This is a genomic window from Streptomyces sp. SAS_270 (genome assembly GCF_052543295.1).
In genome coordinates this window covers 57,672-115,342 of record NZ_JBMNDS010000010.1, presented here as the reverse complement: position 1 = coordinate 115,342, position 57,671 = coordinate 57,672, and the positions used below count along the sequence as shown (strand labels likewise).

At 69.8% G+C, this 57,671-nt stretch carries 40 protein-coding genes (1 of these 40 only partly in view); 19 read left to right on the top strand and 21 right to left on the bottom strand.

Annotation, left to right across the window (positions count from 1 at the left end):
- Nucleotides 1-321: 321 nt before the first annotated feature.
- The 12 genes from ACN6LB_RS09810 to ACN6LB_RS09755 form a co-directional block, all read right to left on the bottom strand.
- Nucleotides 322-687: a hypothetical protein gene (locus tag ACN6LB_RS09810; RefSeq protein ID WP_445025463.1), complete on the bottom strand. Its 366-nt coding sequence runs from the start codon at nucleotides 685-687 to the stop codon at nucleotides 322-324.
- Nucleotides 688-1,553: 866 nt separating this feature from the next.
- Nucleotides 1,554-1,895 (bottom strand): hypothetical protein, encoded by a 342-nt coding sequence (locus tag ACN6LB_RS09805; RefSeq protein ID WP_445025462.1) that lies wholly within the window; start codon nucleotides 1,893-1,895, stop codon nucleotides 1,554-1,556.
- A 556-nt stretch (nucleotides 1,896-2,451) separates the two neighbouring features.
- Entirely contained in the window at nucleotides 2,452-3,897 is a 1,446-nt protein-coding gene (locus ACN6LB_RS09800) for a DUF6177 family protein (RefSeq protein ID WP_445025461.1), read from the bottom strand.
- Nucleotides 3,894-7,898, bottom strand: coding sequence for a type VII secretion protein EccCb (eccCb, locus tag ACN6LB_RS09795; RefSeq protein ID WP_445025460.1), 4,005 nt, complete (start codon nucleotides 7,896-7,898; stop codon nucleotides 3,894-3,896). The genes ACN6LB_RS09800 and eccCb overlap by 4 nt, the downstream gene beginning before the upstream one ends.
- Complete coding sequence (locus ACN6LB_RS09790; RefSeq protein ID WP_445025459.1) at nucleotides 7,895-8,824, bottom strand: nucleotide-binding protein; 930 nt, start codon at nucleotides 8,822-8,824, stop codon at nucleotides 7,895-7,897. Before ACN6LB_RS09790 ends, eccCb begins: the two co-directional genes overlap by 4 nt.
- 297 nt (nucleotides 8,825-9,121) lie before the next feature.
- Nucleotides 9,122-10,453 (bottom strand): type VII secretion integral membrane protein EccD, encoded by a 1,332-nt coding sequence (gene eccD / locus ACN6LB_RS09785; RefSeq protein WP_445025458.1) that lies wholly within the window; start codon nucleotides 10,451-10,453, stop codon nucleotides 9,122-9,124.
- 85 nt (nucleotides 10,454-10,538) lie between these two features.
- A complete protein-coding gene (locus ACN6LB_RS09780) occupies nucleotides 10,539-10,835 on the bottom strand; it encodes a hypothetical protein (RefSeq protein ID WP_445025457.1) in 297 nt (98 codons plus the stop codon).
- Between the two features lie 122 nt (nucleotides 10,836-10,957).
- Nucleotides 10,958-11,791, bottom strand: a complete 834-nt coding sequence (locus tag ACN6LB_RS09775; protein WP_445025456.1) for an immunity 49 family protein — start codon at nucleotides 11,789-11,791, stop codon at nucleotides 10,958-10,960.
- A gap of 46 nt (nucleotides 11,792-11,837) precedes the next feature.
- The gene (locus ACN6LB_RS09770; RefSeq protein WP_445025455.1) at nucleotides 11,838-14,414 is read right to left on the bottom strand and encodes a hypothetical protein; all 2,577 of its coding nucleotides are present in this window, start codon (nucleotides 14,412-14,414) and stop codon (nucleotides 11,838-11,840) included.
- Nucleotides 14,411-14,803: a DUF6507 family protein gene (locus ACN6LB_RS09765; RefSeq protein WP_445025454.1), complete on the bottom strand. Its 393-nt coding sequence runs from the start codon at nucleotides 14,801-14,803 to the stop codon at nucleotides 14,411-14,413. The genes ACN6LB_RS09770 and ACN6LB_RS09765 overlap by 4 nt, the downstream gene beginning before the upstream one ends.
- A gap of 56 nt (nucleotides 14,804-14,859) precedes the next feature.
- Complete coding sequence (locus ACN6LB_RS09760; RefSeq protein ID WP_445025453.1) at nucleotides 14,860-15,171, bottom strand: pore-forming ESAT-6 family protein; 312 nt, start codon at nucleotides 15,169-15,171, stop codon at nucleotides 14,860-14,862.
- A gap of 35 nt (nucleotides 15,172-15,206) precedes the next feature.
- Nucleotides 15,207-15,539, bottom strand: coding sequence for a hypothetical protein (locus ACN6LB_RS09755; RefSeq protein WP_445025452.1), 333 nt, complete (start codon nucleotides 15,537-15,539; stop codon nucleotides 15,207-15,209).
- 431 nt (nucleotides 15,540-15,970) lie between these two features.
- Between ACN6LB_RS09755 and recD2 the strand changes: the two genes are divergently transcribed.
- The 4 genes from recD2 to ACN6LB_RS09735 all read left to right on the top strand — a co-directional run bounded on the left by recD2 (nucleotide 15,971) and on the right by ACN6LB_RS09735 (nucleotide 23,166).
- Entirely contained in the window at nucleotides 15,971-18,271 is a 2,301-nt protein-coding gene (gene recD2, locus ACN6LB_RS09750; RefSeq protein WP_445025451.1) for an SF1B family DNA helicase RecD2, read from the top strand.
- A 60-nt stretch (nucleotides 18,272-18,331) separates the two neighbouring features.
- Nucleotides 18,332-18,475, top strand: a complete 144-nt coding sequence (locus ACN6LB_RS09745) for a hypothetical protein (RefSeq protein WP_445025450.1) — start codon at nucleotides 18,332-18,334, stop codon at nucleotides 18,473-18,475.
- 558 nt (nucleotides 18,476-19,033) lie between these two features.
- Complete coding sequence (locus ACN6LB_RS09740; RefSeq protein ID WP_445025449.1) at nucleotides 19,034-20,623, top strand: 3' terminal RNA ribose 2'-O-methyltransferase Hen1; 1,590 nt, start codon at nucleotides 19,034-19,036, stop codon at nucleotides 20,621-20,623.
- A complete protein-coding gene (locus tag ACN6LB_RS09735) occupies nucleotides 20,620-23,166 on the top strand; it encodes a polynucleotide kinase-phosphatase (protein ID WP_445025448.1) in 2,547 nt (848 codons plus the stop codon). Before ACN6LB_RS09740 ends, ACN6LB_RS09735 begins: the two co-directional genes overlap by 4 nt.
- 132 nt (nucleotides 23,167-23,298) lie before the next feature.
- Here the strand turns inward: ACN6LB_RS09735 and ACN6LB_RS09730 are convergent, their stop codons facing one another.
- The gene (locus ACN6LB_RS09730; RefSeq protein ID WP_445025447.1) at nucleotides 23,299-24,198 is read right to left on the bottom strand and encodes a hypothetical protein; all 900 of its coding nucleotides are present in this window, start codon (nucleotides 24,196-24,198) and stop codon (nucleotides 23,299-23,301) included.
- Nucleotides 24,195-25,412, bottom strand: a complete 1,218-nt coding sequence (locus tag ACN6LB_RS09725) for an SPFH domain-containing protein (protein ID WP_445025505.1) — start codon at nucleotides 25,410-25,412, stop codon at nucleotides 24,195-24,197. The genes ACN6LB_RS09730 and ACN6LB_RS09725 overlap by 4 nt, the downstream gene beginning before the upstream one ends.
- 164 nt (nucleotides 25,413-25,576) lie before the next feature.
- Between ACN6LB_RS09725 and ACN6LB_RS09720 the strand changes: the two genes are divergently transcribed.
- Together ACN6LB_RS09720 and argF are read left to right on the top strand one after the other, a co-directional pair.
- Nucleotides 25,577-26,800, top strand: a complete 1,224-nt coding sequence (locus tag ACN6LB_RS09720; protein WP_356139795.1) for an arginine deiminase — start codon at nucleotides 25,577-25,579, stop codon at nucleotides 26,798-26,800.
- A 152-nt stretch (nucleotides 26,801-26,952) separates the two neighbouring features.
- Nucleotides 26,953-27,966, top strand: a complete 1,014-nt coding sequence (gene argF, locus ACN6LB_RS09715) for an ornithine carbamoyltransferase (protein WP_356139794.1) — start codon at nucleotides 26,953-26,955, stop codon at nucleotides 27,964-27,966.
- 110 nt (nucleotides 27,967-28,076) lie between these two features.
- Here the strand turns inward: argF and ACN6LB_RS09710 are convergent, their stop codons facing one another.
- Nucleotides 28,077-28,529 (bottom strand): ATP-binding protein, encoded by a 453-nt coding sequence (locus ACN6LB_RS09710; RefSeq protein ID WP_356139793.1) that lies wholly within the window; start codon nucleotides 28,527-28,529, stop codon nucleotides 28,077-28,079.
- Between the two features lie 349 nt (nucleotides 28,530-28,878).
- Here ACN6LB_RS09710 and ACN6LB_RS09705 point away from each other — a divergent pair, with 349 nt between their 5' ends.
- Both ACN6LB_RS09705 and ACN6LB_RS09700 read left to right on the top strand, forming a co-directional pair.
- A complete protein-coding gene (locus ACN6LB_RS09705) occupies nucleotides 28,879-29,706 on the top strand; it encodes an enoyl-CoA hydratase family protein (RefSeq protein ID WP_445025446.1) in 828 nt (275 codons plus the stop codon).
- Nucleotides 29,691-32,006 carry a bifunctional salicylyl-CoA 5-hydroxylase/oxidoreductase gene (locus ACN6LB_RS09700; protein ID WP_445025445.1) on the top strand — a complete coding sequence of 772 codons (2,316 nt, stop codon included), beginning with the start codon at nucleotides 29,691-29,693 and terminating at the stop codon, nucleotides 32,004-32,006. The genes ACN6LB_RS09705 and ACN6LB_RS09700 overlap by 16 nt, the downstream gene beginning before the upstream one ends.
- A gap of 70 nt (nucleotides 32,007-32,076) precedes the next feature.
- Here the strand turns inward: ACN6LB_RS09700 and ACN6LB_RS09695 are convergent, their stop codons facing one another.
- Together ACN6LB_RS09695 and ACN6LB_RS09690 are read right to left on the bottom strand one after the other, a co-directional pair.
- Nucleotides 32,077-32,910 carry a PaaX family transcriptional regulator gene (locus ACN6LB_RS09695; protein WP_445025444.1) on the bottom strand — a complete coding sequence of 278 codons (834 nt, stop codon included), beginning with the start codon at nucleotides 32,908-32,910 and terminating at the stop codon, nucleotides 32,077-32,079.
- 15 nt (nucleotides 32,911-32,925) lie between these two features.
- Nucleotides 32,926-34,557, bottom strand: a complete 1,632-nt coding sequence (locus ACN6LB_RS09690; RefSeq protein WP_445025443.1) for an AMP-binding protein — start codon at nucleotides 34,555-34,557, stop codon at nucleotides 32,926-32,928.
- Between the two features lie 136 nt (nucleotides 34,558-34,693).
- Between ACN6LB_RS09690 and ACN6LB_RS09685 the strand changes: the two genes are divergently transcribed.
- Nucleotides 34,694-35,821: an acyl-CoA dehydrogenase family protein gene (locus ACN6LB_RS09685; protein WP_445025442.1), complete on the top strand. Its 1,128-nt coding sequence runs from the start codon at nucleotides 34,694-34,696 to the stop codon at nucleotides 35,819-35,821.
- 25 nt (nucleotides 35,822-35,846) lie between these two features.
- Nucleotides 35,847-36,245: a RidA family protein gene (locus ACN6LB_RS09680; protein WP_445025441.1), complete on the top strand. Its 399-nt coding sequence runs from the start codon at nucleotides 35,847-35,849 to the stop codon at nucleotides 36,243-36,245.
- Nucleotides 36,246-36,267: 22 nt separating this feature from the next.
- On the opposite strand, the gene ACN6LB_RS09675 is transcribed toward ACN6LB_RS09680, so the two are convergent.
- Complete coding sequence (locus tag ACN6LB_RS09675; protein ID WP_356139786.1) at nucleotides 36,268-36,459, bottom strand: DUF5999 family protein; 192 nt, start codon at nucleotides 36,457-36,459, stop codon at nucleotides 36,268-36,270.
- A 284-nt stretch (nucleotides 36,460-36,743) separates the two neighbouring features.
- On the opposite strand from ACN6LB_RS09675, the gene ACN6LB_RS09670 reads away from it, so the two are divergent.
- Nucleotides 36,744-37,175 (top strand): DUF6299 family protein, encoded by a 432-nt coding sequence (locus ACN6LB_RS09670; RefSeq protein ID WP_445025440.1) that lies wholly within the window; start codon nucleotides 36,744-36,746, stop codon nucleotides 37,173-37,175.
- Nucleotides 37,176-37,235: 60 nt separating this feature from the next.
- Here ACN6LB_RS09670 and ACN6LB_RS09665 read toward each other — a convergent pair whose 3' ends face one another.
- Nucleotides 37,236-38,765, bottom strand: a complete 1,530-nt coding sequence (locus ACN6LB_RS09665) for a helix-turn-helix domain-containing protein (RefSeq protein ID WP_445025439.1) — start codon at nucleotides 38,763-38,765, stop codon at nucleotides 37,236-37,238.
- 63 nt (nucleotides 38,766-38,828) lie between these two features.
- Nucleotides 38,829-39,026: a DUF4236 domain-containing protein gene (locus ACN6LB_RS09660; RefSeq protein WP_356139783.1), complete on the bottom strand. Its 198-nt coding sequence runs from the start codon at nucleotides 39,024-39,026 to the stop codon at nucleotides 38,829-38,831.
- Between the two features lie 438 nt (nucleotides 39,027-39,464).
- Here ACN6LB_RS09660 and acnA point away from each other — a divergent pair, with 438 nt between their 5' ends.
- The 7 genes from acnA (at nucleotide 39,465) to ACN6LB_RS09625 (ending at nucleotide 53,154) form a co-directional block, all read left to right on the top strand.
- Nucleotides 39,465-42,185 carry an aconitate hydratase AcnA gene (gene acnA / locus ACN6LB_RS09655; RefSeq protein ID WP_445025438.1) on the top strand — a complete coding sequence of 907 codons (2,721 nt, stop codon included), beginning with the start codon at nucleotides 39,465-39,467 and terminating at the stop codon, nucleotides 42,183-42,185.
- A 146-nt stretch (nucleotides 42,186-42,331) separates the two neighbouring features.
- Entirely contained in the window at nucleotides 42,332-43,063 is a 732-nt protein-coding gene (locus ACN6LB_RS09650; protein ID WP_445025437.1) for a response regulator transcription factor, read from the top strand.
- Nucleotides 43,064-43,254: 191 nt separating this feature from the next.
- Nucleotides 43,255-44,724 carry a sensor histidine kinase gene (locus ACN6LB_RS09645; RefSeq protein ID WP_445025436.1) on the top strand — a complete coding sequence of 490 codons (1,470 nt, stop codon included), beginning with the start codon at nucleotides 43,255-43,257 and terminating at the stop codon, nucleotides 44,722-44,724.
- A 630-nt stretch (nucleotides 44,725-45,354) separates the two neighbouring features.
- The gene (locus tag ACN6LB_RS09640; protein WP_445025435.1) at nucleotides 45,355-46,704 is read left to right on the top strand and encodes a DUF3500 domain-containing protein; all 1,350 of its coding nucleotides are present in this window, start codon (nucleotides 45,355-45,357) and stop codon (nucleotides 46,702-46,704) included.
- A 256-nt stretch (nucleotides 46,705-46,960) separates the two neighbouring features.
- Nucleotides 46,961-48,037 carry a lytic polysaccharide monooxygenase auxiliary activity family 9 protein gene (locus ACN6LB_RS09635; RefSeq protein WP_445025434.1) on the top strand — a complete coding sequence of 359 codons (1,077 nt, stop codon included), beginning with the start codon at nucleotides 46,961-46,963 and terminating at the stop codon, nucleotides 48,035-48,037.
- Between the two features lie 379 nt (nucleotides 48,038-48,416).
- Nucleotides 48,417-51,695: a GH92 family glycosyl hydrolase gene (locus ACN6LB_RS09630; protein WP_445025433.1), complete on the top strand. Its 3,279-nt coding sequence runs from the start codon at nucleotides 48,417-48,419 to the stop codon at nucleotides 51,693-51,695.
- Nucleotides 51,696-51,792: 97 nt separating this feature from the next.
- The gene (locus tag ACN6LB_RS09625; protein WP_445025432.1) at nucleotides 51,793-53,154 is read left to right on the top strand and encodes a hypothetical protein; all 1,362 of its coding nucleotides are present in this window, start codon (nucleotides 51,793-51,795) and stop codon (nucleotides 53,152-53,154) included.
- 44 nt (nucleotides 53,155-53,198) lie between these two features.
- Here ACN6LB_RS09625 and ACN6LB_RS09620 read toward each other — a convergent pair whose 3' ends face one another.
- Complete coding sequence (locus tag ACN6LB_RS09620; RefSeq protein ID WP_445025431.1) at nucleotides 53,199-56,999, bottom strand: GH92 family glycosyl hydrolase; 3,801 nt, start codon at nucleotides 56,997-56,999, stop codon at nucleotides 53,199-53,201.
- Between the two features lie 512 nt (nucleotides 57,000-57,511).
- Here ACN6LB_RS09620 and ngcE point away from each other — a divergent pair.
- Nucleotides 57,512-57,671, top strand: the 5' end (the start) of a protein-coding gene (gene ngcE, locus ACN6LB_RS09615) for an N-acetylglucosamine/diacetylchitobiose ABC transporter substrate-binding protein (protein ID WP_445025430.1). It continues 1,286 nt past the right edge of the window; 160 of the gene's 1,446 nt are visible here — the first part of the coding sequence; its start codon is at nucleotides 57,512-57,514; the stop codon falls past the right edge of the window.

Below are 57,671 nucleotides of genomic sequence, written 5' to 3'. Positions count from 1 at the left end.
GCTGTCGTGCGTGCCGATCGCAATGGCAGAGGCGCCAGTGGGTGATGCCTGATTCGGCAAGAGTACCGACTCGGTGCAGGACACGGGCGCGTAAGGAGTTCAAGCCCGGACTCGTCATCAGATAACCATGCACCGGGCGTAGGTTGGGGACTTCACGCAGATCCGCGGTACGCAACCCTACGGAACATCCATCTGTACCTGCACCTCAAGACCTACGCGTCGGCCGCTGAGGTTTCGCCGCAGACCAGCGGCTGGGACTGTCGGCATGCCGATGTACATCAGTAAGCAGTTTCGCGAACGGCTTCATGATCTGCTGCTGGATCACGAGGTAAACCGTGCATCGCCGACAGACACTGAAATGTTTCGGCCGTCGTACACTCCTTGAATCAGGGTCGCGGCGATTCTAAGTCTAATTACCCCACGGATGTCTAGATTGATCGGCGCGGGCTTTCCAAGTGAGACCTTGACAGTCTTGATTAGTCGGTCATCGCCGTAGAACGAAACGTTTGCTGGGAGTCCGCTCGCATCTTCGGAATCGCCAATTCCGACCTGTCCAAGGAGTCTTTTTCCAGTTGCCCCCAGGTTGTATTGGTAGTCGTTGGCTCGCCCGCCGACGCAGAAGATGATGACGCTGTGCGGATAGTCGACCCCGGACATGGCGACGTCCGTCCCGTTGCCGGTTCCCACGGAATTTCCAGCGACGGGCGTCAGGTCAGACAAGTAGTTTTTCAGGCTCGTTTGACCGGCTGACTCCCCTGAGCTTGGGGAGGTCGGCTCGCTGTCTGATGGGCTGGGTGGCTCCGAAGTCGAAGACTGGGAAGTGCTGCGCTGAGAGGGCGCGGGCTCGCCTGCAGACGATTTCGGGGATGAGTCTGAAGATGGGAAAATGAAGAATACCAAGGAGAAGATTAGGGCCAGTACGGCTGCGGCAGCACCGGCGATCGTCCAAGCTGCCACCGATCGATGCCCTAAAAAGCCACCGCCCCCGCCCCCGCCTGTGGACACGTGACGCTCCCTTCCGATTTACCTCGCCGAACCTCAGTGCCACCAAGCCCCTTGCGATGAGCGTAGCGCGTTCCTTTCATGATTCTTTATAGAACGGCGCGATTGGCAGGATCATCAACTTCGCGGCTCGTGTAGCCAACCGTGAATCCGGTGGCGTTCCGAACGCTGGAGGGCTCCGGCTGCAGGTCGTGATCTTGGCATAGGCGTCCGCGTTGTCTTTGATCACCTCGGGATGCTCGCTGAATCAAACCGAGCAGGCCCGCCAGCGAATCCCACGGGACCCCTGGTCGGCCAGGATGACCTCAGCAACTGGCGAGTCAGTACAGCCACCTGCGCCCGTGCGCATTACAGATCACATCATCGTGTGGGTGCACAGCTGATAACCAATGACTTTCAATGGGTAGTGCCGTAGGGGCTGGCAACTGGTGATCCTGGGGGTTTGCGGTCCTTATGAGGCCAGAGCCTGAAAGGTCTACCAACAAGCGAGGTGAAGACCTTGAGAACCTCGGTCGTCGCAGCGGCCGCGGACTACAACTGGGTGGCGCTGTCTACTCGTTGGTGACGTTCCACTGGCCCGTGTTTCCGGAGAATCCGCTGTCCATAGCGAACTGTACTTTGGCGACGGTGGAGTTGGTAGGGACCGCGAAGGTGATGAACCCCAACCCCGTGTCAACGGGTGCGAGGGTGACGCTTCCAGGGAAGCCGGGCCCGGCGGTTGTGTTCTCGTATGTGGCGCCGAACTGCTGGCCCTGGGTATCCACGAGCCGTGCGCCGTTGCTGGAGGAGTCGGAATGACGGCGGTGCCGGTGTTCTTCAGCCGTCTTGCCGCTGGAGCAGCCGACAGCTGCCACGATGAGCCCCGCGAGGATGAATGTGAGGGTGCGGCGCATGAAACCTCCCTCGGGAACTCGGCCCCGGGCAGGACACCCTCCAGGATCCTCTCGGCGGAGAGTTCACGCATCTGGATCAGGTGGCAAAGCCCGAAGTGGATGGATGCTGGCTGCCCCACGACGAATAGGGGACTGAAGAACCGCTCGCAGAGTGTGGCTCCAGGAGCTCGCAGCACGACACAGGGAAGGCCTTGAGCGTTCTCTCGCGCGGCCTGTACGCCGATCACCGGAACGGTCTGGTCACGCAGGGAGGCCGAAGAACTCTGCGAAGGTCACCAAGATGGACCCCGGGATCGCTCCCACGACGGCGGTGGTCGACGACTGCGGGGGCTCGGCGCACTGGCTGAGGTGCGAGAAGGCGATCGCCAAGCCCGCTGATCCGGGGGGAAGTGCCCCGTCCAACGACGCGTCCAACCCGCCCAGGCGCCAGGCTTGTTCTGCTGCTTCCACGGCGGACGGAGCTTCGTGATGTCCGTCGTCGTACTGCTCGTCGATCGTCTTCGCTGCTCTGCTTCCTGGCGATTGTGCCGTATTCATTCCGGTCGTCGGGATGGCGTCAATGGCTCGTCGGCCGTCCGGGTCCGCTTGTCAGGTGCTGATTGAGCCGCTGGAGCGTGGTCCAGGCGCCGGGGTCGGTGCCATCGCCGAGGGGGTAGTGCAGGGCCCTTGCGGTTGTGGGTCCTAGGCGGAGCGGGGTTGGTCCGAGGGGTGGGTTCTCGGCGTGAGTGAGGCCGAGGTTGCGTAGGGGAGCGGGGCCGAGGGTGAAGGACACGGGCAGGGGTGGGGATTCGAGGTGGGGCGTGACGGTCAGGTCGCGTCGTGCGGTGTGCAGGGTGGTGAGCAGGGAGGTGAGGCCGTGTCGGGTGGCGAGGGTTTCGGCCAGGTCCGGGAGTGTGCTCAGGGGAACGGGCTCGTCGGGGCCGTAGCCGAGGGCGAGGGTGGTGTGTTCCTCGATGCCTGCGGGGGTGTGGGTGATGCGGGTGGTGGCGATGGCGGGGCGGTCGGGTGTGCCGATCGCGATGAGCCAGGTGGGGGCCGACTGTTGGGCTCGGGTGCGGGCAAGGTCGGTCAACTGCCGTGTGGACCATGGGAGGTTGATGGGTTCGGCGGTGGACCATCCGGTGGGCGGGGCGCCGGTGAAGTGCTGGAAGGCGGTTTCCAGGGCGGTGCCGAGGAGGAGGTCGTCGGTGGCTCGGTGGAGGGTGCGGAGGGAGAGCCGGAGTTGTCGTTCGCCGGATGCGGTGGGGGTGTGGGCTGGCGAGCGGAATGCATCTGCGATGCGGGTTTTGCCGCCGGTGTCAGTGAGGGGGGCGAAGGCGCCGTCCGCCCAATGGAGTTCGGCGCCGGATAGGCCGTCGTAGTAGCCGGAGTCGGGGTGTTGGACGACCCAGCGGTGGGGGTGGCCGCTCAGGGCGAGACGGGTGGGCAGGGTGAGCCGGGCATGGGGCGGGGTGACGATCTGCAGGGCACGCTCAGTGGCGATGGCGGTGCTCAGGGCGTCGGACAGCCAGCTGGTCATGGGGATGAGCGGGCGGTCCTGGATGACCAGGGCGGCCTGATCGGTGAGGACGTCGACGGCGGGTGGTGTGGCTTCGGCGGCCGGGGCCGCGGTGGTGTCGGTGCAGAGGGAGACGGTGTCGGTGTGGGCGGTCTCGGGGGGCCAGACGCTGCCGCCCAGGACGGTGGCCAGGCGGCCGGCGAAGGAGCCGGCCAGGCGTTCGGCCTCCTCGAAGGCGGTGGTGGCGCGGGCTTCGGTCCACCACAGGGGGATGTCGGGGGCCTGGGTGCGCGGGCCGAGCAGGCGGGTGACCTCGCCGGGGACCTGGAGCAGGAGCGGGGCCTCGACGGACAGGAGCGGGTGTCCGGCGGGAGTGCACAGCTGGGTGACGGCTCCGTCGGCGAGGGTGTTGATGCGCAGGTCGGGGCCGCCCGCGTACAGGCCGGCTAGCACGGTGACCGGATCGGGCATCTTCTCGGTGAGGGCGATGACGTCCTTGGTCACGAGTGTCCGGTCTCTTCGGGGACGCCTGCGAGGGCGGTCTGGATGAGCTGGTGGCGGCGACCGCGGCGGACCAGGGTGCCGCGGCCGGGCGGCTGCGGGGAGGCGTACAGGCCGGGGAAGAGCTGGCCTTCGGTGCGGTCGCCGGTCATGACGAGGGCGGTGGTGCCAGTCTCGCGCAGGGTGGTCAGCAGCGGTTCGTACAGGGCGCGGGAGGATCCCGCGACGCGACGGGCGATGACGAAGTGCAGACCGATGTCCTGCGCGGAGGAGACGTACGGGAGGAAAGGGGCCAGGGGCTGTTGGCCCGCAGTGGTGAGGATGTCGTAGTCGTCGACGAGGATGACGATGCGCGGTCCGGTGAACGCGGGTTCGTCGGTGAGGGCATCCGGGTCGGCCGTCTCCGGCAGTCGCTTCTCGAGTTCGGTGGCGATGCCGGTGGCCAGGGCGGCGGCGAGCTTGGCGTTGTGGGCGTAGCCGCCGCGGTACGGCTCGGGGATGGTGCCGCGCAGGCCGCGGCGCGGGTCGAAGACGCCGAAGACGATTTCCTCGTCCGTGTAGCGGGCGGTGAGCTGGTCGGCGATGAGCTTCAACAGGTTCGTCTTGCCGCATTCGTTGTCGCCGAGGATCAGCAGGTGCTGGTCGGTGCCGAAGAGGTCCAGCACGGCTGGAGCGAGGGAGTCCTGGTCCAAGCCGAGGGGGACACGGGTGGGTTCGGCGGCTGGTGGGGGCAGCCGGGCGGTGTCCAGGTGGGTGGGCAGGACCCGTACGGGTGGGGCGAGTTCGCCGTGCCAGGTGGCGCGGAGCGTACGGGCCGCGTCCTGAAGGGCGTCGCCAAGGTGGGCGGGGGAGGCCTGGCCGTCGATGCGGGGCAGCGCGGTGTGCGCGAACAGCTTGCCGTCGGTCAGGACCCGGCCCGGGGTGTCCGGGCCGAGCGTCTCGGAGAGTTTGCGGTCGATGGAGGAGTCGGCGGGGTCGTTGAGGCGCAGTTCGATCCGACTGCCGAACATCGACTGGGTGGCGATGCGGACGTCGTTCCAGCGCAGCATGCCTGCGACGATGTGGATGCCGTAGCCGCCGCCGCGCTTGAGGAGGTCGGCGATGGACTCGTCCAGGTCGTCGAACTCGTCGCGCAGGGTGCCGAATCCGTCGATGAGCAGGACCACGTCGGTAGAGCCGAGCTCGGTGAGCTTGCCCGCGGAGCGCACGGCGCGCAGTTGGTCGACGGAGTCGATGCCGTGGATACGGAAGAGCTCTTCGCGTTGGTGGAGCATGGTGCGGACCTCGGCGACGGTGCGGGTGGCCCGTTCGTGGTCGTTGCGCGAGGCGATCCCGCCGACGTGCGGCAGCCCGGACAGTGCGGCCAGCCCGCCGCCGGTCAGGTCGAGGCCGTAGACGGCGACCTCGTGCGGAGTGTGGGTGAGGGCCAGGGACAGGGCCAGGGTGCGTAGCAGGATGGTCTTGCCAGACTGTGGCCCGCCGATGACCGCGGTGTGGCCGCCCGCGGTGTTCAGGTCGTGGACCCAGGGTCCCTGCCATTGCCGGGCCGGATCGTCCAGCACTCCCAGCGGCACCCGCAGGACGCCATGGTCGGGGGCGAGGTGCAGACCGCGTGGGGAGGCCTGCACCGGGCCGGCTGCCTGGTTCAGGGTGACTGCGTCGGGGAGCGGGGGCAGCCAGATGCGGCGCACCGGCGGTGCGGCGGTGGTGAGTTGCTCGACCATGGTGGACATGACGGTCGGGCCGGTCTCGCGTTCCCGCATCGTCGGCGGCTCGCCCGTCGTCTGCTGCGCCGCCCCGGGTGCGGTGAAGGCGGGATACGTCCAGACGAGCGGCTCGGCGTCGGTTCTCTCGCGTAGAGAAACGGGACCGCGGTAGGCGCCGGAGACGAAGCCCGCCTTGAACCGCTCGTACGTGGAGGTGTCGACCTTCAGATAGCCGAAGCCCGGCAGCGGCGGCAGGTGGAAGGCGTCCATGGTGTCCAGGACCGTACGCGATTCGTCGGCGGAGAAGGTGCGCAGCCCGAGGCGGTAGGAGAGGTAGGTGTCCAGGCCCTTGAGTTTGCCGGATTCGATGCGCTGGCTGGACAGCAGAAGGTGGACGCCGATGGAGCGGCCTATGCGGCCGATGGACAGGAACAGGTCGATGAAGTCGGGCTTGGCAGTGAGGAGTTCGCCGAACTCGTCGATGACGACGAACAGGTGGGGGAGGGGTTCCAGATCGGGCCGCGCGGTGGCGCGCAGGGCGGCGTAGTGGCCGATGTCGGCGACGTTACCGGCGTCCTTGAGGACCTGCTGGCGGCGCGTGACCTCGCCGGCCAGGCTGGTGTGGACGCGTTCAACTAGTCCGGCCTGGTTCTCCAGGTTGGTGATCACCCCGGCCACGTGCGGGAGTTGAGTGAACGGGGCGAACGTGGCACCGCCCTTGTAGTCGACCAGCACCATCGCCAGGTCCTCGGGAGCGTGCGTGGCGACGAGCGCGAGGACGAGGGTGCGCAGCAGCTCGCTCTTGCCGGAGCCGGTGGCGCCCACGCACAGTCCGTGCGGACCCATGCCGAGTTCGGCAGACTCCTTGAGGTCCAACAGGACCGGTTCGTGGCGGTCGCTCAGGCCGATGGGTACGCGCAGGAAGTCCCGCTCGCCGCGACGCGCCCACAGCCGTGCGAGATCGAGGGCAGCCGGGTCGTCGATGCCCAGCAGACCGGGGAAGTCCACCGGCCCGGCCACCGGGGTGCCCTCGGCGGCGGACTCCGCCGACAGTCGCAGCGGGGCCAGCAGCCGGGCCAGACCCTCCGCGCCCGGCACGCTGACCGTGTCCGCGGTCCCCCGGCCGGGCGGCGCTTCGGGGGTGCGCAGGTCCTCGACGGTGACCTTCTCGCCGTCAACGGTGATCCGCACACTGACTTGGTCCGGTTCGTGGATCTGCTGCTGAAGCAGGTGCAGCACGGTGATCCCCATGTCAGGCAGGCTCACGGCCTGGTCGGGGCGCGGGAGTTCGGCGGCGGCCTCGCCGTGGGCGTCATGGATGACGAGGAGCCGGTCGGTGAGTTGGAGTGCGTTCCGGTCGGCCAGACCGCGGCGTACCTCGGCGGCGTAGGAGGCGCGTCGACGCAGATCCGCCGCGCTCTGGGCGGCGAGCTGGGCGAGGTCCGGCGCGATCCGCCGAGCGGCCGCAGGTCCGTCTTGCCCCTGCTGCTGAGGGTCGAGGACATGGGGCAGCCACTTGGCCCACTCCCACTGCGCCAGCTCGTCACCGGGCACCGCCAGGGCGAATGCCGCGTCGTCCGGCGCGTGCGTGACGGCGGCCTGGATAAGTAGGGCCCTGGCGATGTTGAGTACGCCGTCCCGGTCGCCGACGATGCTGACGTTGCCTGCCCGGTCCAGGCCGGCGGTGAGAGGAATGTCCGGTGCGGTGGAGAAGCGGTGCTGCAGGGCGCGGGCCTCGTTCAGCATGAACGGGTCCGGCGGGGTGAGCACGCCCCCGACCGAGCTCTGCCCGACTACCAGTTCCTGCACCGGCACGTCCCCCACACCGAGGCGCACCCGCAGGAAGTCCGCGTCCGTGCGGCGGCGCTCCCACAACCGGGCCGGGTCGCGCACCACGTCGTACAGGGCCAGTGGCGGTGGGTTCAGCAGTCGCGCGCTGTCCCGCAACTCCCGTTCCAACTCACCGAGTTGCTCGCGCTGCTCCTCGACGTACTCCAGATAGCGTTCGCGCTGTGTGCGCCGGGTGCGGGCCGCCTTGCCCCGCTGGGACAGGAACAGGGCCACCCCGCCGAGCAGGGCCACGACCAGGACGATCGCGCCGAGCCCGGCGAACTGGCTGTTGCGGATGACGGTCATCATGACGACCGAGCTCATCACCCCGGCCATCGGCAGCAACGCGGTCGCCGCTCGGCCACTGCTGCCCTCGGGCAGATTCGGTGGTGGCTCGATGGCGCGCGGCTCGGCGGGGGACAGCGAGCGGGTGGCACGGGCCGGACGGTGGATCTGCTGCTGGGTCATCGCACCCGCACCGCCCGCGCCATGGCCTCGGCTGCGAGCTGGACGGCGGCCTGCTGAGTGGACTGGCCGAGCATGGCGGTGTGGATAGGGCCTCCCTGGGCCAGATGACGGTCGTAGGGCAGCAGCACTACGGCCACTCCGGACTCGCGTAGATGCGCGACGGCGGTCTTCACATCGAGTGTGGTGTCGGGGGAGTTGGCGCTGAGTGCGACCACGGTGGTGGCCAGCGCCGAGTGCGGCAGTTGGGCCAGCCAGTCCAGGACGGCACGGGTGCCGTTCACGCCCTCGGCGGTCAGCGGCGCGACCACCACCCGGGCGTGGGCGGTGTCCATCGCCGTACGCGCCACGTCGCCGGGCAGGCACTCGCAGTCCACCACCGTCACCGCGAAGTAGCGGCGTAGTGCCAGCGTCACGGTGCGATAGGTGCCGACGTCCAAAGGGGCGCCGACCCGGCCTTGGCCGGCCGGCAGCAGCCAGCCCCCATCCGCCACCGGCACGAGATAGCCGGTGACATCGGTGAGTTGCATGGTCGGGGTGAGGATCTGGGCGACATCCGTGCATGCCCAGCGGACCGACTGGGCTCCCAGGCGCACGGGCAGCGTGCCGAGGGCCGTGTCCGCCTCCAGTGCGAGGACCGGGTCATGCCGGTAGTGGTTGAAAGCGCGGGCCAGCAGGGCGGACACGGTGGACTTGCCCACGCCACCCCGGATTGAGGTCACCGCGATGACCCGGCCGGTTGTCACCGGCTGCTGTATCTCCCGTGCCAGCCGGGATTGCTCGGCCACCTCCTGCGATGCCGAGGCGGTCAGCTTGCGCAGGGCGCGTCCTGTGCGGCGGACCGTGGAATCCCCGTGCTGCGGAGCGCCGAGGGCGTGCGCGAGGCGTGGGTCGACGGTGGGGACGGATTCCGGCGCGGCAATCGGCACGCGCGGGTCCCGTACGCCGCGCTGCCGCGGATCTTGTATGCCCTGTGCCCGCGGATCTTGTAGGCCGCGTGGAACCGGCGGACTCGGCGGCTGCGGCAGTTGGTCGGGACCCTGTGCTGACTGGGCCTGTGCGGTGCCCCGGGGATCGGCTGCCACAGGGGCCTGGGGAGTTGCCGCCGGGGGTGGGACGGGGCGAGTGGCGCGCAGGCCGAGGGTCGGCTCAACTCCTGCGGGAGTCCCGCTGCCGAGTTGTCGTACGAGGTCGCGCTGCCAGTCTGGTTGAGCCATGGCACACCCCTACGCGAACGTGTCGAGCAGACGCCCGTACACACCGAACACCCCGAGCACCAACGGGAACAGGGCGATCACACCAACAGACTCCAGCACGTCTCCGAACCTGCGCAGCCGCACCCGTACGTGCTCGGCGGGCCGCGCGGCCAGTACGACCAGGGGCACGAGCGCCAGCACCACCAGCACGGCCAGTGGTCCCGCCGCACCGGAGTGCATCAGCCACACCGAGACCAGACGTACAGCCACCAGCGAGGCCGCGGCCAAGAGCACCACCACCTCGACGGTCAGCGGGAACGCGCGGGCCCGCAGCGCAAGCACCAAGGTGACCGCCACCGCCGATCCCGTTGTCCACACCGAGACCGAACCCAACATCAGCACGCCCGCGGCGGCAGCCGAAACCGCCAAGACCACGGTGGCAAGCGCCAGCCCACGATGGGTGGCCGCCAGTGCCGAGGACACCTGATACCGGCTCACCGACGCTCCGCCCGAACGCCGGTCGTCCAGGCCCGACAATCCGGACGCCATCAACGCAAGCCGCGGCAGCAGCCCCAACACGATGACGGACACCACCGCCGACAAGGCGGCCGCCCGCGCCGTCGGCGACACCGGCCCGCCGCCCGTCTGCACCGCGAGCGCGGCCTCCCAGCACACGAGCGACCCCGCCAGCGCGGCCGCACCCACCAGACCGCCGCGCCCCAACGGCGAGAACCAGCCCAACAACCCCAACGCCACCACCGCGATCGCACCGACCGCGGCCAGCCGCCCCGCCCCCGTCCACGCGTGCGCGTCACCCAGCGACCAGACCCCGAGTACGCCCAGCACGGCGCCCGCGACGATCAGCGTTGCGGCCAGCGGATACTCCTGGACGCGCCCCAACAGGGCACCGCCCAGCGCCGACACGACGGCGAGGGTGATGAGTCCCGCCCCTGCCGAGGCAGAGGCGAACTCGCCCCGGGCAAGCATGCCGGCCACCAGTGCCCAGAACACGGTGGCCGCCCCCGCCACCACCTGCCGTACCTCGGGCCGCCACCGCCACGCCCGCGTATCCAGATCGGCGGCAGCCTCATCGGCGACGTCATGCACCGCTGGGGCCGACGGCGCGTCCTCCGCCCGGACCAGCCGCAACACCGCACCATCGACCACACCGGCCGACTCCAGCGTGCCGTCCAGCGCCAGTGCCGAGCCGTCCGCGCCCACCAGATACCGCAACTCCGGGCGACTGCCCACCTGGTCGTCCAGCAGCCGCATCACCTCGGGCAACAGCAGACCCACCGGCTCCTGCGACGGCAGCACCAGATCGACCCGCCGGCGTTCCCCCACCAAGGTGACCCGGCTCAACGCCGTCCGGCCACGGCCCACAGCACCCGCAGATATCACGCACTCCAACCAATCATCGAGTCATCGTGCCGTCGGGTCATCGGAGTCATCGAGAAGACGTCGCCGCCGACGGCGAAGCGGAGGCCGACGGGGCGGGTGGCGGAGAGGACGGCACCGAAGACCCGTACGCGCTCTTCCCGATCAGCCGATGCGACACGAACGACCACCCCACGCACCCCGCACACAACACCGCTGCGATCACGACCCCGGCCACCAACTTCCCCAGCCGCTCATCGACCGTCCGCCGCTGCCGCTGGGCCCCGAACAACAGAGCGTCCCGCAGCCGTCGGCGCCGCACCGACACCGACTCGAGTAGCTGGCTGTCGTAGTCCTGGGCTGACATGACTCAATTCCGAATTGTTGGTGGCGCGATGACCTTGATGATGGCTGTCGACTTCATCTGCCGATCACTCGATGCGCCATGTCCACGTCCTGGCGACCGGATTGAGGGGGACCTCAAGCCCATCAGGTGGGGAATTCGCCGATCCACGTACGCTCCAAGAGGTGCTGGGGCAGGTACTCGGACTCGACTTCGATCGGGATGTCCGCGTCAAAGGCCATACAGGCGATGGCTAGCGGGCCCAGAGCCACCAGGCCCTCGCTGCTCTTGGCCCGGGCCTCATCGCCGGTCCAGTACTCGCGGTGCCAGGTGAGTGCTTCTGCCAGAGCGGCGTTGAACGGTTCGGGCTCTTGCCGCTGGTAGCGATGGAAGACTTCCAGCGGTGGGTAGAGGATCTTCAGCATGAGTTCGGCACTGGCGATGTGGGGCGCCGCTGGGTCCGTGCCGTTGATGGCGGTGACCAGTGTGTCCCAGGTCTCCTGGCGGCCGAACCAGGCGTTCTGCAGGGTCTCCACCCACGCATAGATGTACTCGTCGAACTCCACCCCGGAAGCTCGGAGGAACGACACGGGAACACGGGCCAGTTGATCGAGGCGCTCGTTTTCGCGGCAGATCACGGCCAGGTAGTACGAGGTGAGCCAATTGCCCGCGTGCAGGTACTCCTGAGGCCCGGTCGCAGGGAGGTTCTTGATCTCACCCTTGCTTCCCATGCGGCACGGGACGGGGCTTTCCGCTGCGGCGCCCGAGATGAACAGGCCTGAGCCGACCTGCATCGCGGTGACCCACGCCTCCCATGTCGGGAATTCCCCTACGACGGGATCCGCCAGGCAGGTCCACTTGGCGACGGTCAGCGAGTAATCCAGAGCGTCGAAACGGTCGAACTCGGAGGTCTCGAGTTCCGAGAGCGCTTCTTCGGCGCTTTGGACGATCGGCGCCATGGCTTCGTCCACGTTGTCCACGGGGAAGTCGTGGCGGGGTATGCGGATGACCACGTGCCCATCTCTCTCAGTAGATCTGCATTTCTTCCACTACGGCGCCAGCATAGAGGGAACCATCGGGTTCCTTGGCCTTGACCAGGACATATCTCAACTTCCCTGCCTTCAGCGCGCTCCGGAACTGACGCGCAAGCACGGCATCACGGCCACCGCGTTTCGTCATCTCGGCCATGATGGTCCGCAGATACAGAAGCGTGCCCTGCTTCACCCTCATGCCCGCTGCGCCACCGTCGTCGCCGATGTGCGGATTTGCGGGGTCCTCAGGATCGGCACGCCCATGTCGCCAGTCGAGATCGTTCCCCGGAGCCTTGTCCTCGGCGATCAGGATTCTGTCGTCCTTGATCCTGTATGCCGCGTCGAACATGTGGGCGCCGTTCGACGTCTTGGGGAGCTTGATGACCTCGGCATCCGGGAACTCGTGCGGAATCGCATGGAGCCTGGAAGCGTCCTCACCCAGCTTCTCGGAGATCTTGCTGTTGGGCGGCACATGACCAAGCTGCTTGGCGTACGACTCTTGAGCAGTGGCGAGAGCCTCGTGGTTCGGAGCTGAGGGCGTCCCATCGAATGCCTTCTGCGCGTTCATGAGGTCCCGATATGCCTGACGGTCCGCAGCTCTCTTGTCGAGCGTCGACAGAACGTCGTCCGGTGCGGTGCCTCGCGGGAGCGGCTTCGGGCCGAGCCGGACTTCGGACGGGCCGGTCGGCAAGTTGTGCTTGGCGACCAACCGCCCCTGAGGATCCTTCGCGAGTTGAGGGAGCTCGACTCCGTCCACCAGCCCGACGTTGGGCTTCCTGCGTCCGAGGATGTCGTAGTGCGCCCTGCGCCACTCGGGATCTTCGTTGGCCTTCCGGACATGTTCGTCCTGGATGGCTTTGCGCTCAGCAGGAGTCAACTCCTGCTGTCGCTCACTCTGGGCGTCGTCACCATTCGTATGGTCCGCGCTGTGCTCATCGGGTCCTGTCGACCGTGTGGCGCCGCCTTGTGGCCGGCTATGTTCCAGTCCGGTACCCGAAGCGCCACGGCCCGCCACCGGCCCGTCTCCCGCACCGTGCGACGCTCCGCTGGCGCCTGTAGCGCGGTCGCCTTGGACCTCGCTGCCACGTGTCGCCTCACGCCTGGTGTCCGAAGCGGGGCTGTCGTGACGGGCCTGCGCCGACAGGTCCTCGCCGGCGTGCCCACCGCCTTCGGCGACGCGTGCTCCGGCGCCGACGAGTGCGGGCTCCTGCTCCCGTGCGGTGACGTGGGCGGCGTGTTCGGTGGCCGAAGTGGTGCGTTCGGTGGCGGACAATTCCTGCGGGACGTCGCCGGTGTGGGGGATATTGTTTTTGCTTGCCGTGAATTCGCCGTCCGCGATGCGAAGTTGGGAGCCGTCGGAGAGTTCCAGCAAGCTCTCCGGTCCCTTGGCCGCGCGGAACTCCCCCAGTCCGCTGCGGACGTTGGCGGTGAGTTCGGAGATCTTGGGCAGGGTGTACCGGGTGGTGCGGACGGCGGTGCTGATGGGGTCGACGGCGTCGGCGATGCGGGCCGCGGTGAGGACGGCCCTGGTGCCGGCTCCGGCCTTGCCGCCGGCCGCGGCGACTCGGACAGCCGCGGCGGTCCCGGCGAAGGGCAGGAGGTTGAAGGTGACGACGCTGCCCGAGGCGCGGGCCGGGTTGGTGCTCCACATGTCCCACTTGAGGAAGCCCTTGCCGGTCTCCTTGGCGTAGGGCTTGCTTTCCTGGGCGAAGTCGCCGGCCCAGAAGCCGGTGGCCGGCTTCCCGCTCGACTCCTGCAGGTAGGTCTCCCCGCCGACGATCGCACGGGTGAGGCCTTCCCAGGCCAGCTTCGCCTGGTCGGTGCCGTGGCCTCCGACCATGGTGAAGGCACCGTCGAGGGTGCCCACCACGCCGTCCATGACGAACCCGTCCCAGACGTGTTCCTTGATCTGGTAGCCGAGGTCCCAACCACTGTGGGCCAGGCCCTGTGGGGTGCCCCACGGCAGCTCGTGGACCTGCTCGTAGGTCTCGGCGGTGGCTCCGTAGATCTGGGTCCCGATCGGCACCAGCATGTGGTCGGACTGCTGCATGTACTGAGTGCCGCCCACCAGGGCCGTGATCTTGTTGTGGGCGGCGATTTCGGCGGCCTCGAAGGCGGCTTTGGCCTCCGCCACCCCGTTCATCAGGGCCGTGTGCTCGTCGACCTTGTCCTGGTTCTTGGTCCAGTCGTTGTCGACCGGGCCGTGGGTCCATTCGCCGGAGCCGCGGTAGACATCCTTGTCGACGGACGCCACGAACGCGGCGGCCTTGACTTTGAGAGCCTCCAGCCGCTCCTTGATCGGCTTGACCGTCACGGCGTACTCGGTGAGCGCGGCGGCCACAGTCTCGACCTTGCCGGCGAACGCATCGGCACGATCGCGAACGGGTGCGGTGGAAGCGAACAGGTCGGTCGCCTCGGGCGCTTGGTAAACCGCCGCCAGCGCCTGGAACCGGGTGTGCGCGACCTCACCCGCCCGCCGAATGCCGTCCGCGTCGTTCTGCAGCCCGGTGACGTGGTGCTCCAGCAGCCCCAGGTCGCCGGTGAAGTGGGGGATGCCCTCGGGGTTGATCACCGTCTGCCCCGCTTCAGGTCGGCGATCTCCAGCCTGTCTTCCACCACACCGGCCGCCTGGTGCTGCACCTGCGCGGCCATCTCCAGGTCGCCCGACTCGTAGGCCAGAGTCGCTTCGATCGCGCCGTTGACCGACTTGCCCGTCCGCGCGCCGATGAACTGCAGCTCACTCGTGGTGCCCTCGATGAATTCCACCAGCGCCGATCCCACCAGCCCGGCGACCGGGCCCTTGCCTCCGGTGTCTGCGGAGGAGAGCGTCCCGGCCGAGGTCGCGGCCCCCTCCAAGTCCGCCCCGTACGCCTCGGTGATCCCGTCCAGCGCGGTCATCACATCACCTACCCGCGAGGTGACCACACCCACACCGGCCGGATCGATATCCCACTTCGACATGCCTGCTCCCGTAACGCCGCACTGTCCCACTACCTCCCGCGTCAAGTACGCGGAGGTCAGCCGATGTTGTCGACCGCCGCGCGTGCCTTGGCCATGGTCGACTGGGCGGTCCCGTCGTTCTGGTCAAGAGTGGAGCGCACCAGGCGGATGATGTCGCGGACCTCGCCCGCGGCGTGGTTCCAGCGCGTTTCCTTGCCGTGGTACTCGTCGGAGACGTTGTCGGCAGTGAAGTCGCCCATCGCGGCCTTCACGGCGCGGTCGCGGTCGCCGAGGACGCGCTCCAGTTGACCGATGATGCCCTGCAGGCTGCCCTGCACCTCGGTGGAGGCGCCGGTGTCGTAGGAGCGGCGGTCCTGGCTGTGACCCATCGTCAAGTTCCCCCTTGCGTACGGACTGCTACGGGCTAGCGGGCGCCGAAGCGAGCCGCGTCGAAGTTCGCGTGCCCCATGTTCTGGTGCGCGTTGTCCTGCTGCTCCGTGTCACCGGAACCGAATGCGGTCTCCATGCCACCCTGGCCGCCCAGGATCGCGTTGAGCGCCCCGTTCAGATCGTCCGTGATCTCGTCGGCGCGCTTCTTGAAGTGGTCGAACGCGACCTTGCCGGCCCCGTTGAACTTCCCCTCCAGCGGTTCCGCCGCCTGGATCAGCAACTGGATCAGCGTCCCCAGGTCGTCCACCGAACCGATCGTGCTCTTGCCGAGATCCGCCAGGGTCGACGACCCCATGTCGAACTTCATCCACCCACCCCCGTGTTGTACGCCGTGACCGTTCATCGGCTGTCACGACGTTCCCGTGTGTCACGCACGCCTCACAGTGCGTCGAACATCCTCTCGCATAACGCATTGCACACGCAACGGAGTTGGGGGCGAACTGGCGTGATCTATCCCATGCGTGGCCGTCCTGTGATGCGGGTGTGACAGCGGTGGCGAGTCCGACGGCGAAGGGGCGTATCCGTTCGCTGCTTGTCCGGCCCGCACGCTCGGCTTGCCGAACAGGACGTACGGGCCCTGGTTTCCAGCGATATCACTCGTGGGGGTGAGCAGAATCCTTCAAGGACACGACAGCCGGCTGTCCGGGGACGCATGCTGACCTCGCCGTATCCCAGCGATATGCGTGACCGCAGCCGTACGTACCTATGGAGATGGTGCGCGTGCCCCACCAAGTGCCCTTGGACGCCGCTGAAGTGGTTGAGGGTGTGGTCGATCATCTGCTGCACGTCAGCTACGACGAGCGCACGGTGCTGCGACTGACCACTACAGCGGGCGACGAGGAGAGCATCACCGCGGTCGGCAAAGCGCTCTTCGGAGTGCAGCCCGGGGCGAGCGTGCGACTCTGCGGGGCATGGGTCGACCATCAGCGCCACGGGCGGCAGTTCAAGGCCGAGCGGTGCGAGCGGACGATGCCCGCCGACGAGCGGGCAATCCGCCTCTATCTCGCCTCGGGCATGATCCGCGGGATCGGGCCGGTCCTCGCTTCCGCAATCGTTGATGCCTTCGGCGAGCAGTCCCTGAAGATCATCGACGCCGAACCGCAACAACTCCTGGAGGTGCACGGCATCGGGCAGGTCCGGCTGGGCCGCATCGCTGCGGCCTGGCAGGAGCAGAAGGCCATCGCCGAGATCATGGTGTTCCTCCAAGGGCTCCAAATCACCCCGGCCCTCGCAGTGAAGATCTACACCGCGTACGCCGACACCGACGACGACCCGATGCGCATCGTCCGCCGCACTCCCTACCAGCTGTGCCGGGAGGTGTACGGTGTCGGCTTCCACAACGCCGACAAGATCGCCCTCGCGGTGGGCATCCCCAAACACAGCGATGCCCGCCTCCAGGCCGCCCTGCTGCACGAACTCGATCAGGCCGGAGCAAGCGGCCACTGCCATCTGCCGGTGCGCGTCCTTATTGCCCGTACCCGTCATCTGTTGACCGATGACGACCCGGCGACTGCGGAGATCCTCGACGACGCGGTGCTGCGTCACGCCCTTCAGACGCTGCAAGCACAGGGTGAGGTGGTCACCGAGACGCTGCCCCTGCCGGTGCGCGACGGCTCCGACACACTGGCCGACACCGAGATCGCCCTGCTGCCACACCGGCACCGGGACGAGACACAGCTCGCCGTCCACGTACGGCGCCTGCTCGGCTCCACCCCTTCGCTGGCCGAGCTCGCTCCATGGGCGGAGTATCTTTCCGCGCTGACCAGCCAGGAGACGGCCGGTCTGACCGACGAGCAGCACCAGGCGATCCTGACCGCCCTAACGAGCCCTCTGTCCGTGTTGACCGGAGGGCCGGGCTGCGGCAAGACGCACACCTTGCGCACCTTGGTCGAGATCGCCGATGAGGCCGGCGCGGTGGTCGCGCTGGCCGCCCCGACCGGGAAGGCCGCCAAGCGCCTGGAACAGACCTGCGGCCAGGCGGCGATGACCGTGCACCGGCTGATCCGGCCGCCCGACGGCGACTCCCTCTTCGACCACGCCAGCGCCCTGGAGACCGCCGACCTCGTCGTCATCGACGAGGCGTCCATGCTCGACCTCGCCCTGGCCCGCCGACTCTTCGCAGCAGTCCGCGACGGCTGTCACCTGCTGCTCGTCGGCGACACCGACCAGCTGCCCAGCGTCGCCCCCGGCCGGGTCCTGCGCGACCTCCTTGACGTCGAGGACATCCCGCGCACCCGGCTCACCAAGGTCTTCCGCCAGCACGACGACAGTGCCGCGATTGTCATCAACGCCCACCGCATCCTGCGCGGTGAACTCCCTGCAGACGACCCCAAGGCCTTCTGGAACCGGCCTCTGTCCAGCTCCGAGGACATCGCCCAGCGCGTGGTGGACGTGGTCTGCGAGCGCATGCCGAAGTACTTCAAGGCCCGTCCGGAGGACATCCAGGTTCTCTGTCCCGGCAAGAAGAACATCGCCGGCATGACTGACCTCAACCTGCGCCTGCAGGAGCGCCTCAACCCGCCATCCAATGACAAACCCCAGCACTACCACGGCGGGACCGCCTTCCGGCGCGGCGACCGCGTCCAGCAGGTCCGCAACAATCCCCACCGCGGCGAAGCCGGGATCTTCAACGGCAGCAGCGGCACCATCACTGCCCTAGACGTGGAGACCCACCAACTCACCGTCACCTTCCCCGACGGCGAGACGGCCGACTACCCCTTCACCGATCTCGACGAGCTCGTTCACGCCTACGCGCTGACCGTCCACCGCTCCCAGGGCAGCGAATACCCGTACGTCGTCATCCCCATGGTCAACGCAGCCGGGATGATGCTGCTCCAGCGCAACCTGCTCTACACCGCCGTCACCCGCGCCCGAAACGGCGTCATGCTTATCGGTCAGAGCGAAGCCGTCCAGCGGGCCGTTGCCAACAACCACACCCAGCGCCGCAACACCGCCCTCACGCATCGCATCACCCACGCCGAAGACGCCGTACTTGCTCCGCGCTCCCAGGCACCGAGCGGGCAACTCGCTTGGGGTTGACGTTACCCGCGTGCGGGGGACGGCGTCCCAGACGACGGTCAGCGGCGGGACGGTGGTCTCGTGAACCCTGCCGAACTGTGTCCCACCGCACGAGTCGTCGACGCGAAGGCGCTGCAGAAGTGGGCGTTGGACTACCCGAGTACGTACCGGTCCGCGCAGCCCGCTCGTACGCACGTTCGGCGTCGCATCGTCCTGTGGGAGTGATCGACGTGTCCGATCCGACTGCGCTGTTTACAGACTTCGCCAAGGCCGTCTCGCCCGGGCCGGATCAGGAGTGCGGTCGTGGCCTCATCGTCATCCGGCGCCTCGATGGCCGCGTCTCCTGGTTCCCGCGGCAGGACCGCGCGCAGAGCGCGCTGTGCCACGCGTTCAACCTGGCGAAGAAAAAGAGAGAACGCGCCAGCCTCATTCGAGGAGCTGTACGGGATCCCGGCGCCCCTCGGACTGCCGAAGGCTGCCCTGGTGCCCTGGGTCGAACGAGGCCGGCGGAGCGAAAATCCCTGAGTGATCCTGCGGCGTTCTCTGTACGTTGTACAGGCGCGTCCGAGGTGAGGCGTTGTGCGGAGCAGTCGACTGCAGCGCAGCGCATGGATTGCCAAGAGATCGAGGAAAGGCCGGCAGCCGTGACTTCCGAAGCGCGCTCTTCCATCGCTGCGGTCCAGCTCCGTGCGGATCATCCGGCGCGTGTGCACGCGATGTGCACTGCAACGGATCACACGGCGCATATCCGCAGTTCAGAACCCCTATCGAGGCGTACCCACAGTGTTCCTGACGATCAGTGCCACCGGCACCCCAGAGCGACCCGCGACCGATCTCGGCTTTCTGCTGCACAAGCATCCCGACAAGGCGCAAGGGTTCTCGACGTCCTACGGCACGGCGCACGTCCTGTACCCGGAGGCGTCCGCCGAGCGGTGCACCGCTGCGTTGCTACTGGAGGTCGACGCGGTGGCGCTGGTGCGGCGCGGCAAGGGCAAGGGGCGCGGCGGGGCGCCGGACGCCGCGCTCGCGCAGTACGTGAACGATCGCCCCTACGCGGCGTCGTCGCTGCTGGCCGTGGCGCTGAGCGCTGTGTTCTCCAGTGCGATGAAGGGGCAGTGCACGGCGCGGCCCGAGCTCCCCGCGCGCCCGCTCCCGCTCCGGATCGAGGTGCCCGCGCTGCCCGCACGCGGTGGCGCGGACCTCGTACGGGCGCTCTTCGAACCGCTGGGCTGGACGGTGACGGTCGAGGCCGTGGTGCTGGACGCGGCGTTCCCCGAGTGGGGCGACTCGCGGTACGTACGGCTCGTACTGGAATCGGAGCGGCTGACCCTGGCCGAGGCGCTGCGGCACCTCTACGTGCTTCTGCCGGTGCTCGACGACGCCAAGCACTACTGGGTCTCGTCCGACGAGGTCGACAAGCTGCTGCGGGCCGGCGAGGGCTGGCTGCCGGACCACCCGGAACAGCGGCTGATCACCAGCCGCTATCTCGCGCGGCGCTGGTCGCTGACGCGCGCGGCGACGGAGCGGCTCGAACTCGTACGGCTCGCCGAGACCGACGACAGCGCGGTCGAGGACATCGACAACGCGGTCGAGGACCGGCCGGACGACGAGACGGACACCGGCGCCGAGGCGGCGAAGGGGAGCCCGGACGCAAGCGCCGACGACGGGGACGTGAACGCGCACCGGAGCACGGACGAGAGCCCGGACGGGAGCGCGGACGGCAAGGCCGTATCGCTCGCCGTCCTGCGGCGTGACGCGATCCTCGCCGCGCTGCACGCCTCGGGTGCGGGCCGTGTCCTCGATCTCGGCTGCGGGCAGGGCCAGTTGGTGCAGGCGCTGCTGAAGGACCCGCGGTTCACCGAGATCGTCGGCGTGGACGTGTCGATGCGCGCGCTCACCGTCGCCGCGCGGCGGCTCAAGCTCGACCGCATGGGGGAGCGACAGGCGTCGCGCGTGCAGCTGGTTCAGGGCTCGCTCGCGTACACCGACAAGAGGCTCAAGGGGTACGACGCCGCCGTGCTCAGCGAGGTCATCGAGCACCTCGACCTGCCGCGGCTGCCCGCCCTGGAGTACGCGGTGTTCGGCTCGGCGCGCCCGAGGACCGTCCTCGTGACGACGCCGAACGTCGAGTACAACGTCCGCTGGGAGAGCCTTCCGGCCGGGCACTCCCGGCACGGCGACCACCGCTTCGAGTGGACGCGCGAGGAGTTTCGCGGCTGGGCGCACACCGTGGCCGAACGGCACGGCTACGGCGTGGAGTTCGTGCCCGTCGGCGACGACGACCCCGAGGTGGGGCCGCCGACCCAGATGGCCGTCTTCACCATGAACGAACGACTGAACGACCCGAACGCGAAGGAGGAGAAGGCCGCATGACGAACCACAGCGAACCCCGGGTGCGCACCCTGCCCGTCACCGACCTCTCCCTCGTGGTCCTCGTCGGCGCGTCCGGGTCGGGCAAGTCCACCTTCGCGCGACGGCACTTCAAGCCGACCGAGGTCATCTCCAGCGACTTCTGCCGCGGTCTCGTCGCCGACGACGAGAACGACCAGAGCGCCAGCGGCGACGCCTTCGACGTGCTGCACTACATCGCGGGCAAGCGCCTCGCGGCGGGGCGGCGCACGGTCGTCGACGCGACCAGCGTGCAGCAGGACAGCCGCCGTCAGCTGGTCGACCTCGCCAGGAAGTACGACGTACTGCCCATCGCCATCGTGCTCGACGTGCCCGAGGAGGTGTGCGCCGAACGCAACGCGGCACGCACCGACCGCGCCGACATGCCGCGCCGCGTCATCCAGCGCCACATCCGCGAACTCAGGCGCTCCCTGCGGCAGTTGGAACGTGAGGGCTTCAGGAAGGTGCACATCCTGCGGGGTGTGGAGGAGATCGAGAGCGCCGAGGTCCGCACCGAGAAGCGCTTCAACGACCTGACCCACCTCACCGGCCCGTTCGACATCATCGGCGACATCCACGGCTGTGCCTCCGAGCTGGAGTCGCTGCTCGGGAAGCTCGGTTACGTCGACGGGGCGCATCCGCAGGGCCGTACGGCCGTCTTCGTCGGCGACCTCGTCGACCGCGGCCCGGACACCCCCGGCGTGCTGCGCCGGGTGATGTCGATGGTCGCGACGGGCAACGCCCTGTGCGTCCCGGGCAACCACGAGAACAAGTTCGGGCGTTACCTCAAGGGCCGCCAGGTCCAGCACACGCACGGCCTCGCCGAGACCATCGAGCAGATGGCGGGGGAGAGCGAGGAGTTCAGGAAGCAGGTACGGGAGTTCGTCGACGGGCTGGTCAGTCACTACGTCCTCGACGGCGGGCGGCTCGTCGTCTGCCACGCCGGTCTGCCCGAGCACTACCACGGCCGTACGTCGGGCCGGGTGCGCTCGCACGCGCTGTACGGCGACACGACCGGCGAGACCGACGAGTTCGGGCTGCCGGTGCGCTACCCATGGGCGGAGGACTACCGCGGCCGCGCGGCAGTGGTGTACGGCCACACTCCGGTGCCCACGGCCACATGGCTGAACAACACCATCTGCCTCGACACGGGCGCCGTCTTCGGCGGCAAGCTGACCGCGCTGCGCTGGCCGGAACGCGAGCTGGTCGACGTACCGGCCGAGCAGGTCTGGTACGAGCCGACGAGGCCGCTGGCGTCCGAGGCGCCCGGCGGGCACGAGGGGCGGCCGCTCGACCTGGCGGACGTGCACGGGCGCCGTACCGTCGAGACCCGGCACGCCGGGCGGGTCTCCGTCCGGGAGGAGAACGCGGCCGCCGCCCTGGAGGTCATGAGCCGTTTCGCGGTGGACCCGCGGCTGCTGCCGTACCTGCCCCCGACCATGGCACCGACCGCGACCTCGCACATCGAGGGCTACCTGGAGCACCCGGCGGAGGCCTTCGCCCAGTACAAGGAGGACGGCGTCGCGCGGGTCGTGTGCGAGGAGAAGCACATGGGCTCGCGGGCGGTGGCGCTGGTGTGCCGCGACGTGCAGGCGGCGCGTGAGCGCTTCGGCGTGGACGGGCCCACCGGGGCGCTGTACACGCGCACCGGCCGCCCGTTCTTCGACGACACCGCTGTCACCGAGGAGATCCTCGGCCGGCTGCGGGCGGCGATGACGCAGGCCGGTCTGTGGGCGGAGCTCGGGACCGACTGGGTGCTGCTCGACGCCGAGTTGATGCCGTGGTCGCTGAAGGCGTCCGGGCTGCTGCGGTCCCAGTACGCCGCCGTGGGCGCCGCGTCCGGGGCCGTGTTCCCGGGGGCGCTCGCCGCGCTCGAAGGGGCCGCGGTGCGGGGTGTCGAGGTGGGCGGTCTGCTGGACAGGCAGCGTGAACGGGCCGCCGACGCAGAGGCGTTCACGGACGCCTACCGGCGCTACTGCTGGACGACGGACGGACTGGACGGGGTGCGTCTGGCGCCCTTCCAGATCCTCGCCGTCCAGGGGCGCAGCCTTGCCGCGCTCCCGCACGACGAGCAGCTCGCGCTGATCGACCGGCTCGTCGAGCACGACGGGAGCGGGCTGCTGGGGACCACGCGACGGCTGTACGTCGACACGGGGGACGCCGAGTCGGTACGTGCCGGGGTCGACTGGTGGCTGGAGATGACCGGGCGCGGTGGCGAGGGCATGGTCGTCAAGCCGGTCGGGGCCGTCGTACGCGGTGCGAACGGGCGGCTTGTGCAGCCGGGTATCAAGTGCCGGGGGCGGGAGTACCTGCGGATCATCTACGGGCCGGAGTACACGCGGCCCGAGAACCTGGCCCGGCTGCGGGGGCGGTTCCTGAACCACAAGCGGTCGCTGGCGATTCGCGAGTACGCGCTGGGGCTGGAGGCGTTGGACCGGCTCGCGGACGGGGAGCCGTTGTGGCGGGTGCATGAAGCGGTGTTCGGGGTGCTGGCGTTGGAGAGCGAGCCGGTTGATCCCCGGCTGTGACGGGTGGGTGGCGGCGGGGGGTGTTTTTCGCCCCCTCCGCCCCTTCCCGTCCCGTCCTCCTGGGGGCTTCGCCCCCTCTCCCCCCTGTCGCGCTTCGCGCTCGTCCTCAAACGCCGGACGGGCTGAATCGCGCTAGCCCAGCAGTCGCAAGCGGACCTCCGCCACCCCCACCCGCACCGACTGCCCCCATGTCAGTTCCAACGCGTCGCTCTCCACCCCGTCCCCGAAGGCGATCAAGCGGTCCGACTCCACCGTGAGCCTAAGTCCCGCCCCGCGCGGGAGTTCTCCGGCGACGAGTGAGGTCCCCGTGGCCGGTGACGGCCACGCCTCGCGCACGAACCACAGCAGCCGCTCCTCCGTGGGCCCCGGCGGGGGTGGGCCCCCGCCCCGCTCCTGCCGTACCGACCGGATCCATCCGCTCGCCCCCGTCCCCGTTCCCACGAGCACCCCGGACGAGGCCTGGGACTCGACGACACCCCTGTCGTCGTCGAACCCCAGGCGGTATCGGGCCGTCTGGTGTCCGGCCGCCCCGAGGTAGATCTCGTTGAGGGCGACCAGGCGCTGGGTGTCGTCGGCGACGGCCTCGACCATGGTGAGTTCGTCGGCCCGCGTGCCCGGGGCGGTGGCCGAGGAGATCAACGGGCCCGCGTCCGCGGCGCGATGGCGCACCAGCACGCCGGGGTTGCGCCCGGGGTCCGTGTCGATGCCGACCACCGGTTGCCCGGTCAGGTACTTGGCGACATTGGCGACCAGTCCGTCCTGTCCCACGACGACCACCACGTCCTCGGGTGCGAACAGGAAGCGGTCCAAGTCGCCGCGCTCCACCCGGGCCTGACGCCAGGTCAACGGAATGGCCGACGCCACGTCGGTCAGCGCCCGGCGCGCGCGCGTGTGCCGTTCGGCGACCTCCTCGATGCTCCGGCCGCGGGACGTGAGGAAGAACGCCGCCTGACCGTGCGTTCCGTGCCGGGCCACCAACTCCTCGTACTCCGTGGTGCGATGGACCAGCACGACCCGCGGCGCGAGACTCACGCCGACTCACCCGAACCCGAACCCGAGCCCGAGCCCGAAGCCGCCCCCGCCCCCGCCGCCCCGCCGAGCCGCGAGAGCAGCCCCGTCAGGACGTCCGGCGACACCGTGATGCTGTCGATGTGCGGCAGGTTCTCCGCGAGCCGGGTGCCCGTCAGGGCGTTGAGGGTGGCGACGTCGACCTCGGCGTGCACGCGCAGCCAGGCGGCCTGGGCCTGGGCCCGTGCCTCGCCGACCTCCCGTGCGGCCTCCGCCTCCGCCCGCGCCAGTCGCACGGCACGCACGGCCTCGGCGTCGGCGAGCTTCACGGTGCGCGCGGCCTCCGCCTCCGTGAGCCGGGCCGATCGCCCGGCCTCGGCCTCGGCGAGCCGGAGCGAGCGCCCTGCTTCCGCCTCCGCGAGATGCAGTGACCGTGCGGCCTCCGCCTCCGCGAGGCGGACCGTGCGCGCCGCCTCCGCTCCCGCGCGGACGGCGTCGGCTGCGGCGTGCTCCTCCGCCTCGCGCCGGGTGTTCGTGCCGCGCTGGTCGACCAACTGCTCCTCGCGCCGGGCCAGTTCGATCTGACTCGCCAGCTCGTTCTCGGCGATCGTCCGCTCCCGCTCGACGGCGACGGCACGCCGTTCGTACGTCGCCCGGTCCGCCTCCTGCTGGATCTGCTCGCGGGCGGGGGTGCGCAGGGCCCGCTCCACCTCGGGCTCCGGCCGCAGCGCCACCACCCGTACCGCCACCACGTCGATGCCGGTGGCGGGCAGCCGTGGTTCGGCCGCGAGGCCGCCTGCGACGCGCTCGCGCACCGATGCCACGCCGTCGGCCAGGGCGGCCGCCAGCGGCGTACGGGCGAGGACGTCCAGTGCGTGCTGCTGGGCGGTCTCCGTCAGCAGGGTGCCGAGCTGTTCGAGGGGTGCGCCGCGCCAGATCCCGGTGTCGGGGTCGATGGAGAAGTCGAGGCGCGCGGCGGCGACGGCAGGGTCGCTGATGCGGTAGGTGACCGTCGCCTGCACCGTCACGTCCTGGAAGTCGGACGTACGGGCATGGAAGGTCATCGCCAACTCGCGGTCGTCGACCGGTACTTCGGAGAGCGCGGCGGTCAGGGACCGGTACCAGAAGCTCAGGCCGGGCCCGTCGTGCGCGAGCCGCCCCGACCGATGGTGCCGGACGTGGGCGGTCGGCGCCCCGCGCAGATGGCGCCAGCCGAGTCGACGGGTGATGTCGGCCATGAAGCTCCCCTTGCCGGTGGGCGCGTTGCCGCTGCTCACCTCACTTGTTTTCGTCATTGCGACGATAAGGCGCCCGACCCATTATCGTCAAGGGGACGAAATCAAGTGGTCCGGTTCCGGGCGATCGGCGGGTGAACGCGCGTCCGGATGGTCAGGATGGAGACATGGGATTCCATGTCGACTCCGAGGCCGGGCGGCTGCGCCGCGTCATCCTGCACAGGCCTGATCTGGAGCTCAAAAGGCTCACCCCCAGCAACAAGGACGCCCTGCTCTTCGACGACGTGCTGTGGGTGCGACGGGCGCGCGCCGAGCACGACGGGTTCGCGGACGTGCTGCGCGACCGCGGAGTCGCCGTCCACCTCTTCGGCGACCTGCTCACGGAGGCCCTGGAGGTCCCGGCGGCCAGATCGCTCGTCCTCGACCGGGTCTTCGACGAGAAGGAGTACGGCCCGCTCGCCACGGACCACCTCCGGGCCGCTTTCGAGACGCTGCCGGCGCACGAACTGGCCGAGGCCCTGGTCGGCGGGATGACCAAGCGGGAGTTCCTCGATGCCCATCCCGAGCCGACGTCCGTGCGCTTCCACGTCATGGACCTCGACGACTTCCTGCTCGGCCCCCTGCCCAACCACCTCTTCACCCGGGACACCTCCGCCTGGATCTACGACGGGGTGTCGATCAACGCCATGAAGTGGCCCGCCCGCCAGCGCGAGACGGTGCACTTCGAGGCGATCTACCGGCACCACCCCCTCTTCCGTGACGAGACCTTCAGTCGCTGGTCGGAAGGGATGGCGGACTATCCGTCGACCATCGAGGGCGGCGACGTCCTCGTCATCGGCAACGGCGCCGTGCTCATCGGGATGAGCGAGCGGACCACGCCCCAGGCCGTCGAGATGCTCGCCCACAAGCTCTTCGCGGCCGGCTCCGCGCGCACCATCGTGGCGCTCGACATGCCCAAGCGGCGGGCCTTCATGCACCTCGACACGGTGATGACGATGGTCGACGGCGACATCTTCACGAAGTACGCGGGGCTCGGCATGCTCCGCTCGTACACCATCGAACCGGGCGCGGGCGACAAGGAGTTGAAGGTCACCGACCATCCCCCGGAGCACATGCACCGCGCGATCGCCGCCGCGCTCGGCCTCGACGCCGTCCGCGTCCTGACCGCCACCCAGGACGTGCACGCGGCCGAACGCGAACAGTGGGACGACGGCTGCAACGTCCTCGCCGTCGAGCCGGGGGTCGTCGTGGCCTACGAGCGGAACTCGACCACCAACACGCATCTGCGCAAGCAGGGCATCGAGGTGATCGAGATCCCGGGCAGCGAGCTGGGCCGGGGAAGGGGCGGGCCGCGCTGCATGAGCTGTCCGGTCGAGCGGGACGCCGTATGAGATGCCGTATGGATGCAGCGTGAGATGCGCTGGGAGCGCCGTAGTCGTATGAGGTGCCGAAGGATCCGCCGGCGAAGAGGTGATCGTATAGAAATGTTGAGCATCGTATAGAATTCCAAAGGTCCCTGTACTCGTAACCCTGGAGCGCCCTCATGGCGACTGTCCCGACCGCCCTCGCCGGACGCCACTTCCTCAAGGAGTTGGACTTCACCGAGGAGGAGTTCCGCGGCCTGGTCGCGCTGGCCGCCGAGCTGAAGGCGGCGAAGAAGGCGGGGACCGAGACCCAGTACCTCCGGGGCAAGAACATCGCACTGATCTTCGAGAAGACCTCGACGCGCACGCGCTGCGCGTTCGAGGTGGCCGCGGCGGACCAGGGTGCCTCGACGACGTATCTCGATCCGTCCGGCTCCCAGATAGGCCACAAGGAGTCCATCAAGGACACCGCGCGGGTGCTCGGCCGGATGTTCGACGCGATCGAGTACCGGGGCGACAGTCAGGCCGGCGTCGAGGAGCTGGCCGCCTACGCCGGAGTGCCCGTCTACAACGGCCTGACCGACGACTGGCACCCCACACAGATGCTTGCCGACGTCCTGACGATGACCGAGCACAGCAAGAAGGACCTGTACAACGACGGGTTCGTCTTCGCCTATCTCGGCGACGCCCGCTTCAACATGGGCAACTCGTACCTGATCACCGGCGCGCTGCTCGGCATGGACGTACGGATCGTCGCGCCCAGGGCCTACTGGCCCAGTGACGACGTCGTCGCCCGGGCGCGGAAGCTCGCCGAGGGCAGCGGCGCCGTCGTCACCCTCACCGAGGACGTCGCCGAGGGTGTCCGGGACGCCGACTTCGTCGCCACCGACATCTGGGTCTCCATGGGCGAGCCCAAGGAGGTGTGGGACGAGCGGATCGCCGCCCTGGCCCCGTACGCCGTGACCATGGACGTCCTGCGTGCCACGGGCAATCCGGACGTCAAGTTCCTGCACTGCCTGCCGGCCTTCCATGACCTGGGCACGAAGGTCGGCCGTGAGATCCACGAGACCCACGGCCTCGACTCCCTGGAAGTCACGGACGAGGTCTTCGAGTCGGCGTACTCGGTCGTCTTCGACGAGGCCGAGAACCGGCTGCACACCATCAAGGCGATCATGGTCGCCACGCTCGCCTGAGCCGGACGGGCCCAGGGCGTTCCTGGTCGCCGGGCTCGTCGTGCACGTGCTCTACGGGTGGCGCGACTCGCGCCCGGTGCCCGGAGCGGAAGCGGAGGCGGGCGTCGCCCTCACGCCGGACGCCACTGGTGCGGCACCACGGGCAGCCTGAACCAGACCGCCTTGCCGGACTCGGTGGGGCGGTGGCCGCAGGCCGAGCTGAGGGCGCGGATCAGGAGCAGGCCGCGGCCGTGCTCCTGCCAGGGGTCGGGCTCGCCGGGCGGGCCGGGGACCGTGAGATCGCCGGGCGGCGCCGGGTCGGGATCGTGCACCTCGACCTGGCAGCCGGTCGCCATCAGCTCCACGACCAGCTCTATGGGGGCGTCGCCCGCGGTGTGTTCCACGGCGTTGGCGACCAGCTCGGCGGTGAGCAGCTCCGCGGTGTCGCTGTCGGCCTTGTGCTCCAGCTCGGCCAGCGCCGTACGGACCAGTGCGCGGGCCACGGGCACGGCCGCGGCGGAGTGCGGCAGCGCGATGCGCCAGGAGGCGGGGGCGGGGGGTTCGTGCAAGGCGGGTCCGTTCATGGAGCAGGCTGTCCTGCTTTCAACATTACGAATGGTACGGCGCAACCGGGCAGAGGCGCTCGGCGGGTGTTTTCCGGGACCTTCGGCCCGCAAAGCCCCCGCATCGGGCTCCGTACCCACCGCAACGTGCCGACTCCCGCGGTGTGTGCCCGCCGTTACGGGGCTATCGAAGACCCGTGACTCGGTGACGGGAAACGGCCATTTCGCGACGGTCTTATCGCGCACTCCTGACGACAGTCACAGATGAGTGATAGCTTCGTTGAGTAGTAGGAGAGGGGCCGCATCGCCGGCCCCGAACCGCCGCACCGCAGCCCCGGACCGCCGCCCCCGCCCGAGGAGGCCGCACGTCATGAGTCCCTTCACCGGCTCCGCCGCCCGCACCCCCGACTGGCAGCACCTGAGGTGCGTGATCGAGGACGGCATCGCCACGGTCACGCTGGCCCGGCCCGAGAAACTCAACGCGCTTACCTTCGGCGCCTACGCCGATCTGCGCGACCTGCTCGCCGAGCTGTCCCGGGAGAGGGCCGTGCGCGCCCTCGTCCTCGCCGGCGAGGGGCGCGGCTTCTGCTCCGGCGGCGACGTCGACGAGATCATCGGCGCGACCCTCTCCATGGACACCGCCCAGCTCCTCGACTTCAACCGGATGACCGGGCAGGTCGTGCGGGCCGTACGGGAGTGCCCGTTCCCGGTGGTCGCGGCGGTGCACGGGGTGGCGGCCGGCGCGGGAGCGGTGCTGGCGCTGGCGGCCGACTTCCGGGTGGCCGACCCCTCCGCCCGCTTCTCCTTCCTCTTCACCCGCGTCGGACTGTCCGGCGGCGACATGGGCGCCGCCTATCTGCTGCCCCGGGTGGTCGGGCTGGGACACGCCACCCGACTGCTGATGCTGGGCGAGCCGGTGCGGGCGCCCGAGGCCGAGCGGATCGGGCTGATCAGCGAGCTGACGGACGAAGGACGCGCCGACGAGGCCGCTCTCGCCCTCGCCAGCCGCCTCGCCGAGGGCCCGGCTCTCGCGTACGCCCAGACGAAGGCCCTGCTCACGGCCGAACTGGACATGCCGCTCGCCGCCTCGGTGGAACTCGACGCCGCGACGCAGGCCCTCCTCATGAACGGCGAGGACTACGCGGAGTTCCATGCCGCCTTCACCGAGAAGCGGCCGCCGAAGTGGCGGGGGCGGTGACCGTGCCGGGCGGGTGGGGCACCCCGGAGGCGCTGCGGGTCGCGGTGATCGGCGGCGGGCCGGGCGGGCTCTATGCCGCCGCCCTGCTCAAGCGGCTCGACCCGGCCCGCGAGATCACCGTCTGGGAGCGCAACGCGCCCGACGACACGTTCGGCTTCGGCGTCGTCCTGTCCGACGAGACGCTCGGCGGGATCGAGCACGCCGACCCGGTCGTGTACGCGGCACTGCGGGAGGAGTTCGTACGCTGGGACGACATCGACATCGTGCACCGCGGGGTGCGCCACAGCTCCGGCGGCCACGGGTTCGCGGCACTCGGACGGCGCAGGCTCCTGGAGATCCTGCACGACCGCTGCCGCGCCCTGGGAGTGGAGCTGCGCTTCCGCGCGGAGGCGCCGGCGGCCTCCGAGCTGATGTCGTCGTACGACCTCGTGGTGGCCGCCGACGGAGTCAACAGCCTCACCCGTGGGGCTGACGCCCATGTGTTCCGACCCCATGTGGTCACGCACCGGTGCCGGTACATCTGGCTCGCCGCCGACTTCGCCTTCGACGCGTTCCGCTTCGAGATCGCCGAGACCGAGCACGGGGCGATGCAGCTGCACGGCTACCCCTACGCCGCCGACTCCTCCACCGTGATCATCGAGATGCGCGAGGAAGTGTGGCGGGCGGCCGGGTTCGAGGAACTCGACGAGCAGGAGTCCGTCGAGAGGTGCGCCAAGATCTTCGCGGACGCGCTAGGCGGACGGACCCTGCGGTCCAACAAGTCGGCGTGGATCAACTTCCGCACGGTCGTCAACGAGCGCTGGTCGAGCGGCAACCTGGTCCTCCTCGGCGACGCCGCGCACACCGCGCACTTCTCCATCGGCTCCGGCACGAAGCTCGCCGTCGAGGACGCGCTCGCCCTGGCCGCCTGTCTGGAGGAACAGCCCTCGCTGGAACAGGCGTTGGCCGCGTACGAGCAGGAGCGGCGCCCCGTCGTCGCCTCCACGCAGCGCGCGGCCCGCGCCAGCCTGGAGTGGTTCGAGAACCTGAACCTCTATCTCGACCAGCCCGCGCGCCAGTTCGCCTTCAACCTCCTCACCCGCAGCCGCCGCGTCACCCACGACAACCTCCGGCTGCGCGACGCGCACTTCACCGCCGGCGTGGAGCGGGAGTTCGGCTGCCCGCCCGGCACACCCCCGATGTTCACCCCGTTCCGGCTGCGCGGCCTGACCCTGCGCAACCGGGTCGTCGTCTCGCCGATGGACATGTACTCGGCCGTGGACGGCGTCCCCGGCGACTTCCACCTGGTCCACCTGGGCGCGCGGGCCCTCGGCGGCGCCGGCCTGGTGATGACCGAGATGGTGTGCGTCAGCGCCGAGGGGCGGATCACGCCCGGATGCGCCGGCCTGTACACCGGACGGCAGGCCGAGGCATGGAAGCGGATCACCAGTTTCGTGCACGCGCAGGCACCGGGCGCGGCCATCGGCGTGCAGCTCGGCCACTCCGGCCGCAAGGGCTCCACCAAGCTGATGTGGGAGGGCATGGACGAGCCGCTGGAGGAGGGCAACTGGCCCCTCGTGGCCGCCTCCCCGATCCCGTACAAGCAGCACAACCAGACGCCCCGCGAGCTCGGCCGTGCCCAACTCACCGACATTCGCGAACAGTTCACCGCCGCCGCCTGGCGTGCCGCGCGCTGCGGCTTCGACCTGCTCGAACTCCACTGCGCCCATGGCTACTTGCTCTCCGGCTTCCTGTCACCACTGACCAACCGGCGCACCGACGCCTACGGCGGCTCGCTCGCCCGCCGGCTCCGCTTCCCCCTCGAGGTCTTCGACTCCGTACGGTCCGTGTGGCCGCAGGAACGGCCCATGACCGTCCGCATCTCCGCCACCGACTGGGCCGAAGGCGGCACCACGGCGGACGAAGCGGTGGAGATCGCCCGGGCGTTCGCCGCGCACGGCGCCGACGCGGTCGACGTGTCGACGGGCCAGGTGGTGGCGGACGAACAGCCCGAGTACGGCCGTTCGTACCAGACGCCGTACGCCGACCGGATCCGCCGCGAGACCGGCATCCCGGTGATCACCGTCGGCGCGATCTCCTCCTGGGACGACGTCAACTCCCTGATCCTGGCCGGACGCGCGGACCTGTGCGCTCTCGCCCGGCCGCACCTGTACGACCCGCACTGGACGCTCCACGCGGCCGCCGAGCAGGGGTACACCGGGCCGGGCGTGAGCTGGCCCGCGCCCTACCGCGCGGGGAGCCGGCGCCCGCAGACCGGACGCACCGACGCCCCCAAACCCCGGCTCACCCTGGGGAGTTGAGGGCGTCGGAGGATTGAGGAGGGACGGAGAAGCCTGAGGGTTCCCTCAGGCGCGCCTGACGCAGCTGGGATCACATCCCGGTCAAGGGCTCGGGAACACCCGCGAAAGCCGCGCCCGCGTCGCGCAGCCGCTCGTGCAGCGCCCGGAACACGGCGGCCGAGCGGGCGCCCGGCCAGTCCGCGGGCAGCAGCGCCGGAGGCAGTCCGGGATCGGCGTACGGGAGGTGGCGCCAGGTGTCCAGGGCGAGCAGGTAGTCGCGGTAGGCCTCCTCGGGCGGGGTGTCCGCGCGCCCCTCCCAGGTGTGCAGCACGCGCGCGTGGCGGTCGAGGAACTCCTCGTGCTGCTTGGCGATCGCGGCGAGGTCCCACCAGCGCGCGACCGCGTCCGTCGTCGCCGCGAAGCCCAGGTGCTCCCCGCGGAACAGGTCCACGTAGGAGTCGAGCCGCAGCCGTTCCAGGGTGTGGCGGGTCTCCTCGTAGAGGCGTGCCGGGGCGAGCCACACCCCGGGGGCCGCGGTTCCGAAGCCCAGGCCGGCCAGCCGCGAGCGCAGGACGTGCCGCTTCTGCCGCTCGGACTCCGGCACGGAGAAGACGGCGAGCACCCAGCCGTCGTCCTCGGCGGGCGCCGCCGCGTACACGCGCCGGTCGCCGTCGTCGAGGAGCTGCCGCGCGTCCGGCGACAACGCGTACCCGGCCGCGCCGGCCGCCGTGCGCACCGGTTCGAGCAGCCCGCGGCGCTTGAGCCGCGACACCGAGGACCGTACGGAGGGCGCGTCGACGCCCACCGCGGCGAGCAGGCGGATCAGCTCGGCCACCGGCACCGGGCCGGGCATGAACCGGCCGTACGCGCCGTAGAGCGTGACGATGAGGGAGCGGGGAGCGTGCTGGTCGGCCACGTTGATCATCTTAGGTCGTCGGTATCACTGCCGGTCGCCCTCGGTGCGCAGACGGAAGCGCTGGAGCTTGCCGGTCGCGGTGCGCGGGAGGGCGTCCAGGAAGACGATCTCGCGGGGGCATTTGTACGGCGCCAGCTCGGACTTGAGGAAGGCGCGCAGGCCCTCCGGGTCCTGGCGTGCGCCCGGGCGCAGGACCGTGTACGCCACCACGATCTGTCCGCGCGTCTCGTCGGAGCGCCCCACGACCGCCGTCTCGACCACGTCCGGATGGCGCAGCAGGGCGTCCTCGACCTCCGGGCCCGCGATGTTGTACCCGGCCGAGATGATCATGTCGTCGGCGCGGGCGACATAGCGGAAGTAGCCGTCGGGATCGCGCACATAGGTGTCGCCGGTGATGTTCCAGCCGCCGCTCACGTATTCACGCTGACGCGGGTCGGCGAGATAGCGGCAGCCGACCGGGCCGCGCACGGCGAGCAGGCCGGGTTCCCCGTCGGGCACCGGCGCGCCGGAGTGGTCCACGACGCGCGCCTGCCACCCCGGTACCGCAACGCCCGTCGTGCCGGGCCGGATCCGCTCGTCGGCCGCCGAGATGAAGATGTGCAGGAGCTCGGTGGCGCCGATGCCGTTGATGATGCGCAGCCCGGTCCGGGTGTGCCAGGCCTTCCAGGTGGCCGCGGGCAGGTTCTCGCCGGCCGACACACAGCGCCGCAGCGACGCGGTGTCGTGGGCGTCCAGCTCGTCGAGCATCGCCCGGTACGCAGTCGGCGCGGTGAACAGCACGGAGACCCGGTGCTCGGCGATCGCGGGCAGCAGCTGCTTGGGGCCCGCCTGTTCGAGCAGCAGCGAGCTGGCCCCCGCTCGCATCGGGAAGATCACCAGGCCGCCGAGACCGAAGGTGAAGCCGAGCGGGGGACTGCCCGCGAAGACATCGTCGGCATGTGGCTTCAACACATGCTTCGAGAAGGTGTCCGCTATCGCCAACACATCGCGGTGGAAGTGCATGCACCCCTTGGGCCGGCCGGTCGTGCCCGAGGTGAACGCGATCAGCGCGACGTCGTCGGCCGCCGTGTCGACGGCCGGGAACGGCTCGTCCGGCGCTCCCGTGATCCGCAGCAGCAGGTCGTCCGGCGCGTCCCCGCCGTAGGTCGTGATCCGCAGCCCCGGGATCTCCGCCTTGACGAGGTCGTCGACGGACCGGATGTCGCACAGGGCGTGGGTCACCCGGGCGATCTCGCACATCGTGCTCAGCTCGTGGGGGCGCTGCTGGGCCAGCACGGTGACGGCGACCGCGCCGACCTTGAGCACCGCCAGCCAGCAGGCCGCCAGCCAGGGTGTGGTGGGCCCGCGCAGCAGCACACGCCGGCCGGGTACGACGCCGAGCTCGGAGGTCAGCACATGGGCGATGCGGTCGACCCGGGCGAGGAGCTGCCCGTACGTCCACAGGTCGCCGTCCGCCGTCCGGAACACCGGGCGCTGCGGGTCGGTGTGCCCGAACAGCTCCGCTGCGCAGTTCAGCCGTTCGGGGTAGCGGAGCTCGGGGAGGTCGAAGCGGAGTTCGGGCCACTGGTCGGGGGGCGGGAGGTGGTCGCGCGTGAAGGTGTCGACGTGGGCCGAGGTCGTCGGTAGTGCGTCGTCGCCGGCGCTCCTGGTTTCCATGGCGGTTCGCCCCCTTGCCTTGGTGGGCGTCGTGGTGGGCTCGCGGCTCGCACAAGGAGCGTATCGTGTTGGTGACGACAGTCAACGGTCCGCGATAACCTCCAGAGGTAGCCCAACAGGGGAGAGGGGACCGGCAATGACGGCATTCTCGCTCGATCCGGCACAGACCGCCTGGTGTGGCGAGCTGCGCTCACTGGCCGCGGAACATCTGCGTCCGCTCGCGGAGAAGGGCGAGCCGGGCCATGTCAACCGCCCTCTTGTCGCCGAACTCGGCCGACTGGGCCTGCTGGAGAGGCTCTTCACCTCCGGGGCGCTCGATCTGTGCCTGATGCGCGAGTCCCTGGCCCAGGTCTGCACGGAGGCCGAGACCGCGCTCGCCCTCCAGGGCCTGGGCGCGCACCCGGTGCACGCGTACGGCACGCGGGCCCAGCGCGAGCGCTGGCTCCCGGCGGTGAGCGGCGGAAGCGCGGTGGCCGCCTTCGCGCTGAGCGAGCCGGGTGCGGGCTCGGACGCGGCGGCGCTGGCGCTGCGGGCCGACAAGGACGGCTCCGGCGGCTGGCGGCTCACCGGGGAGAAGTGTTGGATCTCCAACGCGCCCGAGGCCGACATCTACACCGTCTTCGCGCGCACCACCCGCGACGCCGGAGCGCGGGGTGTCACCGCCTTCCTGGTCCCCGCCGACCGGCCCGGCCTCACCGGCACCCCCCTCGACATGCTCTCGCCGCACCCCATCGGCTCCCTCGCCTTCGACGCCGTACCGGTGACGGCGGACGACGTGCTGGGCGAACCCGATCACGGCTTCCGGGTCGCGATGCGCACCCTGAACCTGTTCAGGCCGAGCGTGGGCGCCTTCGCGGTCGGCATGGCGCAGGCCGCCCTGGAGGCGACTTTGGCGCACACGGCCCAACGGGACGCGTTCGGCGGCAAGTTGAGGGACCTTCAGACGGTGGCCCACCAGGTCGCCGAGATGGCGCTGCGCACGGAGGCGGCCCGGCTGATGGTGTACGCGGCCGCCGCGGCGTACGACGAGGCAGCCCCCGATGTGCCCAGGCGCGCCGCGATGGCGAAGCTGCTCGCCACCGAGACGGCGCAGCACGTCGTCGACGCGGCGGTCCAACTGCACGGCGCCCGCGCCCTGCGCCGCGGCCACCTCCTCGAACACCTCTACCGGGAGGTGCGGGCGCCGCGCATCTACGAGGGCGCGAGCGAGGTCCAACGGGCCGTCATCGCCAAGGAGTTGTACGCCACCACGGAGGCCCCGTGAGGGCCCTGGAAGGGATGGTCCCGCGATGAGCACCGAGCGCATCAACCCGCCCGAACTCTCCCCGCCCACCGGCTTCTCCCACGCCGTGACGACCACCGGCAGCCGGCTGGTCTTCCTGGCGGGCCAGACCGCGCTGGACACGGACGGGAAGGTGGTGGGCGAGACCCTCCCGGAGCAGTTCGAGAAGGCGCTGACCAATCTGCTGACCGCCCTGCGGGCCGCGGGCGGCACCCCCGCCGACCTCGCCCGGGTCACGGTCCATGCCACCGACGTCGGGGACTACCGCGCCCATGCCCCCGAACTGGGCCGTATCTGGCACCGGTTGGCGGGTCGCGACTACCCCGCGATGGCCGTCATCGGCACCGTACGGCTCTGGGACGACCAGGCACTCGTCGAGCTCGACGGCTTCGCGGTGCTGGCCTAGGGGTCCTGCCGCGGAGGGGCGGTCAGGCCGCGGTGGCCAGCTGCTCGACGAACACCCGGTGCGGCGCGACGACGCGGCCGTCGGCCAGCAGCTCACCGGAGTCGTCGAAGACGATCGAGCCGTCGCACAGGAGGCTCCAGCCCTGCTCGGGGTGGGCGGAGACGGTGTGTGCCGTCCCACGGCCGGTGTGGTCCGAGGTCTGGTGAGAACACATGGCGCACCTCCACGTCGGATGCGATGAGTCCGGCGGCGTTGTCGTCGCCTCGCATAGGTAGACCATGCTCCCGCGGCGAACTCATCGGAACCGCCCGCCGAGAAGCGTGACAACACGCGGACAACACTCGGACGTCCCCAGGACGGACGATGCGGACCCGGGACCGGGCGGGCGACCCGGGCCGCGTCACCGGCGGTGCGGACTCGCCACCAAAGGGGTGACGATCACCAGCCCGGGAGCGTGGGCCCGGTACCTCTGGAGCCCCCGTTCCAGGAGGTAGTTCCATGTCCTTGCGCCAGGTCAGCCAGGCCTTCGTCGCGGCCACCGGGGCCGCGCTGCTGCTCCTCACCTCGTCGGCCGTCGCCCACTCCGCTCCCTACGAGGAGGAGGTGACCGTCGACCCGACCGGCACCGTCACCTCCGACGGCACCATCACCCTCTCCGGCACCTACCGCTGCCTCAGCGGCACCGGGCCCGTGTTCGTCTCCTCGTCCGTGTCGCAGGGCGACCCCCGGGTGCGCCACGGCATCGGCGGCACGTCGGCGCTCTGCGACGGCGCCGAGCACCGCTGGTCCAACTCCGAGACCCGCAAGGACGCCTTCACCCCGGGCGCCGCCCACGTCGAGGCCACCGTGATGGAGCTGAGCGGCGGCGGCCTCCCGATGCCACGCTTCCACGCGTCCCGCCAGCAGGACATCACGCTGACCGAGGTCTGAGAGACCGCCGCAACCCGTCGAGCCGCCTCCCCGGACAGGGAGGCGGCTCGACGGGTTCCGTCAGATGTCCCGGAAGGTCTCGATCTGCGCGCCGATCGAGTTGAGCCGCTCCGCCAGGTCTTCGTAGCCGCGGTTGATGACGTACACGTTCCGCAGCACGGACGTGCCCTCGGCGGCCATCATCGCCAGCAGGACGACCACGGCGGGCCGCAGTGCGGGCGGGCACATCATCTCGGCGGCGCGCCAGCGGGTCGGGCCCTCGACCAACACCCGGTGCGGGTCGAGGAGTTGGAGACGGCCGCCGAGGCGATTGAGGTCCGTGAGGTAGATGGCGCGGTTGTCGTAGACCCAGTCGTGGATGAGGGTCTTGCCCTGCGCGGAGGCCGCGATGGCCGCGAAGAACGGGACGTTGTCGATGTTCAGGCCGGGGAACGGCATCGGGTGGATCTTGTCGATCGGCGCCTCCAGCTTGGAGGGGCGCACGGTCAGGTCCACCAGGCGCGTACGGCCGTTGTCGGCGAAGTACTCCGGGGTGCGGTCGTGGTCGAGGCCCATCTCCTCCAGGACCGCGAGCTCGATCTCCAGGAACTCGATCGGCACCCGGCGGACGGTGAGCTCGGACTCGGTGACCACCGCGGCGGCGAGCAGGCTCATCGCCTCGACCGGGTCCTCGGAGGGGGAGTAGTCCACGTCGACGTCGATGTTCGGCACGCCGTGCACGGTGAGCGTGGTGGTGCCGATGCCCTCGACCTCGACGCCGAGCGCCTCCAGGAAGAAGCACAGGTCCTGGACCATGTAGTTGGAGGACGCGTTGCGGATGACGGTCACGCCCTCGTGCCGCGCGGCGGCCAGCAGCGCGTTCTCGGTCACCGTGTCGCCGCGCTCGGTCAGCACGATCGGGCGGTCGGGGGAGACGCTCCGGTCCACCCGCGCGTGGTACAGCCCCTCGGTCGCGGCGATGTCCAGACCGAAGCGGCGCAGCGCGATCATGTGCGGTTCGATCGTCCGCGTGCCGAGGTCGCAACCGCCCGCGTACGGCAGCTTGAAGCTGTCCATACGGTGCAGCAGCGGGCCGAGGAACATGATGATCGAGCGGGTGCGGATGGCCGCCTCGGCGTCGATCGCCGCCATGTCCAGCTCGGCCGGCGGCACGATCTCCAGGTCCACGCCGTCGTTGATCCACCGGGTGCGTACGCCGATGGAGCCGAGTACCTCCAGAAGGCGGTACACCTCCTCGATGCGGGCGACCCGGCGCAGCACCGTGCGCCCCTTGTTGAGGAGCGTCGCGCACAGCAGTGCCACACACGCGTTCTTGCTGGTCTTCACGTCGATGGAGCCGGAGAGCCGACGTCCGCCGACCACGCGCAGGTGCATCGGACCCGCGTATCCCAGCGACACGATCTCGCTGTCCAGTGCTTCACCGATTCGAGCGATCATCTCAAGGCTGATGTTCTGGTTGCCGCGCTCGATGCGGTTGACGGCACTCTGGCTGGTGCCGAGCGCCTCGGCAAGTTGCGACTGTGTCCAGCCCCGGTGCTGCCGGGCGTCACGGATGAGCTTGCCGATGCGTACGAGGTAATCGTCTGCCATGGGTGCAGGCTATCTCAGATATGAGATGACGCATTTCGGGGGCTCCGTACGGGTGACGGGCCGTCAGTGGCGCTTGGCCGTACGGGTGCGACGCCAACCGAAGGGTCCGGGCAGATCCATCGACGTCGTACGCCGCCCCGTGCTGCTCCGTGTGCGGCGCGGTCCGTGCGGGCCTCCCGTGGTGAGTGACCACGAGTGCCGGTTGATGTTGAGCCGCACCCCGGGAAGGATCCGGAAGCTCTTACGGAACGTCAGGGCCATGACTTCTCCTCGCGCTTGCCGTTCGCCGGTCCGCGCCCGGGTACCCGGCATCGGCGGCTCCATGGCCCTGGGTCCCGCGCGGGAGTCGCCGATCGGTGCGTAGCCGTAGCCGTAGCCGTGGCCGACGGTGATCGCGATGGGCCCTGTCGTCGGCACCGCTCCTCGCGGTCGTGCGATGGGCCCGGTCGCGTGCCGGGCCCGGCGGGTGGACGATGGCCTCGGCCGGGCGGGGCCGCCGAGCGGTGTGAGGGCGGGGCCGGGCATGACCAGTCCGCCCCCATGTACTAGAGTTATCTCGACATCGAGATATCTGCCGAGGCGCCCCGCAGCCGCCAACCTGGTAAGGGTTACCTAACTTAGCCGTACCTTAGCGGATCGGCCAAGACGTCGTGGCGGCAGGATGCGGTGGGTACGCGCACATCAATGAAGGAGACTGTCGTGTCGGCGAACAGCTTCGACGCCCGCAGCACGCTGCAGGTGGGCGACGAGTCGTACGAGATCTTCCGGCTGGACAAGGTGGAAGGCTCGGCTCGCCTTCCGTACAGCCTGAAGGTGCTGCTGGAGAACCTGCTCCGTACCGAGGACGGCGCGAACATCACCGCCGACCACATCCGGGCCCTCGGAGGCTGGGACTCGCAGGCGCAGCCCAGCCAGGAGATCCAGTTCACGCCCGCCCGCGTGATCATGCAGGACTTCACCGGCGTGCCGTGTGTCGTGGACCTCGCCACCATGCGTGAGGCCGTCAAGGAGCTCGGCGGCGACCCGGCGAAGGTCAACCCGCTCTCTCCGGCCGAGCTGGTCATCGACCACTCCGTCATCGCCGACAAGTTCGGCACCAACGACGCCTTCGCGCAGAACGTCGAGCTGGAGTACGGCCGCAACAAGGAGCGCTACCAGTTCCTACGCTGGGGCCAGACCGCCTTCGACGACTTCAAGGTCGTCCCGCCGGGCACCGGCATCGTCCACCAGGTGAACATCGAGCACCTCGCGCGTACGGTCATGGTCCGCAACGGCCAGGCGTACCCCGACACCCTGGTCGGCACGGACTCGCACACCACGATGGTCAACGGCCTCGGTGTGCTGGGCTGGGGCGTCGGCGGCATCGAGGCCGAGGCCGCGATGCTCGGTCAGCCGGTCTCGATGCTCATCCCGCGCGTCGTCGGCTTCAAGCTGACCGGTGAGCTGCCCGCCGGCACCACCGCCACGGACCTCGTGCTCACGATCACCGAGATGCTGCGCAAGCACGGCGTCGTCGGCAAGTTCGTCGAGTTCTACGGCGAGGGTGTGGCGGCCACGAGCCTCGCCAACCGCGCCACCATCGGCAACATGTCGCCGGAGTTCGGCTCCACCGCCGCGATCTTCCCGATCGACGACGAGACCCTGAAGTACCTGCGCCTGACCGGCCGTGACGCGCAGCAGGTCGCGCTCGTCGAGGCGTACGCCAAGGAGCAGGGCCTCTGGCTCGACCCGGCCGCCGAGCCCGACTTCTCCGAGAAGCTGGAGCTGGACCTCTCGACGGTCGTCCCGTCGATCGCCGGCCCGAAGCGCCCGCAGGACCGCATCGTCCTCGCGAACGCCTCGCAGCAGTTCGCCCAGGACGTCCGCAACTACGTGGACGAGGACGACGAGGCGGGCAAGGAGTCCTTCCCGGCCTCCGACGCCCCGGCCTCCACCAACGGTGTGCCGACCCGTCCGACCCTGGTCACGGCCCCCGACGGCTCGACCTACGAGATCGACCACGGTGCGGTGACGGTCGCGGCCATCACCTCCTGCACCAACACCTCGAACCCGTACGTCATGGTCGCCGCCGCGCTCGTCGCGAAGAAGGCCGTGGAGAAGGGCCTGACCCGCAAGCCGTGGGTCAAGACCACCCTCGCCCCGGGCTCCAAGGTCGTCACCGACTACTTCGACAAGGCGGGGCTCACCCCCTACCTCGACAAGGTCGGCTTCAACCTCGTCGGCTACGGCTGCACCACCTGCATCGGCAACTCGGGCCCGCTGCCCGAGGAGGTCTCCAAGGCGGTCAACGAGCACGACCTCGCGGTCACGTCGGTCCTCTCCGGCAACCGCAACTTCGAGGGCCGTATCAACCCCGACGTCAAGATGAACTACCTGGCCTCCCCGCCGCTGGTCGTCGCGTACGCCCTCGCGGGTTCCATGAAGGTGGACATCACCAAGGACGCGCTCGGCACCGACCAGGACGGCAAGCCGGTCTTCCTCGAAGACATCTGGCCGACCGAGGCCGAGGTCAACGACGTCGTGGCGAACGCCATCGGCGAGGACATGTTCAACAAGTCCTACCAGGACGTCTTCGCGGGCGACGCCCAGTGGCAGGCGCTGCCGATCCCGACCGGCAACACCTTCGAGTGGGACGCGGAGTCGACGTACGTCCGCAAGCCCCCTTACTTCGAGGGCATGACGATGGAGACCACCCCGGTCTCCGACATCACCGGCGCGCGGGTCCTCGCCAAGCTGGGCGACTCGGTCACCACCGACCACATCTCCCCGGCCGGCGCCATCAAGGCCGACACCCCGGCCGGCAAGTACCTCACCGAGCACGGTGTGGAGCGTCGTGACTTCAACAGCTACGGCTCGCGCCGAGGCAACCACGAGGTCATGATCCGCGGCACGTTCGCCAACATCCGCCTGCGCAACCAGATCGCGCCGGGCACGGAGGGCGGCTTCACCCGCGACTTCACCCAGGCGGACGCGCCGGTGTCGTTCATCTACGACGCCTCGCGCAACTACATCGAGCAGGGCACCCCGCTGGCCATCCTGGCCGGCAAGGAGTACGGCTCCGGCTCGTCCCGCGACTGGGCCGCCAAGGGCACCGCGCTCCTCGGCGTCAAGGCCGTCATCGCCGAGTCCTACGAGCGCATCCACCGCTCGAACCTCATCGGCATGGGCGTGCTCCCGCTCCAGTTCCCGGAGGGCGCCACCGCCGAGTCCCTCGGTCTGACCGGCGAGGAGACCTTCTCCTTCACCGGCGTCGAGGAGCTGAACAACGGCACCACCCCGCGCACGGTCAAGGTCACCACCGACACCGGTGTGGAGTTCGACGCGGTCGTCCGCATCGACACCCCCGGCGAGGCGGACTACTACCGCAACGGCGGCATCATGCAGTACGTGCTGCGCAGCCTGATCCGCAAGGACAAGTAAGCGGTCCGGTACGGCAGTCGAAGGGCCGCACTCCTGGTGACAGGGGTGCGGCCCTTCGCCGTACCGTGATGTCCCGCGAACGTCCGCACGGCTGGGCCAAAGGCGGAACACAGGGTTCTCCCAGGCCACCGGGACACGATCGGCACATGTCTGGCACCCGAAGGTCTGGCACCCCGAGCGACCGCGTCCGCGTGCTGATCGTCGACGACGAACCCACGCTCACCGAACTGCTTTCCGTGGCCGTCACCGAGGCCGGCTGGCGGCCCTACCCGGCGGCCGACGGACACAGCGCGCTGCGCCTCGCCCGCGGCTGCGCGCCGCACGCCGTCGTCCTCGACGGGATGCTGCCCGACCTGGACGGCGTACAGGTGCTGCGCCGGCTGCGGTACGAGAACCCGAAGCTGCCCGTCCTCATGCTCACCGCCCGCGACGCGCTGGAGTACCGCATCGACGGGCTGGCCGCGGGCGCCGACGACTACGTCACGAAGCCCTTCTCGCTGGAGGAGGTCGTACTGCGGCTGCGCGGACTGCTGCGCCGGGCCGGGGCCGAGGAGCCGCGGCCCGACCCGTCCGTGCGGGTGCTCGGCGATCTCGTGCTGACCGAGGAGACCCGGGAGGTACGCCGCGACGGTACGGCGATCCGGCTCACCGCCAAGGAGTTCGAGCTGCTCGGGCTGCTGCTCGGTCACCCGCGCCAGGTGCTGAGCAAGGCGCAGATCCTGTCCCATGTGTGGAGCAGTTCCTTCGACGGCGGCGGGAACCTCGTCGAGGTGTACATCTCCAGCCTGCGCCGGAAGATCGACAAAGGCCGGGCGCCGATGATCCACACCGTGCGCGGGGTCGGCTACGCCATCAGGCCGCCGGAGGACGGGAGATGAGCGCGTTCGGGCTGGGGCGGCGGGTCGGGGGAGAGGCCGGGGGGTTGGTCCAGGGGTCGGTCGAGGGGCGGGTCGGGGAGCGGGCTCGGTGGGTTCGGCCGGGTGGGCGGTCCGGGCGGGTTCGGCCGGGCGGGCGGTCTCCGCGGGCCCGGTTCGGCGGGCGGTCCCTGCGCACCCGGCTGCTCGTCTTCGTGGGTGCCACGCTGGTCGCCGTCTGCACCGCCCTCGCGCTCACCACGATCGTCGCCCAACGCGCCTATCTGCTGGGCAACCTGGACGAGCGCGTCACCGACTCCGCCGAGCGCAGCCAGGGCGGGCTGCAGCGCCGGGAGGGGGAGCAGTCGGACACCGACCTGGGGTTCCTGGCCGAGCGGGGGCAGGCGGTCGGTACGGTGGCCGCCCGGTTCGACGACGACGGTCACGTCATCGTCGCCGAGGTGGTCACCGGCGACGGCCACCAACAGGTCCTCACCGCCGCCCAGCGGGCCGCGCTCGCGGGCATCACCACCGACGGCACCCTGCACACCCGCAGCCTTCCGGGCCTGGGCACCTACCGCGTGACCGCCCTCGGAGGGGACGGCGTCCCGGTCCTCACCGGGCTCCCGATGGACGACGTCCAGGAGCTGATCGGCCGCCTGGTCGTGGTCGAGGCCGTGGTCGCGGTGGTGGGCCTCACCGCCGCGGGCGTCGTCTGCGCCGTCGTCATCCGGCGCCAACTGCGCCCGCTCGACCGGGTCGCGGCGACCGCCGTCGAGGTGTCCCGCTCGCCGCTGGGCCACGGCGAGGTCACCGCGCTCACCCGCGTACCCGACCGCGACACCGACCCCGGCAGCGAGGCCGGCCAGGTCGGCGCCGCCCTCAACCGCATGATCGACCATGTGGAGTCCTCGCTCGCGGAACGGCAGCGCGGCGAGGAGGAGATGCGCCGCAGTGAGGAACGGATGCGGCGCTTCCTCGCCGACGCCAGCCACGAACTGCGTACGCCACTGGCGTCCATCGCCGGATACGCGGAACTGATGAACCGCGGCACCGAGCGGATCGAAGCGTCGCTGGCCTGGCGCCGCGTCTCCGCCGAGTCGGCGCGGATGACCGGGCTCGTGGAGGATCTGCTGCTGCTCGCGAGGCTCGACGAGGGGCGGCCGCTGCAGGTCGCGGAGGTGGATCTCGCGTCGCTCGTCGCGGAGGCCGTCTGGGACGCGCGGGCCGCGGGGGAGGACCACAACTGGCAGTTGGCGTTGTTCCTCGACGCCCCGGCGCTGGTCGTCGGCGACGAGGCACGGCTGCACCAGGTGGTGGCCAACCTGTTGGCCAACGCCCGTATGCACACGCCTGTTGGCACGACGGTCATCGCCTCGGTGGAGGCGACGGACGCGCACTGTGTCATCCGGGTCAGGGACGACGGCCCCGGCATTCCGCCGTCACTTCTGCCCACGGTCTTCGAACGCTTCACCCGCGCCGACGCCTCGCGCTCCCGCACCACCGGCAAGGAGGGCGGCTCCGGCCTCGGCCTCGCCATCGTCGACGCGATCACCGCGGCACACGACGGCCACATCCACGTGGAAAGCGCCCCGGGCCACACGGAGTTCATCATCGACCTGCCCCGCGCCGGCACCACCCCGACCACGGACAGATCGGCGAGCCCGGCTTCGGTGACGGTTTGAACTGCGGGTGGTGGGCGGGGCTTCGGTGTCGGTTTGAACCGTGGGTGGTGAGTGCGGCTCGGGTGCCGGTCCGGACTGATGGCGGGGAGCCTTGCACCGGCGCGGGTCTCGGCCGGTGGAGAGCCCGACTTCGGCGCGGGTCCGAACCGACAGGTACCTCGGCTTCGGCGCCGGTCTGAACCGGTGGCGGCGAGCCCTGCACCGACGCGAGTCCGAACCGATGGCGGTCCCGACTTCGGCGTGAGCCCGAACCGATAGCGGTCGCGAACCGGCAGCGACCACGCTCCGGCACGGGTCCGAACCGATAGCGCCCCCCGCATCGGTGTCGGCCTGAGTCCGGCTGTGCTGGCCTGAGCCAGGCGGCGGTGCGGGCCTGAGTCCGGCTGTGCTGGCCTGAGCCAGGCGGCGGTGCGGGCCTGAGTCCGGCTGTGCTGGCCTGAGCCAGGCGGCCGTGCCGGCCTGAGCCCGCCCGTGCCGGCCATAGCCCGCCCACGCCGCCCCACCACCCGCGCCGCCCCACCACCCGCGCCACCCTCCCCGACTTCAGGTTCCGCTCAGGTTGCCGTTCCAGAGTCGTCGGCGCGGGGCCGTCCGTGAGGGGCGTGCCCACGATTCAGGGAGTCAGCGCCGATGACCGAGTTCGACACCGCAGAGTCCACCGCCGAGGAACCGCTCCCGGAGGCGGGCCGCAGAGCCCACGCGAACCGCCGCAACTTCATGCGCAAGGTCTTCTTCGCCGGCGGGGCCACGGCGGTCGCGACGATGGGGGCCGGCGCCTGGGCCGCACTCGCCGACGACGCCACGGGAACGGCCGACGCGACCGCCTCCGCCTCCCCGAGCGGCGCACCCAGCGGAGCGCCCAGTGGCGGCCCGGGCGGCGGCACCGGCGGTCCCGGCAACCAGTCGATCACCGAGGACTTCTTCGGCCTCACCACCGACGGCAAGCGGATCGACGACCTCTACACGATCCATTCCACGGGCGTGGCCACCGCTCCGGTGATCGCCGCCGCGAACGCCTTCCTGGCCGGGCTCACGGACACCCAGAAGACCGCGACGCAGTTCACCGTCCACTCCACCGAGTGGCGGCTGTGGAGCAACGTCGACTCCTACACGCGTCAGGGTGTCACGCTCGCCGATATGACGGACAATCAGAAGACGTTGGGAACAGCCCTGTTGAAGTCCGCGCTCAGTGCGGACGGCCTGGAGACCACCGAGAAGATCCGCCGGATCAACCAGGCGGCCGGTGAGGCGATCAACAACACCAAGTCCTTCAACGAGGACGCGTACTACTGGACGCTGATGGGCACACCGTCCGCCACCGAGCCCTGGGGCTTCCAGTTCGACGGCCACCACCTGGTCGTCAACTACTTCGTTCTCGGCGACCAGGTCGTCATGAGCCCCTGCTTCTGGGGCTCCGAGCCGACCTCGATGGAGATCGACGGCGAGACCGTCACGGTCGTCCACGAGGAGGTGCTCGCCGGTCTCGCGTTCATCAACTCGCTGACCACCGCGCAGCAGGCGGTCGCGATCGCGTCCTCGACCAAGTCGAACGAGTCGATGAAGGCGGGCGCCTTCTCCGACAACGCGGTCCAGGAGTACACGGGCCTGCGGGCCGACGTGCTGAGCGGCGCCCAGAAGAAGAAGCTCCTCGGCATCGTCGAGGCGTTCGTCGGCCGCGCCAAGGCCGACGTGGCCAAGGTGAAGATGGCCGAGGTCCGCAAGTACCTCAACGACACGTACGTCACCTGGGCCGGCGGCACCGGCGCCGATGACGCCTTCTACGTCCGGGTGCACAGCCCGGTCGTCTGGGTCGAGGTCGACTGCCAGGCGCCGGGCCCGCTCGCGGGCGCGTACGGCGCCACGCAGGGCAGCGGCGCCACCCAGAAGCACGTCCACTCCGTCATCCGCACGCCGAACGGCAACGACTACGGGAGGGAGCTGCTGCGACAGCACTACCTGATGTCACCTCACCACCGGTGACCACACGGGCAGTTGGGAAGCGCAGCTTCTCAACGCCACGCACACGCCTGTGAGTTCTCAGTCATGGCGAGGGCCGCACCCCTTTCGGGTGCGGCCCTCGTTGCGCCGGGCGTTTACAGAGGTGCCGCCGCGCGCTAGCTTCACCAGTGAGTGAGGTGGGAGCGCTCCCATATCTCGGCGGACCGGAACCCGCCGGGCCGGGACCGCTCCCACCTCGCGCGGAACCCCCACGGCATCGAGCGAAGGAGCTCTTGTCATGTACTTAACAATTCCGCGATTATCGTCACCTTCCCGCGCCCGTCGCAGAGCCTTCCTCCTCATCCTGCTGGCCCTCCTCACCACGATCCCGGCCCTCGGCCTGGTCGTCTCGACGGGCGGGAAGGCCGAGGCCCACGGCACCCCCATGAAGCCCGGCAGCCGTACCTTCCTGTGCTGGCAGGACGGACTCACCGACACCGGTGAGATCAAGCCCGTCAACCCGGCCTGCAAGGCGGCGCAGCAGGTCAGCGGCACCACGCCGTTCTACAACTGGTTCTCGGTGCTCCGCTCCGACGGTGCCGGCCGCACCCGTGGCTTCGTGCCCGACGGGGAGCTGTGCAGCGGCGGCAACCCGAACTTCAAGGGCTTCAACGTCCCGCGCAGCGACTGGCCGCTCACCCACCTGACCTCGGGCGCGACGGTCGACTTCTCCTACAACGCCTGGGCCGCACACCCTGGTTGGTTCTACGTCTACATCACCAAGGACGGCTTCGACCCGACCAAGACGCTCACCTGGAACGACATCGAGGAGCAGCCGTTCCTCAGCGTCGACCACCCGCCGCTGCACGGCTCACCGGGCACGGTCGAGGCCAACTACTCCTGGAGCGGCAAGCTTCCGGCGAACAAGTCGGGCCGCCACATCGTCTACGTGGTCTGGCAGCGCTCCGACAGCACGGAGACCTTCTACTCCTGCTCCGACGTCGTCTTCGACGGCGGCAACGGCGAGGTCACCGGCATTCACGACCCGGGCAACCCGACCGACCCCGTGCCCGGCAAGTGCTCCGCCACCCGTCGTACGACGAACAGCTGGTCCGGCGGCTACCAGGCCGAGGTGACCGTCACCAACACCGGCGATGTGCCGATGCTCGGCTGGATGGTCGACTGGGCGCTGCCCGGCGGGCAGTCGGTGGCCAGCCTCTGGAACGGAAACGCGACGTACACCGGGCAGGAGGTGATGGTGCACAACGCCGACTGGAACGGGTCGCTGAGTCCGGGTGGCACCACGACGTTCGGATACGTCGTCCAGGGCTCGGGCGACGATCCGTCGACCACGCTTCCGTGCCAGGTTGGTTGAGTCGCTCAGGGCGGACCGGGTGGGTGTTCGGGACTCACCCGGTCCGCGAGCCCGAGCGCGGTCGGGGGAGTTCCCGGCCCGGGATGGAACATGGCTTGTGATGACGACGGCCGTGGCGTGCGACAACGTTGTCGAGTGGTCTATACAAACTCTACCGCCTCAACGGACAACGATGTCAAGTCAGTTGACCGGCTACCGGCGACCGAGGAGGTTTCCCAGGTCATGAGGGGCGGGGTCCCCGTTGGGCCATCGGGGTCCGCACCGAGCGCGTCACCGGTGTCGCACGCGGTCTTCCGTGGTACCGGTGGCGCACGTTACTGTCCCTGCGGCTTGTGCGACCTGTGGTGCGCGACCCGTCCGAAGGAGGAGGGGCCGCGTCATGCGTTTCCGTCCGTCATCCGTGCTGCTCGCCGTCGTCCTGACAGCCGGCGGCGCCATTCCGGCCCTGGCCGCGCCCGCGGCCGCCCCACCGGACCCGGTCCGGGACCCCACCCCGTACGTCGACCCGCTCATCGGCACCAAGAACGGCGGCAACGTCTTCCCCGGCGCCGTCGTGCCGTTCGGCATGCTCTCCTGGAGCCCCGAGAACACCCGCGGCGACGCGACCCGTACGGCGGCCCCCGGCGGCTACCAGTACGACGCCACCCGCATCCGGGGCTTCAGCCTGACCCACATGTCCGGCACCGGCTGCGCGGGCGGCAGCGGGGACATCCCGTTCTTCCCGTACGCCGGTGAGGTCACCTCCTCCCCGGCGAGCGACACCAAGGACGCCGTGTACGCCGCGGACTTCAAGCACACCGACGAGACCGCGGAGCCCGGCCACTACAAGGTGGGCCTCGCCTCGGGCGTCACCGCCGATCTCACGGCAACCGCGCGCACCGGTTCCGGCCGCTTCACCTTCCCCGCGGACAAGCCCGCCTCGCTGCTGATCCGCACCGCCAACTCCGAGGTGGGCTCGACGACTTCGGACCTCCGCATCGACCCGGCGGCCCGCACCGTCTCCGGCTCCGTCACCTCCGGCAACTTCTGCGGATACCTCGACCCCGAGGGACGACGCGCCTACTACACCCTCCACTTCACCGCCCGCTTCGACCGCGCCTTCAAGGCGACCGGCACCTGGCAGGACGACAAGCTGAGCCCGGGGTCCACGCAGGCGAGCGGCGGCACCGGCGGGTTCGCGCAGGGCGGCCGTCCCGTCGCCGGCAAGGGCGCGGGCGGCTATGTCGAGTTCGCGCCCGGCGCGGACCCCGTGAACGTCAAGGTCGGTATCTCCTACGTCAGCCGGGCGGGCGCCGAGGCGAACCTCGCCGCGGAGAACCCGCCGAAGAGGTCCTTCGACGCCGTGCGTGCGGCGGCTCACCGGGCCTGGCGGGACCGGCTGGGCGCCATCGGGACCGGTGGGGGCACGGACGCCGAGCGCACCACCTTCTACACCGCGCTCTACCACTCCCTCCTGCATCCGAACGTCATCAGCGACGCCGATCGCAGATACCGGGGGAGCGACGACAAGGTGCATGTCGTGCGCCGCGGCCACCGGGCCCAGTACGGCACCTTCTCCGGCTGGGACGTCTACCGCTCGCAGGTCCAGCTCCTCACCCTCCTCGATCCGCGCACCGGCTCGGACATCGCGCAGTCACTGCTCGAACTCGCCCGGCAGAACGGGGGAGTGTGGGACCGCTGGCTGCACGGCGCAAGCGGCACCCACGTCATGAACGGCGACCCGTCGGCGCCCGCCCTCGCCGGGATCCGGGCCTTCGGCGGCACCGACTTCGACCTGCGCGGCGCGCTGGACTCGCTGGTGAAGGCGGCGACGGAGCCGACGCCGCAGGACCTGTCCGCGGCGGGCAAACCGGTGCTGTCCGTGGGGCAACGCCCCTCCCTGGACAAGTACATGGAGCAGCACTACATGCCGTCCGTCTCCAACGCCTGGGGCGGTGCGGCCGAGACCCTCGAAATGTCGGGCGCGGACTTCGCGATCTCCCAACTCGCCCGCGCGGCAGGCGAGAAGGGCACCGCCACCACCTTCGCCAAGCGCTCCCAGTGGTGGCAGAACAACTTCAACATCGCCGCCGATCCCACCGGCGGCTACATCGCGAACCGCAAGGCGGACGGCAGCTGGGTCACCGGCTTCACCCCGGCCACCGGAAACGGCTTCGTCGAGGGCACGGCCGCCCAGTACACCTGGATGGTGCAGCACGACCCCGCCGGGCTCTTCGCGGCGATGGGCGGCCGTGACAAGGCCATGGCCCGCCTGGACACGTTCTTCCACAACGCCGACGGCAGCTGGGCCTTCTCCGGCAGTGGTGGCGACAAGTCCGAGCTGGACAACGAGCCCTCGGTCAACGTGCCCTATCTGTACGCGTACGCGGGCGCTCCCTACAAGACGCAGGAGACGGTCCGCGCGGCGATGGGGAAGCTCTGGTCGACGCAGCCCGGCGGTATCCCGGGCAACGACGACCTGGGCGAGATGTCGTCCTGGTACGTCTTCTCCGCGCTCGGCATGTATCCCCAGGTGCCCTCCCGCCCCGAACTGACCCTCGCCTCACCGCTGTTCCCCCGCGTCCACATCGACCGCCCGGGCGGCCACGACATCGAGATCCGGGCCGCGGGAGCCGCCACCGACTCGCCGTACATCCAGTCCCTGAAGGTCAACGGCCGTACCAGCCACCGCCCTTGGCTCCCCGCCTCCTTCGTACGCGAGGGCGGAACCCTCGACTACACCCTCTCCGGCACGGCCGACCGCAGCTGGGGCACGGACGCGGCCGACGCCCCGCCGTCCTTCCGCGAGGGCGAGCAGCCGTACCAGATCGGCGTGGGCCCGACGGCGGCGACGCTCGCGCCCGGCGGCAGCACGAAGATCGGCATCCGTGCGCTCGCGCTGAACGGCGCCGCCGGGCCCGAGGTCCGCTTCCGGGTGAGGACCCCCGACGGTGTAACCGCGACACCGGCAGAGGGCACGGTCACCGACGGCTCCCAGGAGATCACCCTGTCCGCCGCGGACACCGCGAAGCAGGGCTTCTACGACGTCAGGGTCACCGTCACGTCCGGCGACACGTCGTACGAGCAGCCGGTGGCCCTCACCGTCGCGGCCCCCGGCTCGCTGCTGGCCGCGTACAACAACACGGGTGTCTCGGACGACGACGGCGAACACGACGAGGCCGACTTCGACGGCGGCGGCTGGAGCTACTCCCGGCAGGCCCTCGCCGCGGCGGGCCTGACCCCCGGCAAGCAGGGCACGGTGTCCGGCGGTCTCGCCTTCACCTGGCCCGACTCGCCGTCGGGCCGCCCCGACAACGCCTCGGCGACCGCCCAGACCATCGAACTGCCAAGCCCCGCAACCGAGTTGAGCTTCATCGGCAGCGCCGTGAACGGCAACCAGCAGACCAAGGCGACTGTCACCTACAGCGACGGCAGCACGGAGGCCGTCGACCTCTCCTTCACCGACTGGACCGTCGGCGGCGGAGGCGGCACCGTCCAGTACGGCAACGAGGTCGTCGCCAAGGCCGCGTACCGCAATGTCGCGGGCGCCGACAAGGATCCGGTCCCCACGTACGTCTTCGCGACCAAGCCGTTCACGGCTCCGGCGGGCAAGAACATCCGGAGCGTGAAACTGCCGGACAATACGGATCTGCACGTCTTCACCCTCGCGGTGCGCTGAACAGCCGCTCCCCGCAAGGCAGTCCGCCTCCGCCGGTGCTCCGTCCGGCGGAGGCGGTAGCGTGTGCGGGTCCGACGCCCCCTGCCCCGGAGGAGCCATGAGCCGGCGACCGACAGCGCTGCGGCGCACCGCCCTCTGCCTGGCGCTGACGCTGCTGCTGGGGGCTCTCGCCGGGTGCGGCGCCACGGGCGATCAGAAGAAGTCGTCGATCTCGGTGCCGGAGCTGTTCTATCTGCGACCCACCGGGGACCACTCCGGCCCGACCAACAAGGTGCCCTTCCACGTCGAGGCCGAGGACGTGAAGGCGAGAAGCCGGTACGGAACGCTGGACCATGAACTGATTGTGGACGTCACGGGATCCGAGGGCGCGGTACGGCTGGAGATCGCGGACATCCGCAAGAAGAACCCCCGGTGCGCGGGGGACGCCGCCCGCGTCGTCTGCCACGTGAGCGGGACCTACAACAGCTGGTCGGACCTGGACCGGGTCTATCCGGTCGCCGCTCATGGCAGCAAGCCGGGCGACAACGGACTGGTCCGCTTCAGCTTCGGCACGGACAAGGGGAAGAAGCTCACCGCCCGCACCCGGGTCGTCGTCGGCGAACCCGTGGTGAAGATGCGCACGACCAAGGTGTTCAAGGACGTCGGGCCGGGCTCGGTCCTCAGCACCCCGGTCGTGGTCCGCAACACCGGAGAGGTGCCCGTGCGAGGCGTCGGCCTGAAACTCGCCGTCCAGTCCGGCGTGAGTTTCGAGCACCGGTACGGCAACTGCCGCTACCCGGAACTCCAGAAGGACTCCCTCGCGGTCTGCGAGTTCCCCGCGCTGCGCATCCCGCCCGGCCGGGCGGTCACCCTGCACCCGGACCTGGCGCTGAACGTCTCCACGACCGAGATGTACGCCTCCTTCCATCAGGAGGCGTGGGCCCTGGACATGGGACCCGCCAAGTACAGCGTGGTGCCGAAGGGCGGTGACCTCGGCGACGGCCCGCGACTGAAGGTCGGCGCCGCGACGAAGGCCGACCTGACCGGCACGTTCACCGGCGGTGACGTGTGGAGCCAGGTGCGCGTGGACACCCATGCCGACTTCGAGGTCTCTCCCGTCGAGGTGCACGGCGCGCGCGACTCCGAGCAGACCGTCCACCTCAAGGTCCGCAACAACGGTCCCGCCAACCCCGGAGGCGCGAAGCTGCTGTTCACCCCGCCGCCGGGCACCACCGTGGTCAAGCAGCCCATGGAAGCGATCGACGAGGACGTGTACGAGCCCTACTGCGACCTGGACGAGGGCACGTACTCCTGCTTCGTGCAGGGCGGCCTCGACGCCGGGAAGGCGCGCACCTTCGACTTCACGCTCAGGGTCGGCGGCCCCGGCGAGGGCAGTGTGCGGGTGACGGACACAGCCGAGACCGGCCGCCGCGACCCCGACCCCGCCAACGACACGGCACCGGTTACCGTCCTGCCGTAACCGGTGCCGCGCGTTCAGTGCTTCCGTGCTTCAGGGCCCCCGCGTCAGGCCAGCAGCTCCACCTCCGCCAGCGTCGCCGCGCCGTCGAGCACCAGGCGGTAGTGCGTGTACGCACCCGGATGCGCGACCGAGAACGCCCGGGTCTGCCGGTCCCACGTGAAGGACTCGCCGGAACGCCGGTCGACGTCGGCCCACTTGGTGCCGTCGCTCGAACCCTGGAGGACCCAGCCGGTCGGCGCCTTCGAGCGGTCCGACGACGTCAGCGTGTACTGAACAGCCCTGGCATCACCGGCAGTCGGCAGGTCGACCGACGTGACGCTCGTGTCGGTGGCCGAGGTGTTGTCGAAGAGCGCGCCGCTGCCCTTGAGGACATCCGCGCGGGGCGTGGGCACCTTGTCGTCCTGGGTGATCGACGCCGGTGCCGCGTTCTTCCCGCTGCCCCAGGCGGACGGCTTCGCGCCCATGTCGAAGCGCAGGACCCCGCCGTGTTCGAGCAGTTCGTGCGGCAGTGAAGTCGACTTCCATGTACGGCCGTTGACCTTCACGCCCTGCACGTACACGTTCCGCGCACTGTTCTTCGGCGCGCTGATCACCAGGTCCTTGCCGTTCTCCAGGTGGACGGTCGCCTTGGTGAACAGCGGGGAGCCGATGGCGTATTCGCCGCTGCCCATCACCAGCGGGTAGAAGCCGAGCGAGGAGAACAGGTACCAGGCGGACTGCTCGCCGTTGTCCTCGTCGCCGTGGTAGCCCTGGCCGATCTCGCTGCCGGTGTAGAGGCGGGAGAGGACCTCGCGGACGTTCTTCTGCGTCTTCCAGGGCTGCCCGGCCGCGTCGTACATGTAATTCACGTGGTGGGCCACCTGGTTGGAGTGCCCGTACATGCCCATGCGCACATCACGGGCCTCCGTCATCTCGTGGATGACCCCGCCGTACGAGCCGACGAACTCGGGCGAGGCGGTCTCCGGCGTGGCGAAGTACGTGTCGAGCTTCTGGCCCAGCGCGCCGCGCCCGCCGTACAGGTTCGCAAGGCCCCGGCTGTCCTGCGGCGCCGTGAACGCGTACCCCCAGCCGTTCGTCTCCGTGTAGTCGTAACCCCACACGCGCGGGTCGAACTTCGAGGAGTCGACCCGCCAGTCGCCCTTCGCGTCCCGGCCCTGGAAGAAGCCGGCCTTGGAGTCGAAGAGGTTGACGTAGTCCTGGGCCCGGTTGAGGAAGTAGGCGGCCTCCTCCTTGTAGCGCTTCTTGCCGGTCTTCTTGTAGAGCGCCTGGCCCATCCTCGCGATGCCGTAGTCGTTGACGTAGCCCTCCATCGCCCAGGAGAAGCCCTCGTTGGTGTCGGTGCTGGTGTACCCGAGGAACGGGGAGGTCGCCATGCCCTTGCGGCCGACCCCGGACGAGGGCGGCACGACCGTCGCGTTCTTGACGGCGGCGTCGTAGGCCGCCGCAGCGTCGAAGTGCACGCCCTTCACGTACGCGTCGGCGAACGCCACGTCCGACGACGTGCCGGTCATCAGATCCGCGTACCCGGGCGAGGACCAGCGCGAGGTCCACCCGCCGTCCTTGTACTGCTGCACGAACCCGTCGACCATCTCACCTGCCTGAGAGGGCGTCAGGAAGGAGTACGCCGGCCAGGTCGTCCGATAGGTGTCCCAGAAGCCGTTGTTGACGTACACCTTGCCGTCGACGATCTTCGCGCCGGTGTGGGTCGGCGTGTCCGGATTCGGCATCGGGGAGAACGGCGAGGCGTACTGGAACTTCGAACCGACCTTCTCGAAGCCCGAGTTGGGGTACAGGTACAGCCGGTACATGCTGGAGTACAGCGTTGTCAGCTGGTCCGGTGTCGCGCCCTCCACCTCGACCTTGCCGAGCAGCTTGTCCCACTGGTGCCGGGCGCGGTCCTTGACCGCCTGGAAGGAGGTGCCGTCCGGGATCTCCTGGCGCAGGTTGTCCTTGGCCTGGTCGACACTGATGAGCGAGGTGGCGAGGCGCAGGGTGACCGTGTGGTCGGCGCCGGGCTTGAACTTCAGATAACCCTTGACCCTGCTGGAGTCGCCCTCGGTCACCGGTGCGTCGAACGTCCCGTAGACGAAGAGCCGGGTCGCCCCCGTCGACAGGCCCGACTTCACGTCCGAGTAGCCCGTGACCACTCCGGCGGCCTTGTCCAGCGTCAGCCCCGCCTGCTCCGTCACGTTGTCGAAGACCACACTCGCGTCGTCACCGGGATAGGTGAAGCGCAGCGCCGCCGCGTGGTCCGTGGGCGCCATCTCCGCCTTGAGACCGTTCTCGAACGTCACCCCGTAGTAGTACGGGCGCGCCGTCTCGTTCTCGTGCCGGAAGGCCAGCGCACGGGCGGCGCGGCCGGTGTCCGGGGTGCCGGACGCGGCCGACGGCATCACCTGGAAGGTCTGCCGGTCGCCCATCCAGGGGCTCGGCTCATGGCTGGCACTGAACGCCTGGACGGTCGGCAGGTTGTCCGCGTTGTTGGCCCGCGCATAGTCGTAGAGCCAGCTCAGGGAGCCCGCGTTGGTCACCGGCGTCCAGAAGTTGAAGCCGTGCGGCACCGCGGTCGCGGGGAAGTTGTTGCCGCGCGAGAAGCCACCGCTGGAGTTGGTGCCGCGCGTCGTCAGCGCGTAGTCGGACAGGTGGGCCTTCGGCTTCTGGGGCGCCGCGACCTTGAGGGCCACGTCGTCGAGCCAGCCGCGGAACTTCGCCGGGCCCTTGGGGGAGTCGTACGCCACCAGAATCCGGTCGACCGTCTTCCCGGAGGCGACGGAGCCGATCCGCGAGGCGACGCTGTTCCACTGGTTGACGTACAGCACCTTCGCCGCGCCCTGTCCCTGCGGCGTCAGCGCGAACCCGTGGCTGTCGGTCGCCTTCAGGTCGCTCAGATAGGTGCCGTCCGTGAACGCCAGGTCCACGGACACGTTCGTGGCGTCGTAGTCCCGGTCGCCGTCCGCCATCGACGGGAAGATCCGGTACGACAGCTCGGTGTCCCGCCCGACCGCCACATCGACGTCGAAGACCTTGTTGTACGAGTACGCACGGCCGTCCGCCTTGTGCGTGCCGGCGTACCTGAGGGCCCGCTTGCCGGTGAAGCCCGCGCCGGCCTTGGCGGTGGGGGAGCCGCTCGGGCCGCGGTCCACCAGCGAGAGCATGTCCTTGGGCGCGGGCTCCTCGCTGCCGCCCGTCGAGAACTGGACATCGGACAGCTGGAGGATGTCCCCGCCGTTGTTCTTCGTGACGTCGAGCCGGAAGTGCTGGTACTCGACGGGACTCGCGATGTCGTACGTCTGCGTCCGGAACCGCTCGGGGAAGGACTCGCCGGTGCGCGTGTCGAGGGTCTTCCAGTCCTTGCCGTCCGTGGAGCCCTGAAGGGTCCAGTCCTCGGGGTCGCGCTCGTCGTGGTCGTTGGCCGACGTCAGCGCGTACGTGACGACCTTGACCGGCGCGTCCAGGTCGAACTCGGCCCAGCCGGTGGGCTCGAAAGTGAGCCACTTGGTGCTCGGCTCACCGTCGACGAGGTTCTCCTTCACCTCGCCCGCGCCCGAGTTCTCCCCGCTCGCCCGGACATCGGTGACATGGTCGGTCACATTGCCCGGGATGCCGCTGCTGTAGCCGCCGTCGACGCCGTCGGCCCGTTTCGTACCATCCGATGACGTATCGACCGTATTCAGCCAGTCCGGTGCGGGATCGCCCGACTCGAAGGACGAGGCGAACTCCCGGTCGGCGGCCGCCACTCGGGCGGGCAGGGCGACCGCCGCGCCCTGCGAGGCCGCCACCAGGGCCAGGGCCGCCACCCCCAGGACCGTCGGAGCACCCCACTTGTAACGAGCTCTGTGATGCATGCGAGAGCACCCTCCCTGCGCGCTGGACAACGTTGTCACATTCGCTGCGCAAGGATCAGTAGGGGGTCAAGTTGTCAGTGATGTCAAGGGTGTTGGATGCAGCATCCGGGGTGCATGTCGTACGACTGGTGATTTATCGCGCACGCGCCAGGAGGCCTCGTGGTATGGATCTTCGCCGGGGCCGCACACAGGGGCCTCATATTTCCGAGAGGTCTCAACTCGGAAAAGACCGACAGCCAACCTTGCATTCGATCTTGCTCCGCTGGCGGGAAGTGGACTATACCTGTCGGCGTCTGCCCCGCCGTTCGATCGGTCGGGCACGAGCCCCGGGGGAGGCGGAAAGGGTGGTTTGACGTGCCGTGCACACCGGCTGCCGTGTATTCCCACCGATCCCGGAACATCACCTACTCAGTACTGCCCGCATTTCCTGCATGACCCCAGCTTGACCTAACTGCGGTGCCGGGGAGGATCCGGTTCACCGCCTGAGTCCTGGAGAAGGCGAGGACTTGAGCATGGGATCCACTTCCGCCGAGAACAGCAACACCGAAGGCGTCGGCCGCCGCGATCTGATCAAGCGGTCCGCAGCACTGGGCCTGATCACCGTCCCCACCATGAGCTTCCTGTCCGCCTGCGCGAGCGGCGGCGGAGACGACAGCTCCGGCGACGAGAACC

What these genes read in the sequence shown, in the direction of transcription:
- ACN6LB_RS09805 (WP_445025462.1), bottom strand. Translation starts at nt 1,895, where the DNA reads ATGCGCCGCACCCTCACATTCATCCTCGCGGGGCTCATCGTGGCAGCT.
- eccCb (WP_445025460.1), bottom strand. Translation starts at nt 7,898, where the DNA reads ATGACCCAGCAGCAGATCCACCGTCCGGCCCGTGCCACCCGCTCGCTG.
- ACN6LB_RS09780 (WP_445025457.1), bottom strand. Translation starts at nt 10,835, where the DNA reads ATGTCAGCCCAGGACTACGACAGCCAGCTACTCGAGTCGGTGTCGGTG.
- ACN6LB_RS09765 (WP_445025454.1), bottom strand. Translation starts at nt 14,803, where the DNA reads ATGTCGAAGTGGGATATCGATCCGGCCGGTGTGGGTGTGGTCACCTCG.
- ACN6LB_RS09760 (WP_445025453.1), bottom strand. Translation starts at nt 15,171, where the DNA reads ATGGGTCACAGCCAGGACCGCCGCTCCTACGACACCGGCGCCTCCACC.
- ACN6LB_RS09755 (WP_445025452.1), bottom strand. Translation starts at nt 15,539, where the DNA reads ATGAAGTTCGACATGGGGTCGTCGACCCTGGCGGATCTCGGCAAGAGC.
- ACN6LB_RS09735 (WP_445025448.1), top strand. Translation starts at nt 20,620, where the DNA reads ATGACGAACCACAGCGAACCCCGGGTGCGCACCCTGCCCGTCACCGAC.
- ACN6LB_RS09725 (WP_445025505.1), bottom strand. Translation starts at nt 25,412, where the DNA reads ATGGCCGACATCACCCGTCGACTCGGCTGGCGCCATCTGCGCGGGGCG.
- ACN6LB_RS09720 (WP_356139795.1), top strand. Translation starts at nt 25,577, where the DNA reads ATGGGATTCCATGTCGACTCCGAGGCCGGGCGGCTGCGCCGCGTCATC.
- argF (WP_356139794.1), top strand. Translation starts at nt 26,953, where the DNA reads ATGGCGACTGTCCCGACCGCCCTCGCCGGACGCCACTTCCTCAAGGAG.
- ACN6LB_RS09710 (WP_356139793.1), bottom strand. Translation starts at nt 28,529, where the DNA reads ATGAACGGACCCGCCTTGCACGAACCCCCCGCCCCCGCCTCCTGGCGC.
- ACN6LB_RS09705 (WP_445025446.1), top strand. Translation starts at nt 28,879, where the DNA reads ATGAGTCCCTTCACCGGCTCCGCCGCCCGCACCCCCGACTGGCAGCAC.
- ACN6LB_RS09695 (WP_445025444.1), bottom strand. Translation starts at nt 32,910, where the DNA reads ATGATCAACGTGGCCGACCAGCACGCTCCCCGCTCCCTCATCGTCACG.
- ACN6LB_RS09690 (WP_445025443.1), bottom strand. Translation starts at nt 34,557, where the DNA reads ATGGAAACCAGGAGCGCCGGCGACGACGCACTACCGACGACCTCGGCC.
- ACN6LB_RS09685 (WP_445025442.1), top strand. Translation starts at nt 34,694, where the DNA reads ATGACGGCATTCTCGCTCGATCCGGCACAGACCGCCTGGTGTGGCGAG.
- ACN6LB_RS09680 (WP_445025441.1), top strand. Translation starts at nt 35,847, where the DNA reads ATGAGCACCGAGCGCATCAACCCGCCCGAACTCTCCCCGCCCACCGGC.
- ACN6LB_RS09675 (WP_356139786.1), bottom strand. Translation starts at nt 36,459, where the DNA reads ATGTGTTCTCACCAGACCTCGGACCACACCGGCCGTGGGACGGCACAC.
- ACN6LB_RS09670 (WP_445025440.1), top strand. Translation starts at nt 36,744, where the DNA reads ATGTCCTTGCGCCAGGTCAGCCAGGCCTTCGTCGCGGCCACCGGGGCC.
- ACN6LB_RS09665 (WP_445025439.1), bottom strand. Translation starts at nt 38,765, where the DNA reads ATGGCAGACGATTACCTCGTACGCATCGGCAAGCTCATCCGTGACGCC.
- ACN6LB_RS09660 (WP_356139783.1), bottom strand. Translation starts at nt 39,026, where the DNA reads ATGGCCCTGACGTTCCGTAAGAGCTTCCGGATCCTTCCCGGGGTGCGG.
- ACN6LB_RS09650 (WP_445025437.1), top strand. Translation starts at nt 42,332, where the DNA reads ATGTCTGGCACCCGAAGGTCTGGCACCCCGAGCGACCGCGTCCGCGTG.
- ACN6LB_RS09640 (WP_445025435.1), top strand. Translation starts at nt 45,355, where the DNA reads ATGACCGAGTTCGACACCGCAGAGTCCACCGCCGAGGAACCGCTCCCG.
- ACN6LB_RS09635 (WP_445025434.1), top strand. Translation starts at nt 46,961, where the DNA reads ATGTACTTAACAATTCCGCGATTATCGTCACCTTCCCGCGCCCGTCGC.
- ACN6LB_RS09630 (WP_445025433.1), top strand. Translation starts at nt 48,417, where the DNA reads ATGCGTTTCCGTCCGTCATCCGTGCTGCTCGCCGTCGTCCTGACAGCC.
- ACN6LB_RS09625 (WP_445025432.1), top strand. Translation starts at nt 51,793, where the DNA reads ATGAGCCGGCGACCGACAGCGCTGCGGCGCACCGCCCTCTGCCTGGCG.
- ACN6LB_RS09620 (WP_445025431.1), bottom strand. Translation starts at nt 56,999, where the DNA reads ATGCATCACAGAGCTCGTTACAAGTGGGGTGCTCCGACGGTCCTGGGG.